General features: G+C 38.3%; 59 protein-coding genes (2 of these 59 cut by a window edge). 37 read left to right on the plus strand and 22 right to left on the minus strand.

Going from position 1 to position 57,671, the window contains the following annotated elements; genetic code table 11:
- The 16 genes from AXA65_RS10030 to AXA65_RS10100 all read left to right on the plus strand — a co-directional run.
- Positions 1-89, plus strand: the end of a protein-coding gene (locus tag AXA65_RS10030; protein ID WP_218281623.1) for a SusC/RagA family TonB-linked outer membrane protein. The gene continues 2,617 nt to the left of window position 1, outside the view; only the last 89 of its 2,706 coding nucleotides appear in the window; its start codon lies off the left edge, out of view; the stop codon is at positions 87-89.
- 51 nt (positions 90-140) lie between these two features.
- Positions 141-629, plus strand: a complete 489-nt coding sequence (locus AXA65_RS20205) for a hypothetical protein (RefSeq protein WP_218281624.1) — start codon at positions 141-143, stop codon at positions 627-629.
- Between the two features lie 12 nt (positions 630-641).
- Positions 642-2,468, plus strand: a complete 1,827-nt coding sequence (locus tag AXA65_RS10035; protein WP_063969962.1) for a RagB/SusD family nutrient uptake outer membrane protein — start codon at positions 642-644, stop codon at positions 2,466-2,468.
- A gap of 94 nt (positions 2,469-2,562) precedes the next feature.
- A complete protein-coding gene (locus tag AXA65_RS10040) occupies positions 2,563-3,576 on the plus strand; it encodes a pectinesterase family protein (RefSeq protein WP_063969963.1) in 1,014 nt (337 codons plus the stop codon).
- 46 nt (positions 3,577-3,622) lie between these two features.
- Positions 3,623-5,038, plus strand: coding sequence for a polysaccharide lyase family 1 protein (locus tag AXA65_RS10045; protein WP_063969964.1), 1,416 nt, complete (start codon positions 3,623-3,625; stop codon positions 5,036-5,038).
- A 9-nt stretch (positions 5,039-5,047) separates the two neighbouring features.
- Positions 5,048-6,058 (plus strand): DUF4861 family protein, encoded by a 1,011-nt coding sequence (locus AXA65_RS10050; RefSeq protein ID WP_063969965.1) that lies wholly within the window; start codon positions 5,048-5,050, stop codon positions 6,056-6,058.
- A 12-nt stretch (positions 6,059-6,070) separates the two neighbouring features.
- Positions 6,071-7,321, plus strand: coding sequence for a glycoside hydrolase family 105 protein (locus AXA65_RS10055; RefSeq protein ID WP_063969966.1), 1,251 nt, complete (start codon positions 6,071-6,073; stop codon positions 7,319-7,321).
- Between the two features lie 180 nt (positions 7,322-7,501).
- Positions 7,502-8,755, plus strand: a complete 1,254-nt coding sequence (locus tag AXA65_RS10060) for a glycoside hydrolase family 105 protein (RefSeq protein ID WP_063969967.1) — start codon at positions 7,502-7,504, stop codon at positions 8,753-8,755.
- A 104-nt stretch (positions 8,756-8,859) separates the two neighbouring features.
- The gene (locus AXA65_RS10065) at positions 8,860-10,524 is read left to right on the plus strand and encodes a glycoside hydrolase 43 family protein (protein ID WP_086048155.1); all 1,665 of its coding nucleotides are present in this window, start codon (positions 8,860-8,862) and stop codon (positions 10,522-10,524) included.
- Between the two features lie 61 nt (positions 10,525-10,585).
- On the plus strand, positions 10,586-12,256 hold the full coding sequence (locus tag AXA65_RS10070) for a glycoside hydrolase family 28 protein (RefSeq protein WP_063969968.1): 1,671 nt from the start codon (positions 10,586-10,588) through the stop codon (positions 12,254-12,256).
- 11 nt (positions 12,257-12,267) lie between these two features.
- On the plus strand, positions 12,268-13,176 hold the full coding sequence (locus AXA65_RS10075; RefSeq protein WP_086048156.1) for an alpha/beta hydrolase: 909 nt from the start codon (positions 12,268-12,270) through the stop codon (positions 13,174-13,176).
- Positions 13,177-13,180: 4 nt separating this feature from the next.
- On the plus strand, positions 13,181-14,152 hold the full coding sequence (locus AXA65_RS10080) for a pectinesterase family protein (RefSeq protein ID WP_063969970.1): 972 nt from the start codon (positions 13,181-13,183) through the stop codon (positions 14,150-14,152).
- Between the two features lie 45 nt (positions 14,153-14,197).
- Positions 14,198-14,935 (plus strand): rhamnogalacturonan acetylesterase, encoded by a 738-nt coding sequence (locus AXA65_RS10085; RefSeq protein ID WP_063969971.1) that lies wholly within the window; start codon positions 14,198-14,200, stop codon positions 14,933-14,935.
- A gap of 56 nt (positions 14,936-14,991) precedes the next feature.
- Entirely contained in the window at positions 14,992-15,891 is a 900-nt protein-coding gene (locus AXA65_RS10090) for an alpha/beta hydrolase (protein WP_063969972.1), read from the plus strand.
- An 18-nt stretch (positions 15,892-15,909) separates the two neighbouring features.
- Positions 15,910-16,821, plus strand: coding sequence for an alpha/beta hydrolase (locus tag AXA65_RS10095; protein WP_063969973.1), 912 nt, complete (start codon positions 15,910-15,912; stop codon positions 16,819-16,821).
- Between the two features lie 212 nt (positions 16,822-17,033).
- Positions 17,034-18,065 (plus strand): LacI family DNA-binding transcriptional regulator, encoded by a 1,032-nt coding sequence (locus tag AXA65_RS10100; protein ID WP_063969974.1) that lies wholly within the window; start codon positions 17,034-17,036, stop codon positions 18,063-18,065.
- A gap of 69 nt (positions 18,066-18,134) precedes the next feature.
- Here the strand turns inward: AXA65_RS10100 and AXA65_RS10105 are convergent, their stop codons facing one another.
- On the minus strand, positions 18,135-18,800 hold the full coding sequence (locus AXA65_RS10105; protein WP_063969975.1) for a head GIN domain-containing protein: 666 nt from the start codon (positions 18,798-18,800) through the stop codon (positions 18,135-18,137).
- A 126-nt stretch (positions 18,801-18,926) separates the two neighbouring features.
- Between AXA65_RS10105 and AXA65_RS10110 the strand changes: the two genes are divergently transcribed.
- The 3 genes from AXA65_RS10110 to dnaJ all read left to right on the plus strand — a co-directional run bounded on the left by AXA65_RS10110 (position 18,927) and on the right by dnaJ (position 22,490).
- Positions 18,927-20,471 (plus strand): S41 family peptidase, encoded by a 1,545-nt coding sequence (locus AXA65_RS10110; protein ID WP_063969976.1) that lies wholly within the window; start codon positions 18,927-18,929, stop codon positions 20,469-20,471.
- A 290-nt stretch (positions 20,472-20,761) separates the two neighbouring features.
- Positions 20,762-21,301 (plus strand): nucleotide exchange factor GrpE, encoded by a 540-nt coding sequence (locus AXA65_RS10115; protein WP_063969977.1) that lies wholly within the window; start codon positions 20,762-20,764, stop codon positions 21,299-21,301.
- Positions 21,302-21,368: 67 nt separating this feature from the next.
- Positions 21,369-22,490 (plus strand): molecular chaperone DnaJ, encoded by a 1,122-nt coding sequence (gene dnaJ / locus AXA65_RS10120; RefSeq protein WP_063969978.1) that lies wholly within the window; start codon positions 21,369-21,371, stop codon positions 22,488-22,490.
- A 154-nt stretch (positions 22,491-22,644) separates the two neighbouring features.
- Here the strand turns inward: dnaJ and AXA65_RS10125 are convergent, their stop codons facing one another.
- A complete protein-coding gene (locus AXA65_RS10125) occupies positions 22,645-23,292 on the minus strand; it encodes a metal-dependent transcriptional regulator (protein WP_063969979.1) in 648 nt (215 codons plus the stop codon).
- Between the two features lie 121 nt (positions 23,293-23,413).
- Between AXA65_RS10125 and AXA65_RS10130 the strand changes: the two genes are divergently transcribed.
- Positions 23,414-24,445, plus strand: a complete 1,032-nt coding sequence (locus AXA65_RS10130) for a threonine aldolase family protein (RefSeq protein ID WP_063970032.1) — start codon at positions 23,414-23,416, stop codon at positions 24,443-24,445.
- Between the two features lie 60 nt (positions 24,446-24,505).
- Here AXA65_RS10130 and lgt read toward each other — a convergent pair whose 3' ends face one another.
- Together lgt and yidD are read right to left on the minus strand one after the other, a co-directional pair.
- Entirely contained in the window at positions 24,506-25,345 is an 840-nt protein-coding gene (gene lgt / locus AXA65_RS19530; protein WP_371131532.1) for a prolipoprotein diacylglyceryl transferase, read from the minus strand.
- A 441-nt stretch (positions 25,346-25,786) separates the two neighbouring features.
- Positions 25,787-26,023, minus strand: coding sequence for a membrane protein insertion efficiency factor YidD (gene yidD / locus AXA65_RS10140; protein ID WP_063969980.1), 237 nt, complete (start codon positions 26,021-26,023; stop codon positions 25,787-25,789).
- Positions 26,024-26,355: 332 nt separating this feature from the next.
- Here yidD and AXA65_RS10145 point away from each other — a divergent pair, with 332 nt between their 5' ends.
- Positions 26,356-27,507, plus strand: coding sequence for an MFS transporter (locus AXA65_RS10145; protein WP_063969981.1), 1,152 nt, complete (start codon positions 26,356-26,358; stop codon positions 27,505-27,507).
- Here the strand turns inward: AXA65_RS10145 and AXA65_RS10150 are convergent.
- On the minus strand, positions 27,500-28,114 hold the full coding sequence (locus AXA65_RS10150; RefSeq protein WP_063969982.1) for an alpha-ketoglutarate-dependent dioxygenase AlkB family protein: 615 nt from the start codon (positions 28,112-28,114) through the stop codon (positions 27,500-27,502). The two genes, AXA65_RS10145 and AXA65_RS10150, sit on opposite strands and share 8 nt — an antisense overlap.
- Positions 28,114-28,569, minus strand: a complete 456-nt coding sequence (locus AXA65_RS10155) for a nuclear transport factor 2 family protein (RefSeq protein WP_063969983.1) — start codon at positions 28,567-28,569, stop codon at positions 28,114-28,116. Before AXA65_RS10155 ends, AXA65_RS10150 begins: the two co-directional genes overlap by 1 nt.
- 150 nt (positions 28,570-28,719) lie before the next feature.
- Between AXA65_RS10155 and hisS the strand changes: the two genes are divergently transcribed.
- Positions 28,720-30,069, plus strand: a complete 1,350-nt coding sequence (gene hisS, locus AXA65_RS10160; protein ID WP_063970034.1) for a histidine--tRNA ligase — start codon at positions 28,720-28,722, stop codon at positions 30,067-30,069.
- 3 nt (positions 30,070-30,072) lie between these two features.
- On the opposite strand, the gene AXA65_RS19535 is transcribed toward hisS, so the two are convergent.
- The 3 genes from AXA65_RS19535 to AXA65_RS19545 all read right to left on the minus strand — a co-directional run bounded on the left by AXA65_RS19535 (position 30,073) and on the right by AXA65_RS19545 (position 31,476).
- Positions 30,073-30,738 (minus strand): helix-turn-helix domain-containing protein, encoded by a 666-nt coding sequence (locus AXA65_RS19535; protein ID WP_165596591.1) that lies wholly within the window; start codon positions 30,736-30,738, stop codon positions 30,073-30,075.
- A 150-nt stretch (positions 30,739-30,888) separates the two neighbouring features.
- Positions 30,889-31,086 (minus strand): hypothetical protein, encoded by a 198-nt coding sequence (locus AXA65_RS19540; protein ID WP_086048159.1) that lies wholly within the window; start codon positions 31,084-31,086, stop codon positions 30,889-30,891.
- Between the two features lie 90 nt (positions 31,087-31,176).
- On the minus strand, positions 31,177-31,476 hold the full coding sequence (locus AXA65_RS19545) for a hypothetical protein (RefSeq protein WP_131797799.1): 300 nt from the start codon (positions 31,474-31,476) through the stop codon (positions 31,177-31,179).
- A 649-nt stretch (positions 31,477-32,125) separates the two neighbouring features.
- Here AXA65_RS19545 and AXA65_RS10170 point away from each other — a divergent pair.
- The 5 genes from AXA65_RS10170 to AXA65_RS10190 all read left to right on the plus strand — a co-directional run bounded on the left by AXA65_RS10170 (position 32,126) and on the right by AXA65_RS10190 (position 35,692).
- Positions 32,126-32,347 carry a hypothetical protein gene (locus tag AXA65_RS10170; protein ID WP_063969984.1) on the plus strand — a complete coding sequence of 74 codons (222 nt, stop codon included), beginning with the start codon at positions 32,126-32,128 and terminating at the stop codon, positions 32,345-32,347.
- Positions 32,348-32,641: 294 nt separating this feature from the next.
- On the plus strand, positions 32,642-33,466 hold the full coding sequence (locus AXA65_RS10175) for a S1 RNA-binding domain-containing protein (protein ID WP_063969985.1): 825 nt from the start codon (positions 32,642-32,644) through the stop codon (positions 33,464-33,466).
- A gap of 101 nt (positions 33,467-33,567) precedes the next feature.
- Positions 33,568-34,470 carry a TIGR01777 family oxidoreductase gene (locus tag AXA65_RS10180; protein ID WP_063969986.1) on the plus strand — a complete coding sequence of 301 codons (903 nt, stop codon included), beginning with the start codon at positions 33,568-33,570 and terminating at the stop codon, positions 34,468-34,470.
- A 54-nt stretch (positions 34,471-34,524) separates the two neighbouring features.
- Positions 34,525-35,139 carry a hypothetical protein gene (locus AXA65_RS10185; RefSeq protein WP_063969987.1) on the plus strand — a complete coding sequence of 205 codons (615 nt, stop codon included), beginning with the start codon at positions 34,525-34,527 and terminating at the stop codon, positions 35,137-35,139.
- Between the two features lie 10 nt (positions 35,140-35,149).
- Entirely contained in the window at positions 35,150-35,692 is a 543-nt protein-coding gene (locus AXA65_RS10190) for a coiled-coil domain-containing protein (RefSeq protein WP_063969988.1), read from the plus strand.
- 60 nt (positions 35,693-35,752) lie between these two features.
- Here AXA65_RS10190 and AXA65_RS10195 read toward each other — a convergent pair whose 3' ends face one another.
- The 3 genes from AXA65_RS10195 to AXA65_RS10205 form a co-directional block, all read right to left on the minus strand.
- Positions 35,753-36,865: an FAD-dependent monooxygenase gene (locus AXA65_RS10195; protein ID WP_063969989.1), complete on the minus strand. Its 1,113-nt coding sequence runs from the start codon at positions 36,863-36,865 to the stop codon at positions 35,753-35,755.
- A 5-nt stretch (positions 36,866-36,870) separates the two neighbouring features.
- Complete coding sequence (locus AXA65_RS10200; protein WP_063969990.1) at positions 36,871-37,446, minus strand: hypothetical protein; 576 nt, start codon at positions 37,444-37,446, stop codon at positions 36,871-36,873.
- Between the two features lie 97 nt (positions 37,447-37,543).
- Positions 37,544-38,410, minus strand: coding sequence for an RNA polymerase sigma factor RpoD/SigA (locus tag AXA65_RS10205; RefSeq protein ID WP_027383822.1), 867 nt, complete (start codon positions 38,408-38,410; stop codon positions 37,544-37,546).
- A gap of 605 nt (positions 38,411-39,015) precedes the next feature.
- On the opposite strand from AXA65_RS10205, the gene gldD reads away from it, so the two are divergent.
- From gldD to AXA65_RS10225, 4 genes are all read left to right on the plus strand, one after another.
- Entirely contained in the window at positions 39,016-39,576 is a 561-nt protein-coding gene (gldD, locus tag AXA65_RS10210; RefSeq protein ID WP_063969991.1) for a gliding motility lipoprotein GldD, read from the plus strand.
- Positions 39,577-39,664: 88 nt separating this feature from the next.
- Positions 39,665-40,585, plus strand: a complete 921-nt coding sequence (locus AXA65_RS10215; protein WP_063969992.1) for a PfkB family carbohydrate kinase — start codon at positions 39,665-39,667, stop codon at positions 40,583-40,585.
- Positions 40,586-40,639: 54 nt separating this feature from the next.
- A complete protein-coding gene (locus tag AXA65_RS10220) occupies positions 40,640-42,475 on the plus strand; it encodes a hypothetical protein (RefSeq protein ID WP_131797800.1) in 1,836 nt (611 codons plus the stop codon).
- Positions 42,476-42,540: 65 nt separating this feature from the next.
- Positions 42,541-43,917: a peptidylprolyl isomerase gene (locus AXA65_RS10225; RefSeq protein ID WP_063969994.1), complete on the plus strand. Its 1,377-nt coding sequence runs from the start codon at positions 42,541-42,543 to the stop codon at positions 43,915-43,917.
- 77 nt (positions 43,918-43,994) lie between these two features.
- Here AXA65_RS10225 and AXA65_RS10230 read toward each other — a convergent pair whose 3' ends face one another.
- The 6 genes from AXA65_RS10230 to AXA65_RS10255 are packed head-to-tail and all read right to left on the minus strand — an operon-like array spanning position 43,995 to position 50,268.
- Complete coding sequence (locus tag AXA65_RS10230; RefSeq protein WP_063969995.1) at positions 43,995-44,333, minus strand: hypothetical protein; 339 nt, start codon at positions 44,331-44,333, stop codon at positions 43,995-43,997.
- 14 nt (positions 44,334-44,347) lie between these two features.
- A complete protein-coding gene (locus AXA65_RS10235; RefSeq protein ID WP_063969996.1) occupies positions 44,348-47,728 on the minus strand; it encodes a T9SS type B sorting domain-containing protein in 3,381 nt (1,126 codons plus the stop codon).
- 48 nt (positions 47,729-47,776) lie between these two features.
- The gene (locus tag AXA65_RS10240; RefSeq protein ID WP_063969997.1) at positions 47,777-48,862 is read right to left on the minus strand and encodes an MBL fold metallo-hydrolase; all 1,086 of its coding nucleotides are present in this window, start codon (positions 48,860-48,862) and stop codon (positions 47,777-47,779) included.
- 3 nt (positions 48,863-48,865) lie between these two features.
- Positions 48,866-49,219, minus strand: coding sequence for a DUF2116 family Zn-ribbon domain-containing protein (locus AXA65_RS10245; protein ID WP_063969998.1), 354 nt, complete (start codon positions 49,217-49,219; stop codon positions 48,866-48,868).
- 46 nt (positions 49,220-49,265) lie between these two features.
- The gene (locus tag AXA65_RS10250) at positions 49,266-49,793 is read right to left on the minus strand and encodes a hypothetical protein (RefSeq protein WP_131797801.1); all 528 of its coding nucleotides are present in this window, start codon (positions 49,791-49,793) and stop codon (positions 49,266-49,268) included.
- Positions 49,794-49,803: 10 nt separating this feature from the next.
- Positions 49,804-50,268: a hypothetical protein gene (locus tag AXA65_RS10255; protein WP_063970000.1), complete on the minus strand. Its 465-nt coding sequence runs from the start codon at positions 50,266-50,268 to the stop codon at positions 49,804-49,806.
- 177 nt (positions 50,269-50,445) lie between these two features.
- On the opposite strand from AXA65_RS10255, the gene AXA65_RS10260 reads away from it, so the two are divergent.
- The 4 genes from AXA65_RS10260 to AXA65_RS10275 all read left to right on the plus strand — a co-directional run bounded on the left by AXA65_RS10260 (position 50,446) and on the right by AXA65_RS10275 (position 54,426).
- Entirely contained in the window at positions 50,446-50,778 is a 333-nt protein-coding gene (locus AXA65_RS10260; protein ID WP_063970001.1) for a single-stranded DNA-binding protein, read from the plus strand.
- A 66-nt stretch (positions 50,779-50,844) separates the two neighbouring features.
- Entirely contained in the window at positions 50,845-51,285 is a 441-nt protein-coding gene (locus AXA65_RS10265; RefSeq protein WP_063970002.1) for an HRDC domain-containing protein, read from the plus strand.
- Between the two features lie 112 nt (positions 51,286-51,397).
- Positions 51,398-53,944 carry a phosphoenolpyruvate carboxylase gene (locus tag AXA65_RS10270; protein WP_063970003.1) on the plus strand — a complete coding sequence of 849 codons (2,547 nt, stop codon included), beginning with the start codon at positions 51,398-51,400 and terminating at the stop codon, positions 53,942-53,944.
- 35 nt (positions 53,945-53,979) lie between these two features.
- Positions 53,980-54,426, plus strand: coding sequence for an SRPBCC domain-containing protein (locus AXA65_RS10275; RefSeq protein ID WP_063970004.1), 447 nt, complete (start codon positions 53,980-53,982; stop codon positions 54,424-54,426).
- A gap of 91 nt (positions 54,427-54,517) precedes the next feature.
- Here AXA65_RS10275 and AXA65_RS10280 read toward each other — a convergent pair whose 3' ends face one another.
- On the minus strand, positions 54,518-54,883 hold the full coding sequence (locus tag AXA65_RS10280; protein WP_063970005.1) for a helix-turn-helix domain-containing protein: 366 nt from the start codon (positions 54,881-54,883) through the stop codon (positions 54,518-54,520).
- A gap of 525 nt (positions 54,884-55,408) precedes the next feature.
- Positions 55,409-55,633, minus strand: coding sequence for a hypothetical protein (locus tag AXA65_RS10285; protein ID WP_063970006.1), 225 nt, complete (start codon positions 55,631-55,633; stop codon positions 55,409-55,411).
- Positions 55,634-55,967: 334 nt separating this feature from the next.
- On the opposite strand from AXA65_RS10285, the gene AXA65_RS10290 reads away from it, so the two are divergent.
- Together AXA65_RS10290 and AXA65_RS10295 are read left to right on the plus strand one after the other, a co-directional pair.
- Complete coding sequence (locus tag AXA65_RS10290) at positions 55,968-56,213, plus strand: hypothetical protein (protein WP_063970007.1); 246 nt, start codon at positions 55,968-55,970, stop codon at positions 56,211-56,213.
- Between the two features lie 93 nt (positions 56,214-56,306).
- A complete protein-coding gene (locus tag AXA65_RS10295) occupies positions 56,307-56,951 on the plus strand; it encodes a DnaJ domain-containing protein (RefSeq protein WP_063970008.1) in 645 nt (214 codons plus the stop codon).
- Here AXA65_RS10295 and AXA65_RS19905 read toward each other — a convergent pair.
- Positions 56,944-57,096 (minus strand): hypothetical protein, encoded by a 153-nt coding sequence (locus AXA65_RS19905; RefSeq protein WP_165596592.1) that lies wholly within the window; start codon positions 57,094-57,096, stop codon positions 56,944-56,946. The genes AXA65_RS10295 and AXA65_RS19905 overlap by 8 nt on opposite strands.
- A 148-nt stretch (positions 57,097-57,244) precedes the next feature.
- Positions 57,245-57,671 carry the 3' portion of a GDSL-type esterase/lipase family protein gene (locus AXA65_RS10300; protein ID WP_086048162.1) on the minus strand. It continues 236 nt past the right edge of the window, so the window shows 427 of its 663 coding nt (coding positions 237-663); its start codon lies beyond the right edge, outside the window; the stop codon is at positions 57,245-57,247.

Here is a 57,671-nt window from a genome sequence, read left to right on the forward strand (position 1 = left end):
CGCCGCAGCCTGGAGACCTTAAACTTAAAGACCTGAATGGAGACGGACAGATCACCGAGGCGGACAGACAAGAGCTTGGAAGTGCTTAGCCGAAGTTTTACGGTGGTTTCAACCAAACTTTCCGTTACAAAAACTTTGATATGAGTTTGTTCTTCAACTTCTCTGTAGGAAATAAAGTGTACAATGCCAATAAGATCGAAAATACAACGCAGTATCTTTATAAAGACAACAACATGGCAGCAGAAGTGGCTGACAGATGGAAATGGTTTGACAACAATGGTGTGAAGGTGAACGACCCAACTGCATTAGCAGCGTTGAATGCCAACACAACAATGTGGACACCTCCAGGCGGACAATATATTTTGCATTCTTACGGTATCGAAGATGGATCTTTCTTGAGGTTGAACAACGTAACGTTAGGTTATACATTGCCAACAGGCTCATTAGAAATGATAGGAGTGAAAAACTTTAGATTATATGCAACGGTGAACAACTTATTTGTCATCACAAAATATTCAGGATTTGATCCGGAAGCTAGTACAAGAAGAAATCCTTTGACGCCGGGAGTTGATTACTCAGCTTATCCTCGTAGTAGATTTTTTGTAACAGGTGTAGATATCACTTTCTAAAAATTATTAAAAATGAAAAAAACAAGATCAATATTTATAACAGGTTGCTTGATGGGAGCCTTATTCTTTAACTCTTCTTGCAACGATTTCTTGGAACCGGAAAACCTTTCAAGTGTTTCAGAGGCCAGGCAGTTCGATAGTGTATCAGATACTTTTACTGCTTTGGTAGGAGTTTATGCGCAGTTGGCTGGTGACGATGGGTACGGACAAAGGATCGCATTGATCCTTCCGCATTCAGGTGACGATTACAGAACTTCTGGCAGTTACAGTTGTAACGATAGAAGAGGTGTTGCAACATTTGGTGCATGTCCTACAAATACAGAGCTTAACGGTCCATTTTCAAAACTGTATACTGGGATCGAGCGTGCTAATTTTTGTATCAAAAATATCCCTTTATCTCCAGTTTACCAGACAGGAACTGAAGAAGACAAAAAATTAATGGATAGATATCTTGGCGAAGCTCTTACGCTGAGAGCACAGTTTTATTACGAGCTCATCAGAAATTGGGGCGACGTGCCATATTACCCTGTTCCGGCAGCGGATATGGCAGAACAATATTTGCCAAAAACAGATAGAGATGTGATCTACGAGCAGATGATCGAAGACCTTGGTCGTGCTGCAACTCTTGTACCTTGGAGATCCGAAGGTGGAACGCCAAACGCAAGGTTATCAAAAGCCGCTGTCAAAGGACTTAGAGCAAGAATTGCTTTGGCAAGGGCAGGATATTCATTGAGAAGAAGTCCTCAGATCATGGCTCAAGGGTCCAATCCGCAGAAATATTATCAGATCGCTTTGGACGAGTGCAGAGATATTATGAACCATCCGGGCGAACATAGCCTGAATCCCAGCTACGAAAATGTTTTCAGATCGCTGCACACCAACTCTCAGGATGCTACCAACGAAATTATTTTTGCAATAGGCGCTTTTGGAGGTAACTCGAGAACAGATAGTAAAATCGGTTATTATAATGGATTGAAGCATGATGACAACTCCAGCTGGAAAGGTGGTGGCGGTATCAATGCATTGCCAACATATTTTTATGAGTTTTCAAAATATGACCTTCGTAGAGATATGAATGTGGGTATTTACAAAGTAAATAATACAAATCAGGCAGAACTAGTTCCTGCAAATGGCTTTACAGATTCCAAATATCGTAAATCATGGACTGGTATTACCGGACCTTCTCAGAATCTTGCGGTTGACTGGCCAATGATCCGTCTTTCTGATGTTATGCTAATGTTCGCAGAAGCGGATAATGAAATCAATGGTGCACCATCTCAAGATGCCAAAAATGCACTTTTAGCGGTTAGAAGCAGAGCTTATGCGGGTAATCTTGGTCAAGTTGGAACTATTCCTTCGGATAAAGCAGGTTTTTTCAATGCGATTGTTAAAGAGAGATTATTGGAACTTGGATCAGAGGGCATCAGAAAATATGACCTTATCCGTTGGAACCTTATCGCATCCAAAATCGCTGAGACCAAACAAAAACTTACAGATTTTATCAACGGAACTGGTGCCTACGCCAATGTCCCTTTGGATATCTACTACAAGCCTTCTGTTTATGATCCGACAAAAACAGCTCAGCAGAATGTAACAGCTATCGATTTATATACCGTCGGAGCAGATAAGTCAGAAGTGTTTTATCAACCGACACAATCTGCAACTCTTCCTGTTGGCTACAAAAAAATAGCGTGGAGATCAGGCGTTGCAGCGACTTATGTTAATGATCCGGCAGGCGGATACGCTCAGTACTTCGAGCCTAATAAAAGAGAATTACTACCGATCTATTTTGAATACATTCAGAATAATTACAATCTTACACAAGATTATGGGTATTAGTAATAAAAAACATTCATATTTTTAATTTTTTTCTTACAGACTTTCTCCCTTCTGGGAGTGAGTCTGTATTTTACTAAACAAACGGACCGTTTCTATGAAGATCTCCAAATTTTTCAAAAATATAGCATTCCTATCTCTACTTTCAGCAGTGGTATTCAGTATTCTTTCTTTCAAAATTAATGATGATAAGACCATCGTAGTTTCGAAGGACGGAAAAGGGGATTTTACCACAATTCAACAGGCTGTCAATTCTGTAGAAGAAGGGAAAACGATGAGGACAAAGATCATTGTGAAACCAGGAACTTACAGAGAAAAGATTACCATTCCCGCAACAAAAAGTGCAATCAGTTTGATTGGCGAAAATGCGGAAAACACCATCTTGGTCTACGGCGATTTTGCCTCCAAACAAAATCAAGAGGGCAAAAATATCGGTACCACCGGATCATCATCTATCTTTATTTTTTCTGATGATTTTTCTGCTAAAAACATCACCTTTCAAAACGATGCAGGTCCGGTGGGACAAGCCGTAGCTGTTCTTACGACGGGAGACAGGTTGTCATTTGAGAACTGTAGATTTTTAGGATTCCAAGACACACTTTACACAAAGGGAACGCAGGACAATCCTGACAAAAGCAAACCTTCCCGCAATTATTTCAAAAACTGTTACATAGAAGGGACAACCGATTATATTTTCGGAGCTGGCACTGCTGTTTTTGAAAACTGTACTATTTATTCTAAAAAAAATGCCTCGTACGTCACGGCAGCTTCCACACCTGAAGGCAGTGAATTTGGTTATGTTTTTATTAATTGTAAAATTACTGGAGATGCAGACTCAAATTCTGTATATTTGGGAAGACCTTGGCGTCCTTTTGCGCGGACAGTTTACATGAACTGTGCAATCGATTCCACAATAAAACCGGAAGGTTGGCACAATTGGGGAAAAGCGGATGCTGAGCAAACCACGTTTTATGGCGAATACAATTCCAAAGGTCTAGGAGGCGATTCATCGAAAAGAGTGAGCTGGTCACATCAACTTACAAAAAAAGAAAGCAAAAAGTATACAGCAAAGAATATTTTAAAGGGTAATGACAATTGGAATTTGAAGTGAAAATTCCCTCAATGATCTCCTCGTAAATAACCACCAACAATTGTAAATGGATCTTAAAAATAAAAACATCTGTGCCAGTATCTTCACCTTCATCTCTATGTTGGTTTCTGCTCAGGGGAAGGTCATCAGTTTCCCCGGAGCCGAGGGTTTTGGAAGATATACTACCGGCGGACGTGGCGGACAGGTTTTGTTTGTGACAAAAACAACGGATGACGGTTCGGAAGGAACTTTAAGATTTGCGCTCAACCAAAAAGGACCTCGATATATTGTTTTTAAAACCGCTGGGACCATTTATCTGGAGTCACCACTGAAGATCACAGAAGGCAACGTGACTATCGCGGGACAAACTGCTCCAGGAGACGGAATTACCATCGCAAACTATGAAACTTTTGTCGCTGCGAACAACGTCATCATCCGATATCTGAGATTCATAATGGGTGATCAGAAAAAATTCGAAGGTGATGCTCTAGGCGCCAGATTTATCAAAGACCTGATTGTTGATCACTGCTCGATGAGTTGGTCAACAGACGAGACGGTTTCCATTTATGTCAACGAAAATACAACGCTGCAATGGTGTGTGATCGCAGAAAGTCTCCGAAATTCTGCCCATCAGAAAGGCGCTCACGGTTATGGTGGTATTGCAGGTGGCAAATTCGCAACTTTTCATCACAACATTTATGCACACCACGACAGCAGAAACCCGAGATTGGGAGAATATGCAGGAAGCAAATTTGCGCTGACGGATCTGACAGATTTCAGAAACAATGTCATCTACAACTGGGGTCACAACAATATTTACGGTGGCGAAGCGATGAATGTCAACATCGTCAACAATTATTACAAACCTGGACCTGCAACAATGACCACAAAAAGAATTGTCGCCATTGATAAAAATGAAAAACCAAATACCGAAGTATACAATATTTGGGGCAAATATTTTGTCAGCGGAAATGTAGTGGAAGGCAGTCCTGAAGTTACAGAAGACAACTGGGATTTAGGTGTTTTCAATCAAATGAAACCTTCCTACAATGTAACGGATGCTGATAAAAACTCAATCAAAATAGATCAGCCGCACGATATCCAAAATAATGTCGTAACCGATTCTCCAAAAATGGCCTATGAAAAGATCTTGAAGATGGGCGGAGCAAGTCTTGTAAGAGATGCAGTAGATTTACACATTTTGAAGGATGTGAAAAGTGGCAGTTTTACATACAACGGTTCTAAGGGAAGCTCCAACGGTATCATCGATTCTCAAAATGATGTGGGTGGATTTCCGGATTTGAAACCGGGAAAAGTCTTATTGGATTCAGATAACGATGGAATGCCGGACGAATGGGAAATCAAAAATAAACTGGATCCGAAAAAAGCGAATGCCACTGGACGCGATCTGGATAAAGAATATGATAATATAGAAGTTTATACCCACGCTATCGTAAAACACATCACCAAAGGACAACTTTAAATCGACAAAATGAAATTAATAAATAAAAATAATATTCTGAAAACGCTTTCTTTGGGAATGATGGTGGGTTTTATCAGCGTTTCTGCACAGTCAGATGTGATTCAGAAGATCAAGAAGGAAGGCAATAAACCTTTTTCCTACGCCGAGTTGTCTATAAAGCAAGGTGGAAAATGGGAAGGCAATAAATATATTGGAGGGAATTTCAAAAATGTGACCGAATTACAAATTCCTGCAGAACATACCGATCATTCTTCTTATATTCGATACGAAGGAATTGGACTGGAAAATAACCAGGTTGGTTACAGGTTATATCTGGATTGGAGAAATGCCACAGATATCTTCGGTAAGAAAGTTAATACTTTGGTTTTACCAGAAGTTGGGCAGGACGGCTTCGAATCTTACCACCACGACGCGCCTTGGGGACAGGATATTTTAAAATCTGGTCGCACGATCGGCGTTGGCTCTTATGGAAGATATGACGAGCAGAATGACTTTGTAGAAACATTCAAAACTGTAAAGAATACGTCTGTAAAAGTAATCAATGAGAAAGATAGATCTTATGCTGCAATCGATTACGCAGGATGGAAAACCTGGGGCGATGCCGTAGATTTGAAATCGAAACTGACGATATTCAACAAAGACCGTTTTGTGAAAGTGGATTTGTATTTGAACAACGCCATTTCTGGTTTGTGTACAGGGATTGTTGCGATCAAGGATATTCCGTTCAAGCAAGTGGTGAGTAAAAATAAAAAATGGGCTTACATCGCAACATATGGGCAGCAGACTTTAGCCAAAAAAGAAGATAATCTGGGGATGGCCGTTTTTTATCCGATGGAAAGTTTTGACAAATATGTGCAGACAAAATCTACACACGTTGTGGTTTTCAAGAAAAACAAAAATGTGTCCTATTACTTTCTGGGCGCTTGGTCGCAAGAACCAAACGGCATCAAAACAGAAACCGAGTTCTATCAGGATCTAGACAAAAAATTAGAAATATTAGACCAAAACAATCAATTATAAAATTTCAAACCAATGAGTTTTATTAATAGTAAAATAAAGATTTATACTTTCGCAATTCTAAGTTCAGGGATTTTCTTAGCTTCTGCGCAGACAAAAATGACAGCTCCGTCAACTGAAACTTCGAAGTCTGGCAAGATCCTTCCCACAAACCTGAAATGGTCCGAAAGAATGCTCCTTTCCGAGATGAACCGTTTCCCGGAATCTTGGATGCTCGACTTCAGCAAAAGCCCAAAATGGACCTATCCAGCAGCTATCGTTTTGGATGCTGCTGAGCAAGTTTATGCTAAAACCGGCAAAAAAGAATACTACAATTACATCAGCAGCTTCGGCGAGAAATTAGTGAAAGAAGACGGCACCATCGTTTCCTACGAACTGGAAAAGTACAACATTGACTTATTGAATAGCGGAAACGTATTGCTTTATCTGTACGAAAAAGAGAAAAAAGAAAAATACCTGAAAGCCTTACAAACGCTTCGGTTACAAATCGACGGACAACCAAGAACAAATGAAGGTTCTTTCTGGCACAAAAAAATATATCCCAATCAGGTGTGGCTGGACGGACTTTACATGGGAATGCCTTTCTACACGCATTTCACAAAAGATTTCACAAAAGGCACAGACGCTACAAAAGCGTATGATGATATTGTGATGCAGTTCGATTCGGTTCAGAAAAATCTTTTGGACAAAAAAACGGGATTGCTTTACCACGCTTGGGACGAGAGCAAGGAGCAGGCTTGGGCAGACAAACAGACCGGACTTTCTCCCAATTTCTGGGGCCGCGCAATGGGCTGGTACGGAATGGCGATGGTGGACGTTTTGGACTATTTACCAAAAGATCATCCCGGAAGAGCAAGGATCATTTCTTACATCAAATCCTTCTCGGACGCTGTGATCAAATATCAGGACAAAAAATCAGGTCTGTGGTATCAGGTTTTGGACAAGCCATTGGCAAACGGGAATTATGAAGAAGCAACTGCTTCCGCAATGTTTGTCTACACGATCATCAAGTCCGTCAACAAAGGCTATTTGCCAAAATCTTACAAAGCAGCAGCAAAGAAAGGCTATGACGGCATCATCAAAGATCTGATCACAGTGGACGAAAATGGCGTGGTCAATCTCAACAAATGTTGTGCAGTAGCAGGTTTGGGTGGAAAACCTTACCGTGATGGCAGCTACGAATATTACGTGAATGAGAAGATCCGTTCCAACGATGCAAAGGGCACCGGACCATTCATTTTGGCAAGTTTGGAATTCGAAAAGTAAGATGGTAAGAATTATTTGGGCAGCTTGATCCGTCTTCCGTTCCCGCTATTTTTTGCCAGTGCTTTTGCCAATTCAAAAAAATGAGCTCCACTCAAGCCGGGCTGCAGGTTTCCAGATAAAAACAAAGTTTCGTTTCCAGAATTTTTGTTCATTCAAAAAATAAAAAAAAATAAAAGCAATATGAAATTTCAAACACTCAAAGTATTATCCATCGCAGCTTTCGCTTCAGGATTGTTCCTTTCTTGTGCTCAAACAAAATCGGCAACAGCTTCAAATACCAAAACAGAAACATCACAATCCGGAAAAGTAGTTCCGACCAATCTAAAATGGTCCGAGAGAATGCTCCTTTCCGAGATGAACCGTTTTCCGCAAGCCTGGATGTTGGATTTCAACAAGGAACCAAGATGGGCTTATCCAGCAGCCATTGTTTTGGAAGGTGCAGAACAGTTGTACGCCAAAACCGGAAACAAGGAATATTACGAATACATCAGCAAATTTGGCGACACGATGGTAAAAGAGGACGGAAGCATCGTAAGCTACGAACTCGACAAACACAACATCGATTATCTGAATTGTGGAAACGTCCTTCTTTATCTATATGGAAAAGAGAAAAAACCAAAATACCTAAAAGCACTTCAAACCCTTCGTTACCAGATAGAAACGATGCCGAGAACCAAAGAAGGCGGTTTCTGGCACAAGAAGATCTATCCGCACCAGATGTGGCTGGATGGTCTGTATATGGGCGAACCTTTTTATGCAAATTATACAAAAGAATTCAGCAAAGGCGCTGAGGCAGATAAAGCTTACAACGATATCGTCAATCAATTTGATCTGATTCAAAAAAATCTCCTTGATAAGAAAACCGGATTGCTTTACCACGCTTGGGACGAGAGCAAAGAGCAAGCTTGGGCAAACAAGGAGACTGGACTTTCTCCCAATTTCTGGGGAAGAGCGATGGGTTGGTACGGAATGGCAATGGTAGACGTTCTGGATTTCTTGCCAAAAGACCATCCGGGAAGAGCTAAGATCATTGGCTATATCAAGTCTTATACAGATGCGATTATCAAAGTTCAGGACAAGGAAACCGGACTTTGGTATCAGGTTTTGGACAAAGGTGGCGAAAAAGGAAATTACACTGAAGCTTCAGCTTCATCGATGTTTGTTTACACGATGATCAAGGCGGTCAACAAAGGTTACTTGCCAAAATCTTACAAAGCGGTTGCCCAAAAAGGCTACGACGGAATCCTGAAAAATCTGATCTCTGTGGACGAAAACGGAATTGTGAATTTGAACAGATGTTGTGCGGTAGCAGGCTTGGGTGGAAAACCTTACAGAAGCGGAACTTACGAATATTACGTGAACGAAGAGATCCGCTCCAACGATCCAAAAGGAACCGGACCATTCATCCTCGCAAGTTTGGAATTCGAAAAATAATTAAAAATATAGTTCAAACAGTCCTAAAAGGACGAAATATTAGAAGCGTCGGGTGAAACCCGATGATAGAGACATTATTTACTATTTACGGCGGTGAGATGCCTATGAATTTAAAATTTAAAAATTTGAAAATCAATAAAAAACAAATCATTCTTTCATTGTTTGCATTGTCGATCAATCAATTGGATGCACAGAAAACAAAACCTTACGTTTCAGAAGTTTGGGTCTCTGACCTGGGAAATGGAAATTATAAAAATCCGGTTTTGTACTCGGATTATTCTGATCCGGACGCGATCCGTGTTGGTGACGATTATTATATGACCGCTTCCAGCTTCAATGAAGCACAAGGTTTACCAATTCTTCACTCCAAAGATATGGTCAACTGGAAACTGGTCAACTATGCTATTCACGACGTTTTGCCTAAAGAGCATTTTTCTGTTCCAAGAAGAGGTGATGCTGTTTGGGCGCCAAGTATCCGTTTTCATAAAGGTGAATTCTACATCTATTGGGGCGACCCGGATTTCGGAATTTATATGGTGAAAACCAAAGATCCATTGAGGAAATGGGACGAACCCATTTTGGTAATGGAAGGAAAAGGTCTTATCGATTCTTGCCCTTTCTGGGATGACAATGGCGATGCTTATCTTGTTCACGGTTGGGCGGGAAGTAGAGCAGGCGTCAAGAGTATTTTGACCTTAAACAAAATGAATCCTGAAGGAACCAAAGTTCTGGACAACGGTGTTCACGTTTTCGATGGTCACGATGCACATCCAACGGTCGAAGGTCCTAAAATGTACAAGAGAAACGGCTATTATTACATCTTTGCTCCGGCTGGTGGCGTGGCGACTGGCTGGCAATTGATATTACGGTCAAAAAACATCTATGGTCCTTACGAGGAAAAAATCGTTTTGGAACAAGGAAAAGCAAAAATCAATGGTCCACATCAAGGTGCGTGGGTCGATACGCCGAAAGGTGAAGATTGGTTTTATCATTTTCAGGATGTGGATGCGGGCGGAAGACTTGTCCATCTGCAACCCATGAAATGGGAAAAGGACTGGCCCGTGATGGGAGTCGATACAGATAAAAATGGAATCGGTGAACCAGTTTTGACTTATAAGAAACCAAATGTCGGTAAAGTTTTTCCAATAGAAACGCCTGCAGAATCTGATGAATTCAATGATGATAAGATCGGTTTGCAATGGCAATGGAGCGCCAATGAAAATGTAGTTTGGTCGGCAAAAATTCCCGGGAAAAATCATTTGAGATTGTTCTCCATGAAAGTTCCGGAAGGTGAGAAAAACCTTTGGAACGTCCCCAATCTATTGACCCAAAAATTTCCTGCACCTGATTTTGTGGCGACAACGAAAGTAAAATTATTCCCAGAAGAAGCCAAAGAAGGAAAAGTTGCCGGACTTTTGGTCATGGGAACAGACCACGCGTCTCTTGTCATCACCAATAAACCAGATGGTTATTATCTTCAATTGAGAAAGGCGCCTAAAGCTGAAAAAGGCGGCGAAGAGAAGATCATTAATGAAATAAAATTAAAATCAAACGAAGCGTATCTGAAGGTCAATGTGAGTGAACCAAACGGGATCTGTACCTTCAGCTACAGCGAAAATGGAAAGACCTTTACCAATGTTGGTGAAAAATTCCAGGCAAAACCAGGGAAATGGATCGGTGCAAAAGTCGGGATATACTCTATCAGCGATGCAAAAGCAGCAAGAGGTGGTTACGCAGACTTCGACTTTTTCCGCATCACCAAAAATTAAAATTAATTAAAATAAAATCCTGAATTCCGGTTCATGATCTTGAAAACTTAAAATAAGTATAATGAAGAAATCGATCAAATTATTAGCGTTAAGTTTAGCGACGTTATTTTCGGCAAACAGCTTTGCGCAAACGCAAATGGCGGATATCTACAAAAATGTGGAATTTAAAATGCCAACGGTTGTGGAAACGTCTTTTCCTACAACTTCAGTCAGCATCAAGGATTTTGGCGCCGTTGCAGGAACCAATGTGAAAAATACTGAAGCTTTTAAGAAAGCAATTACAAGCATTAATCAAAAAGGTGGTGGGAAAGTGATCGTCCCAAGAGGAATCTGGATGACTGGACCAATTGTTCTGCAAAGCAATGTCAACTTACATTTAGAAGAAGGTGCGATGATCATTTTCAGTAGAGATTTTGTCGATTATCCTTTGGTGGACGTCAGCTTCGAAGGTCTCAATACAACGCGTTGTCAATCGCCGATCTCTGCAAAAGGTGCAACCAACATCGCCATTACAGGAAATGGTGTGATCGACGGAAGTGGCGATGCGTGGCGATATGTGAAAAAAGGAAAAATGACCGACGGACAATGGAAAGAACTCCTTTCGAAAGGTGGTGTGTTGTCCGATGATAAAAAAACTTGGTTCCCAACGGAAAGTTCGAAACTAGGATTCACAAGCACGGCAAACTTCAACATTCCAGAAAAAATGACCGCTAAGGCAGAATTGGAAAAAGTTAAAGATTTCCTTCGTCCAGTCATGGTAAGTTTGGTGAGTTGTGACAAAGTGCTTTTGGATGGACCAACGTTCCAAAACTCTCCAGCTTGGAATCTTCACCCATTGATGTCAAGCAACTTGATCTTGAGAAATCTGAATGTGAGAAATCCTTGGTATTCTCAGAACGGCGACGGACTGGATCTGGAATCTTGTAAAAATGTTTTGATCTATAATAATACGTTCGATGTTGGTGACGACGCGATCTGTATCAAGTCCGGAAAAGACAAAGACGGAAGAGAAAGAGGTGTTCCGACAGAAAATGTGATCATCAAAAATAATACGGTTTACCACGCTCACGGCGGCATCGTGATCGGGAGTGAAATGTCTGGCGGTGTGAAAAATCTTCACGCTTCAGATTGTACTTTTATTGGAACAGACATCGGACTTCGTTTCAAAACTACGAGAGGTAGAGGTGGCGTTGTGGAAAATATCTGGATCAGCAATGTGGATATGATCAACATTCCAGCTCAGGTGATCGGGTTCAATATGTTCTACGAAGGTAATTCTCCAATTATTGAGGAAGATCAAAGTGCAGACGACGAGAAGAGAGTAGAAAAACAAATTCCAGTGACGGATGAAACGCCGGTTTTCAGAAATGTGTTCTTCAAAAATATCACTGCTACCAATTCTTACGAAGCGATCGCGTTGAGCGGATTATCCGAAATGAACCTTAAAAACATCGTAATCGAAGATTCTAATTTCGATACCAAAAAAGCTTTGACCATCGTAGATGCAGACGGGATTACACTTAAAAATGTAAAACTGAAATACAGCGAAGGTGTTGGTACAACAATTTATAACAGCAAGAATGTCGATATTTCAGGGTTAACTCTTGAATCTTCAAACAAGCCAACTATCAAGATTTTAGGAAACAAAACGACAGCCGTGAAACTTCCTAAAAGTATTGCAAAAGAACATATCACGATAGCCAAAGAAGTGGCTAAGAACGCTGTCAAATAATCAATTTTAATATGGGTTTTCACAAACTATATTTTCTTATTTTTTTCTTATTTGGAGTTAAATCTGCATTCGGACAAACCACACGTCCGAATGCGACTCCTTATACAAACGAAGCAACGTACGAGAAATTTAAGAAAAAATATCCTTTCATCACGCCGATTGACAGGCCAACGCCGACCAATATAGGAATCGATAAAGATGTGGAGTATGCAAATATCAATGGTGTTTCTTTGAGGACAGATATCTTTTATCCGCTCGATCGATCAAAAAAATATCCAGGAATTGCAATGGTTCATGGTGGCGGATGGATTTCCGGCAGCAAGGAGAATGAAAAGTATATGGCTCAGGAATTGGCCTCCAAAGGCTATGTTGCGATGGCTGTAGGTTACAGATTGGCCGATGTTGCAAAATATCCCGCAGCAATCATTGATGTAGAAAATGCAATTAAATTTTTGAAGAAAAACAAAAAGAAATATGCTTTAGATTCTAAAAAAGTGGCCGTTTTAGGCGAATCTGCCAGCGCGCAAATCGCAACTTTGGTTGGCGTAAGAAAGGAAAATAAGATCAAAGCCATCGTGAATGTGGACGGGATTGTTTCCTTTATCCATCCCGAAGCTGAAGAAAGTACGTACGCCGCTTATTGGTTAGGTGGCGATAGAAATGTTAATCTCAAAAACTGGACAGAAGCTTCACCTTTGGAATTCGTTGATAAAAATACACCGCCGACGATTTTCATTAATAGTTCTCAGCCACGTTTCCATGCAGGAAGAGATGATATGATGAAGAAACTGAAATCATACAATATCGCAACTGAATTTCACGAAATCAAGGATACGCCGCATTATTTCTGGTCTGCCGAACCTTGGTTTACAGAGACTTTGGATTTGACGGTTCAGTTTTTAGATAAAACTTTAAAATAAATTTATGAAACGGATTTTATCCATATTAATGATGGCTTTTGTTCAAATCGTGCTTGCTCAAAATACACCTTACATTACAGTCAATGTTGCATCGGACGGAAGCGGACAATTCACGTCTATTCATAAAGCGATCAATTCAGTGAGGGATTTTGGTCCGGGCGAAGCTTTAATCAAAATAAAAGCGGGAACTTATAAAGAAAAAATCGTCATTCCGTCTTCAAAACATAAAGTCACTTTGCAGGGCGAAAACGCTGAGAATACGATGATTGTTAATGATGATTATTCAGGCAAGATCGATGCTCTGAACGAGAAAATGACAACCTTCAATTCCTACACACTTTTGGTGATGGCAGATGAAGTTAAAATTTCAAATTTGACCATTCAAAATATTTCTTGTAGTAAAGGTCAGGCAGTTTCCCTTCACGTTGAGGGCGACAAATTTGTGATCAAAGATTCGAAGATATTGGGCTGCCAGGATACAGTTTATGCGACAGGAACTCACAGCAGACAATATTATGAGAACTGTTTCATCGAGGGTACAACGGATTTTATCTTCGGTTCGGCAACGGTTGTATTCAAAAACTGTACGATCAAAAGTTTAGCTAATTCGTATGTTACTGCGGCTTCAACAGATCAAAATAAAAAATACGGTTTTGTCTTTTTCGATTGTAAATTGATTGCAAAGGACGGCATTACAAAAGTATTTCTTGGAAGACCTTGGCGCTCATATGCGAGGACAGTTTTCATCAATACCGAAATGGGAAATCACATTCTGCCAGAAGGTTGGAATCCGTGGAAAGGCGACGCAATGTTTCCTGACAAAGAAAAAACCACTTACTACGCAGAGTTTGGAAGTAGAGGAGAAGGCGCAAATACTGCGAAAAGAGTTTCCTGGTCTCATCAATTAACCAAAAAGAAAGTGAAAAGTTACACCATCGAAAAGATTTTCGGTGACTGGAATCCTATACAATATTAATTGTCATGATGAGGCTCTCGAAGCATCTATAAATAAAATTTTACAATGAAAAAACTGCTTTTAAGTTTATCAATTCTATTTTCAGTTTTGATATTTGCTCAGAAAAAACCAACCTTATTTCTGATTGGAGATTCTACGATGTCCAACAAGGATAATCCGGACAAAAATCCTGAGCACGGCTGGGGACAAGTTCTTCCGCAATTTCTGACCACGGAGATCGAAGTTCAAAACCATGCAATGAACGGGAGAAGTTCCAAAAGTTTCCGCACAGAAGGCCGTTGGGACAAAGTGGAAAAACAATTGAAGAAGGGAGATTTTGTGGTGATCCAATTTGGTCACAATGACCAGAAAGTGAAGGATTCTACGAAGTTTACCAATCCTTACACGCAATACAGAGCCAATCTGGAAAGATATGTCAACGAAACCAGAGCGAAAGGTGCAACACCAATTCTGATGACCTCCATCGTAAGAAGAGATTTTACAGAAAATTGCGTTTTGGTGGACACGCACGGCAATTATCCTTTGGTGGTGAGATTGGTGGCGGATGATATGAAAGTCCCTTTCGTAGATATGCAATTGTTGACGGAACAAATGGAAATCGCTGCCGGTCCGGAAAAATCAAAATTGCTTCACCTGCATTTCAAAGAAGGCGAAATCGAATATTATCCTAAAGGAAAACAAGACAATACACACCTTTCAAAACTGGGAGCAGAAACTGTTGCGAAACTGGCCCTGAAGTCGTTGAAGTCAATGAAAACAGGATTGGAAAAGTACATTAGATAACCTACAGAATATAAGTTATCATTGATTTTAGTGATCGCTTTTTAAAGACGAGATTTATGAAAAGGAGCATTTTCATCTTATTGATATTTTTATTCAACCTTACATCAGCACAGGAAAACATCCTGTTCTGGCCGAAAGGTGAAATGCCGAATTCCAAAGGTTTAAAGATAGAAAAACAAGCTTCGAATCCAGAAATATCAACCCAGGAAGCTGAGCTTTTTGTGTTCTTGCCTCCGAAAGCAGAGCGGTCGAAGAGATCAGTCATTATCATTCCTGGCGGAGGCTATTCAAAACTGACTTATAATGAAGGTGCTTTTCAGATTGCAAAATGGATGAACACTTTGGGTATTTCTGCCTTTGTTTTGTATTACAGATTACCAACTTCCCCGGATCTGGTTCAAAGAGAAATTGCGCCGTTGCAAGATGCTCAGGCGGCTATAAAATATGTTCGAATAAATGCATCACAGTGGAATCTTTCACCGGATCAAGTTGGTGTTGTGGGAACTTCCGCTGGCGGACATTTGGCGACATCGGTCAGTAATATTGCTATAGATTACACAGGTTTGAAAGGCGATTGGAGTAATATTTCTACGATTCCTGATTTTGCAGTTCTCTTTTGTCCTGTGATAGACTTCGGAACATTTGCTCACGCAGGAAGTCGCAAAAGTTTGCTTGGAGAAACCGCTTCTCAGGAAAAAATTACCGAATATTCTATGCAAAACCGAGTGACGGAGAAAACACCGCCGACAATTCTCTTCCATAACCAAGACGATACAGCAGTTCCGGCGATGAACAGTATTTTGTACTTCAAAGCGATGACAAAGAATAAGGTGAAAGGTGCGCTGTTTGTTTTCCCGGAAGGCGGTCACAGATTCTCGATTACCAATAAGAATGAACTGAGCGAAAATTGGAAAAAGTTGTGCGCCGATTGGCTAAAAACTTTGGATTCTAAATAATCATTATTTCTTAACCCAATGAAAAAGGTAGTTTTAATTATATTGATGTTCTTCATCCATCAAATCTCAGCGCAACAGAGAATGACGCTTTGGGAGAAAGGAAAAATGACCAATTCCAAAGGTTTTAAATTAAAAACAATAGAAGAAAAAGAAGGACGCATCACACAGATCCAAGAACCTGAATTGTTTGCTTTTCTGCCAGCAAAAGAGGAACGAAAGCAGATGGCCGTCATCATCATTCCTGGTGGTGGTTATCACCATTTGACCTATGATCTGGGCGGTTACTCTTACGCAAAATGGTTGAATACTTTGGGGATTTCTGCTTTTGTTTTGAATTACCGATTACCGACTTCTCCTGATTTGAAACAAAGGGAAATGGCACCTTTACAGGATATTCAGTCAGCTATCAAATTGATCAGAAAAAACGCAGGTCAATATGGAATTTCGCCAACTCAAATTGGTGTTTTGGGAACATCTGCCGGCGGACATTTGGCAGCGATGGTCAGTAACATTTCTATAGATTACACAGAATTGAAAGGCGATTGGCAGACTATTTCAACCATTCCGGATTTTGCTATTCTGGTTTCCCCAGTTATCGATTTGGGAGAATTTGCCCATAAAGGAAGTCGTGAAAATCTATTAGGAAAAGATGCATCTGAAGACAAAATCAAAGAATATTCTATGCAGAATCGTGTGACGGAAAAAACACCACGAACAATTCTTTTTCACGCGCAGAATGACCCTGCAGTTCCTGTCATCAATAGCATTCTGTATTATGAAGCCATGGTCAAAAATAAAGTGAAAGGTGCGATGTTCATCTTCCCCGAAGGCGAGCACAACATCGGGATCTCCAATAAAAGTGAATTGACAGACAACTGGAAAATCATCTGCGCAGACTGGCTGAGAAAGCTTGATGCCAAATTAAAATAGAAAAAAATAGACTGATTGATCTCTTTGCTTAACGATTTTAAATCTGAATAAGACCAAATTAAAAAGAGTTGTAAGATCTAGAATACGCACTTCTATGGATAGGCAAAGATCACTTCTTAGTATTTTTTCAACTTTGATTCAGAAAAACACGACAGACTTTGATATTTTTATATATTTACAACAACACAATTGACTTTTTGAGACTATAATACATGGCAAAAAAAAATACAACGATCTATGACATTTCGAAGAAACTAAATGTAAGCGTAGCGACAGTTTCTAGAGCTCTGAACAACCATCCCAGGATCAGCCAGGCCACCAAGGAATTGGTAGTGAATATGGCCATGGAGATGGATTACAAGCAGAACAATCTGGCGAAAGCACTCAAAAGTGGAGAGACCAAAACTGTGGGCGTCATAGTTCCATATATCAATACCAACTTTTTCTCGTCGGTCATTCGTGGGATAGAGGAGGAGCTGTCTCCGCACGGTTACCGTGTGATCATCTGCCAAAGCCATGACGATGCCGATATCGAGAAGAAACAACTGAACACTTTGCTACACACACAGGTGGATTGTATCTTCATCTCGATTTCCAAGAATACTTCGGATCTGGAGTACATCAAAAAGGTCATCAGCACGACCAATACGCCGATCATCTTCTTTGACAGGAAAAAAGACATTCCTGGCATCAGTACGATCACGATCGATGACCACAAAGGCGCTTATCAGGCAACGGAGCATCTCATCAAAGAAGGATACAAGAACATCTGCCATTTTTCCGGAGACCAGAATCTGGAGATCTACCAGAATAGGTTGAGTGGCTACATCAGCGCTTTGAAAGATCATAACCTGCCAGTGATAGAGGACAACATCATCAATACGGGAAGCTCCATCGAGGAAGGCATCAACGCGATGAAGAGTCTTTGGAAACGGAAGGTCAAGCCAGATGCCATCTTTTCAGCGTCTGATTTTACAGCTTTGGGCGTTTGTAAAGAGATCAAAAATCTGAAACTGAGAATTCCCGAGGATATTGGTGTGATCGGATTCAGTAATGAGCCGTTTACCCAGTTTATGGAACTTTCCATCAGTTCTGTGGACCAGACGCCGGTGATGATGGGGAAAGTGTCTGGCAATGTTTTCCTGGAAAGCATCAAAGATAACTTTTCAGGCATCACGATAGAGAAAAAGCTGGTGCTCACGCCCATGTTACAGATCAGGCAATCATCATCCAGAAAGAAATAAACAAAACCCACCAAATTGCTTTGGTGGGTTTTCTATTTGTGGATGATCTGATCTGTCAGAGCTGATCGATCAATGATAAATGATCTTTCCGCCAGCAATTTTCTTATCATTCTTAGATTTAGGTTTTCCATAGATGTCTATGATCCCGCCAGCTCTGGTAGTAGCATCTACAGACTCTACAGCGTTTACAGATGCTTTACCGCCTGCATTGGTTGTCACACTTGTGATCTGTGTTTGTAAACTCTGTCCATCATATTTTGCACCCGTATTCACAACGATCGATTGCAAATCTGTATTTCCGGATAATTTCAAAACTGCGCCTGTATTCACTTTCCCTTCGATCACTTTTGCGTTGACGCTGAGGTCGATCAATGAACCTTCGTTGGAGGTCAATCCCAATTTTGTAGATTTCACAATATCGCTAGAGGTGATCTTTGCACCTTGGCTTGCCTGGATATCATTGATATCTTGATAGTACAATAGGATCTTCACGTCATCACCTTGCAGGAGTTTGGTGGGTTTCATTCGTATTCTCAATTCATTTCCAGAATTTACGAACTCTACATCAGACGCCATTGTTCCACTCAGTTCAGCTTTGTAGGTATCGGAGGAGACCAATTCTACAGGGATCTTATCAAAAACTTTAAGTGATGTGAAGGCAGCTATATCTTTGCTTTGCCCAAAAGTGAAGTGCGAGATCAGGAATGCTGAGGTTGCAAGAATTATATTTTTCATACCGTTTGATTGTTGATTATAACAAGCGTTTCGTAACAAATCCAGAACCACTTTTTGTTATAATTTGTTAAAGTTCAAAATCACCTTGACTATTTTTGCTTTAAATGTCCTAATTTTAAGCCTTTGATGAAAAAAAACTTTACTTTTCTAATCTTGATGATCTTAGTTTCTTGTCAGACTGTCAGGAAGAACAATCTCTTTTTGGAGAAGAAGATACCCACTGCCGAACTAAAGAAAGACATAGATTATACGTATGAGAAGCTCCAGAGATTCCATCCCAATCTCTATTGGTATATCTCAAAAGACGAGTTGGACCATAAATTTGACAGCCTCAAAACCACCATTTCGGAACCCTTGTCACCCAATCAGTTCTTCTTCAAATTGGCGCCTGTCGTAGCCAGTGTCAATGAGGGGCATTTGAGATTGAGGTCGGTCGGGAGGAAGTACAGCAAGGCAGAGCAGAAAGATTTCAAGACCAAAACACCGCTTTTTGCATTGATGGATTACAGGATCCTGGAAGATCGCATATTTGTAAAGGAAAACCGGGAGAATGTGGGCGAGATCAAAGCTGGAACAGAAATTCTGAAGATCGATGGTGAAAATGTATCGGACCTTGTGAGAAAATATAAGAAGCTATACAGTTCTGATGGCGAGAACAAGACCTTTCAGAAGTATTTTATCAATCTCAGCTTCTTCAATTATTACACGCTGGAAAATGGCTATCTGGACAGTGTGAAGCTGACCACGCTTTGTGATAATGTGGTGCAGGATGTGGGGATCAAACGGCAAAGAAAGGCTGCCAAGCAGGTGACCGAAGAAAAGGCACTTCCAAAGATCACACCCGATCAGAAGCTTCAGCATTATGATACTGCTACCAAAAGTTACAACCGAACATTCAAGTTTCTGAGATCAGACAGCAGCATCGCATACATCAAGGTAAAGTCCTTCTCTGCTACCTATTCCAAAAAGTTCTACGAAAAGACATTCAAAAGAATCAGAAAGGCAAAGTCAGATCATCTGATACTGGACATCAGAGACAATCTCGGAGGCTCGCTTTCGGAGATCAACACCCTTTATTCTTATCTTACTGACAAGAAATTTACCCTCATAAAAGCGCCGGAGATGACCTCCAAAACCTCCGGCATGCATCAGAATTATTTCCGCGGACAGTCGCTTCTCTCATCTATCGTAAGTGCGCCTGCTTATCCGTTTTTTCTGGCTGGCAATTACTTATTATCCTCCCGGAAGGACCGCCGCTACTATTTTCGGGAGTTTGCATCGCGACCTACGAGACCGAAGGAAGACGCCTTCAAAGGGAAAATATATGTCCTTGTGAATGGTGCCAGTTTTTCTGCATCGTCCATCATCTCTGCCAAGCTGAAGTATGAGAACCGCGCCGTGATCGTGGGTGAAGAAACGGGTGGTGCAAACGATGGTACGGTTGCAGGGGTCAATAACACCATCATTCTGCCCAACTCACATCTCTCGCTTCCCATCGGACTGTTCCTCATCCGCCCGAACATCGAGTTTGAGAATAAGAATAGAGGTGTGGTTCCCAATTTTTCTGTAGACCCCAACTTCGAAGATATTTTTGCCACAGAGGACAAGATCCTCGACTGGACCTTGGAAGACATCGACTTCCGGAATTCCATTACTACCAAATCAAAATAACTCTCTCATAATTTTCTTTGATCCAAAGAGAATACCAGCATCCAAGTAGGTGAGGTGGTCATCTCCCAGCGGAGAAGGAGCTTCTCTCCAGAAGGTCAATGGTATGTTGTCCCGGCGGTCAACACACCATTGACCGACCATTCAATACCGTTTTGTTCGGGCGGTCAACATCGTTTTGGTGGCTCGACCAAAGAGGCATTGGTCAAATCAGCCTATCCAAACTCTGCCTAATTGTCAAAAAACCACGATTGGCAAAAGAATTGAGAAATGTACTTTGAAAAATTACCATTATGGAAGAAAACAAAGATATACACGAGGAAAACCTCAATCAAGAAACCAATTCAGCAGAGAACAAAGACACTCAAGATCAAGAAAATTTGTCACAAAAACCAACTGCAGAAGAACTTTTGGCAGAAGAGAAAGACAGATACATCCGTCTTTACGCAGAATTCGAAAACTATAAAAAGAGAACCTTAAAAGAGAAGAATGATTTCTATCTGTATGCTTCTCAAGATCTGATGACATCTATGCTGGGTGTTGTAGATGACTTCGAAAGAGCCATCAAAGAGATCTCAAAAAGCGGCAACGAATCAGAACTTAAAGGCATCGAATTGATCTACCAAAAGCTGAAAAGCAAATTGATCGAGAAAGGTTTGAAACCGATCCATGTAGAACAGGGCGATGCCTTCAATGTAGACCTGCATGAGGCTATCACATCCATTCCTTCGCCATCAGAAGATTTGAAAGGAAAGATCATAGATGTTGTAGAAACAGGATATCAGCTTCACGAGAAAGTGATCCGTTTCGCAAAAGTAGTAACAGGAAACTAAAATTTATTAATGATAAAGTTAACTGATCAGAAATCAATTATCATTTATCACTTGTCAATTATTTATTATGGCGAAGCGCGATTATTACGAAATATTAGAGATAAGCAAATCAGCAAGTGCTGAAGGAATAAAGAAAGCCTACCGAAAGATGGCGATCAAGTATCACCCGGACAAAAATCCAGGTGACAAAGGAGCTGAAGAAAAATTCAAGGAAGCTGCAGAGGCTTACGAAGTGCTAAGTGACGACAACAAGAAAGCGAGATATGACCAGTATGGCCACGCAGGTCTTGGTGGCGCAGGAGGCGGCGGTGGTTTCGGTGGCGGCTTTGGCGGCGGAATGAATATGGAGGACATCTTCAGTCAGTTCGGTGATATTTTCGGCGGTGGTGGATTTGGTGGTGGTCAGCAAAGACAACAGCAATCTCGTGGTTCTAATCTTCGTGTTCGCATCAAATTGAACTTGGAAGAGATAATCTCTGGAACTCAGAAAACCATCAAGGTCAAAAAAATGAAGCTGGCAAACGGCGTGACTTCCAAGACTTGTCCTACATGTGGCGGAAGCGGCGTGCAGGTGAGAATGATGAACACGATGTTCGGACAGATGCAGACGCAAACCACTTGTGGCACTTGCCAAGGTGTGGGTAAAGTGGCAGATAAGATCCCTGCTGGAGCTAATGCACAAGGTCTTGTGAAAGAAGATGAAGAGATCACGATCAACATCCCGGCTGGTGCAAGGGACGGCATCCAACTGAATGTAAGAGGAAAAGGTAACGATGCACCACTTGGTGGAACGCCTGGTGACCTTTTGGTCGTGGTAGAAGAGGAAGTGGATAAAGTCATCAAACGTGAAGGCGACAATCTTCATCAGGAACTTTATGTTTCTTTCGCAGAAGCAGCTTTGGGAACGACTAAGGAGATCAACGTGGTTGGTGGAAAAGTGAAGATCAAAGTAGATGAAGGAACACAGTCTGGCAAAATCCTAAGATTAGCAGGCAAAGGTCTTCCAAACATCGAAGGTTACGGTGGTAAAGGCGATATGTTTGTTCATATCAATGTCTGGACACCACAAAAACTGACGAAGGACCAAAAAGAGTTCTTCCAGAAACAAGTTGAAAACGGCGATATGAACGCTGAACCAACAGGAAAAGAAAAGACATTCTTTGAAAAAGTAAAAGATATATTCAACTAAATATTAAAGAGACTCGATTGAGTCTCTTTTTTTATTATTATAATTTCCATAAAAACTCTGAAAGAGTTTAATGTCAGTAGCCGTGGGTGCAACCCATGTAGAATAACGTTTCCAATTTAGGAAACCCTGAAAGGGTTTAATTTGAAATTGTAATTTACTTCACCAACAACCTTTCACAAACTGTTTTACTGAAATTTTCCTCTCTACCATTATAAGCCACCAACATCGATTGGTCGAAACCTTCGATCTGCAGGATCTTCAATTTTGTACCAAGGCTCAGGTCTCTCTTATTAAGGAAATTAAGAAAATCTTCTGATGAGGTGGTCACCGATGCCAATTCCACGGTTTCGTTTTCCTTGCATTTGCTCAACTTCTTATGATCAGGCTGCAGCACATTGCCGTCTTTGTCAGGGATTGGTTCGCCGTGAGGATCCATCTTTGGATAGTTCAGGATCTCATCCATTTTATCAAAAAATGCATCGGAATGGATGTGTTCCAGTTGTTCCGCGATCTCATGGACATTTTCCCACCCGAAACCCATTTTCTCAACTAAGAACATTTCGGTCAATCGGTGTTTTCTCACAATGAGCGATGCTTCTTTTTTTCCGGATTCTGTGAGTTTGATGGGTTTGTAGGATTCATATTTCACCCAGTTTTTCTCAGCAAATTTCTTTACCATGCTGTTCACAGATGGCATTTTAATATTAAGCTGTCTGCTGAGATCGTTCACGGAAACTTCATCATTCTCATTCACAAGATGATAAAGGGCCTTCAAATAATTTTCTTCGGTCAAGGAATTCATAATTCAAAATTAAGAAATAGTTAGAAGCCAATCAATTTTTAACTAACAATTTAATGCTGTTTTAATTTTAGCTCATAAATCAAAATCAATACCTTTGAATCTTCAAAAAGAAGAAAGAAAAATGAAGAAATATGCCTTTAAAAATGATTACTCAGAAGGTTGTCATCCGAATATATTAGAAGCATTAATAAAAACAAACCTCGATCAGCAAAACGGCTACGGCTACGATGATCATTCCGAAGAAGCCAGAGAATTGATCAAGAAAAAACTGAATGATCAAAATGCAGATATCTATTTTGTAAGTGGCGGAACTCAAGCCAATCTTTTGGTGATCTCCTCTATTCTTCGGCCTCATGAAAGTGTGATCTCTGCAGAGACTGGACACATCTTTACCAACGAAGCTGGCGCCATAGAAGCTACTGGTCACAAGGTTCACGGAGTCATAACTGACGACGGAAAACTAAAACCAGAGCACATCCAATCCTTTTTGGATGCGCATACCAACAAACCACATCAGCTGAAACAAAAGTTGGTTTACATCTCGAATTCCACAGAGATTGGAACGATCTATCAAAAGCAAGAACTGAAAGAATTATATGAGTTTTGCCAATCTAATGATCTTTATCTTTTTATGGACGGCGCAAGAATAGGGCAAGCTCTGACATCAGAAGTCAATGATCTGACCTTGGAAGATGTGGCCAATTTCACGGACGTTTTCTACCTCGGCGGAACTAAGAATGGCGCACTTCTCGGCGAAGCAATTGTCATCACGAATGATAAATTAAAAGAAGATTTCGGTTTCCATATCAAGCAGAAAGGCGCGATGCTGGCAAAAGGCAGATTGCTGGGAATCCAGTTTTTGGAATTGATGAAACATGATCTCTATTTTGATCTGGCGAAGATTTCCAATGTTCAGGCAATGAAGATCAAATCAGCTTTTCAAATGAAGGGATTTCAGTTTTTATCAGAAACTTTTACCAATCAAATATTCCCAATTCTCAGTAATTCTCAAATCGAAAAACTATCAGAAAATTTTGATTTCTATGTTTGGAAAAAGATGGATGAAGAGAATTCTGCAATTCGACTGATCACTTCTTGGGCAACTTCGGATGAGGTTGTAGAAGATTTTATTAAAGAGATTAAGGCTTTGTGAATTTTGAATTTCCTTGAAATTTAAACATAAAAAAACTCCCATATTTTGGGAGTTTTTGTTTTATACTGTTTCCGCTTTCGGAAGTTTATATTTCTTTGAGATGATCATAATCACTGCTCCGGCAATCATAAACGGAATACTCAAGATCTGTCCGGTATTAAGTCCGGCAAATGAAATAAACTCGTCGCCTTGAGGTTCTTTCAGGAATTCTACAAAGAAACGGATCGCCCAAAGAATGATAAAGAATAAGCCGAATAGCCAACCTTGCTGATACTTCTTATCGGTTTTTCTATACAAGAACCAAAGCAGAATGAACAAGCAAACATAACCAAATGCCTCAAACAACTGCGTTGGATATCTCGGGATGGTCACACCATATTCTGAACTTTGTTGAGGGAAAAGGAGTGCAAAAGGAGAAGTAGGGTCAACTTGCTTACCGATGATCTCTGAGTTGAAGAAATTTCCCATTCTCACAAAAGCACCGCCGGAAGCCACTACGATCCCGATTCTATCATAGACCCAAAGTGGATTTTTCTTGATGATTCTAAAACTGTAATATAAGGTTGTCGCAATTACAGCAATCGCCGCACCGTGACTTGCCAACCCGGAAAACCCTGTAAAATGGAGACCTCCTTTTGTACTGATCGGTAAAAAGACACTCAAAAAATCTTCCTTGAAAAGTTCAGGCTGATAAAAAATAACGTGTCCCAATCTAGCTCCCAAAATAGTTCCAATCAACGTGTAAGTGAAAAACGGCTCCAGATATTTCTCGTCCACACCATCGATCTTGAAGATCTTTGCCATGATAAAATAGCCCAATCCAAAAGCCAAGATGAACATCAAACTGTAAAAATGCAACATCACCGGACCCAATTTAATTCCTTTCACAAGGTCCCAAATTTTAAAACTTGTTTCCAGTTCCGCATTATCAGTCGGTTTCAGAACTCGTTTTGATTTCAAAAGATATTTGAAGTTTTCTATGTTCTTTTGTTCCAAGGTCGCATCAACAGGTTTCAGATCCTTATCTAAAAACTGAAATCCATTATTCTTAAATGTTCCCAAGATATTCTGGATGCTAGACAGATGTTCCGCAGATTCTGCCGTGATATTGTCCTCATTCAATATCACCAATTCATTGGGAAGATTTCGTGTAGCCTCGTTATAAAAAAGCGTCGTATTTTGCGTTGCGAAGATCTTCACTGCAACAGTTTCTTTGTTGTTGATCTTCAAAGTCCCGTCAGAAAGGTCGTTTGTGGTACTTTGGGAAGAGACCATTTGGAAAATTCCTGCAAAAAGAATCAAATAAATTCTTAAAAAAAAGTTGTTCATTGATAGTTGATTTTAATGTTTTTTTGGTGGCACCGGATCATAACCTTCGCCTCCCCAAGGATGGCAGCTCGCAATTCTTTTCATTGCCAGCCAGCTCCCTTTCAGCAGTCCGTGGACCTTCAGCGCTTCCAAAGTGTAATGCGAACAGGTCGGGTCATATCTGCAATTCTTACCAAGAAATGGCGAGATAGCGAGCTGATAGAACTTTATCAAGACCACGATCGGAAATGTGAGTACTTTGTTAAGCATAATTTTTAAGCTATGCAAAAATAGCAGAAAAATCAGAACAGAACGGAAATTACGCAATTAATAATCATTTTTATGCCAGCTTTAACCGCCTTCCACTCCCAATCTTTTTTGCGGCAAGTTTCCGGTTCAATAGAGTGGGAGACCATGCAAAAAAGGATTTCCGTTCAAGTCGGGCTGCAGATTTCAGGGTTAGTTCACATTTTGTCAATAATGTTACAATTACGGTTTTTATTATGAACCCAATTTAAACAATAGTTTAATTTAATCTTACCATTTGACATTTTAAATCCCCAAAACTTGAATTTCTATTTTAAAAACAAGACTTTTGCAAAATGGATAAGAGAATACTTCCGCTCACACTTGGCGGATTGGCAATTGGGACTACAGAATTCGTGATCATGGCACTTTTGCCAGACGTAGCAAAATCTTTGAACATCTCGATTCCCCAAGCTGGACATTTTATTTCCTCTTATGCAGCAGGCGTGGTTGTAGGTGCGCCTATTTTGGTTGCGTACGCCGCCAAGTTTCCTCCCAAAAGAATTTTGATTTTCTTGATGATTGCCTTCACCATCTTCAATGGATTGTCGGCTCTGTCAAATGATTATTACACGATGATGATCCTCAGATTCTTATCAGGTCTTCCTCATGGTGCTTTTTTTGGTGTTGGGATCGTGGTTTCGTCAAGATTGGCAAAACCTGGTAAACAGGCACAGAGCATTGCCATGATGTTTGCAGGACTTACATTGGCCAATCTTGCGATGGTTCCATTCGTCACTTGGCTCGGTCATCAGCTGTCATGGCGGTATGCTTTCGGTGTCGTTTCTTTGATCGGATTGGTTACCATTGTTGCGCTTAAGTTTCTGCTTCCTTATATGAACAGTCTGAGAACCGTCACTTTGAAAGATGAATTGGAGTTTTTCAAAACAATCAAAGCGTGGCATATAATTTCGATCTCAGCGATTGGATTTGGAGGTTTGTTCGCTTGGTTCAGTTACATCACGCCTTTGATGACAAACGTTTCAAAATTTCCGACAGATTCCATCGCTTACATTATGGTTTTGGCAGGTTCCGGAATGGTCATAGGAAATTTTCTGGGTGGTGTAATGTCCGACAAAATGCGACCTGCATTAGCGGCATCTATACTTTTTGCAGCAATGATCTTGGCTTTGGTCTGTGTGTTTTTCTTCTCAGAGAACAAAATTATTTCCCTTGTTCTGACTTTCATTTGTGGTGTCTTGTCAATGTCGGTGGGAACGCCTATCAACATTATTATGCTGCGAACTGCCAAAAATTCGGAAATGATGGCTGCAGCTATTATGCAGGCGGCTTTTAATATCGCAAATTCCTTTGGTGCATTTTTCGGTGGATTGCCTTTGGAGTACGGATTATCTTATAACTATCCGTCCCTGGTTGGTGCAGGATTATCAATTATCGGATTAGTTCTTTGTCTTGGATTTATGAGAAAATATAAGCCTGTTATTTAAATTTGTCAATTGTCCTAAAAGTTAGGCTGATTCTCGGTTTTAAGATTCTCGTGGTCGTTGGTAATCTGTGAAGCCAGAACTTCTGCGTCGTATCTTTCATCATCAATAGACTTCCGTTTTCCAAAATCAATGAAACCAATTCTTTCGAAGTTTTATGTTTGAAATTGAATTTGCGTTCAGCTCCAAAACTTACAGAACTGATGGCGCCATTTTCCTTCAAATCCTTTTCGCCATCGCTGTGATAGGCCATTCCTTCTGAGCCGTCGTGATAAAGATTTAAGAGACAAGAATTAAAACTTTCACCACTCACAGATTCTATTTTGTCTTTGATTTCCAGTAATGTTTTATTCCACATTAAAGCCGTTTTTGTTCGTCCGGAATACGTGTAGCTGAAAGGTTCGTTTCCGTACCAAGCAACTTTTCGTTTGGTCTCGATGAGTTTTCCGAAGATGACGGCTTGATCACTTTTCCATTCGATCTCGGTCATTAGTTTGTTGAAATAATCGTTCGCTTCTTCCTCAGAAAACACTTTTCCGTAATAAGATGTTACGCCGTCATAAGGCAGGATGTTTTCTAATAATTCAAATTGGTCTTCAAAAAGGCTCATTATTTTGCTTCTTCAAAATTGTCGTAATATGTGAAATCTTTCGTTATTTTTCCATTCTCGATGGTGAAAATAGTGGAAATTGGAAGTTTAAATTTTGATTGGTCTGGTGCAGTTCCTGTGGAAATAAATTCAACAATAATGTTTTTCTCTCCAGAAGGATAGACCTGAATCACCTTATCTTTTAAATATGGGAAAACCTGATTGAGCTCCGTATATTTTTTAACAAATTCATTTTTAGACTGTTTTACAATTCCGTTTCCGAAAGATGGATCTTTGAATTCTGCATTTTCAACATAAAGCTCAGAAAGTTCTTTCCACTTGTGCTCATTGAAAAGTTTAAAATAATTTTCAATCAATTTTTCATTCTCAGCTTGAATTTTGTCATTAGAATTACTGCAAGAAATCAACATTGAACAGAAAATCATTCCCGAAATCAGAATTTTGATGGCTTTCATTTGATCTGGTTTAAGGTTCTAAAATACGATTAAGTTTTCACTTAATTATGAATGACAAAGTTTAGCATTCCAAATTTCCAATCCTTATTCTATAAATCCTTATTTTTGCAATCGATTATCAATTATCAATCATCATTTATCCATTATAAAATGAAGCCGAGCTTAGCAAAAGGAACGAGAGATTTTACAGCGAAAGAAGTTTCCAGAAGAAAATACATCATCAATGTTTTACAGAATAATTTCGAACTATTCGGATTCCAACCTTTGGAAACCCCAAGTTTTGAAAATCTTTCTACTCTGACAGGAAAATACGGCGAAGAAGGTGATCGATTGATCTTCAAAATTTTGAATTCCGGAGATTACGCTTCAAAGACAAATGATGAAGATTGGGGAAACAAAAATTCTCAAAAATTAATTTCTCAAATCTCAGAAAAAGCGCTTCGTTACGACCTTACAGTTCCATTCGCAAGATTTGTTGCAATGAATCAAGGGCAGTTAGCTTTTCCTTACAAACGTTATCAGATCCAGCCGGTTTGGCGTGCAGATCGTCCTCAGAAAGGAAGATTCAGAGAGTTTTACCAATGTGATGCAGATGTTGTAGGAAGCACGAGTCTTTGGCAAGAAGTGGAGTTGTTGCAATTGTATTTTAAATCGTTTGATGATTTGAATTTAGCGGTTTCAGTTCACATCAATAACAGAAAGATCCTTTCCGGAATTGCAGAATATGCAGGAATTGCAGATCAGTTGATCGATTTCACCGTTGCGCTTGATAAATTAGATAAAATCGGAAAAGATGGTGTCACGAAAGAAATGCTGGAAAAAGGAATCTCGGAAGAAGCAATCTCAAAATTGGATTTCCTTTTCAATCAAACCAATGATGCGCTGGAAAATCTATCAAACCTAAAAGTAAAATTCACAGGAAACGAAACTGGACTGAAAGGTGTTGAAGAATTGGAATTTGTTATCAAAAATGCGTTGGAATTGGGAATTAATTCTGAAGATCTGGTTTTTGACATCACACTTGCAAGAGGTTTGGATTATTACACAGGAGCTATTTTTGAAGTGAAAGCGAAGGATGTAGCGATGGGTTCCATTGGCGGCGGCGGACGTTATGATAACCTGACGGAAGTTTTCGGTGTTAAAGATGTTCCCGGAATTGGGATTTCTTTTGGATTGGACAGAATCTATCTCGTCATGGAAGAATTGGGAATTTTCCCAGAAGATTCTGATGTGAAAGTAAAATATCTTTTTGCCAACTACGGAGAAACAGAATCTATAGAAGCTTTAAAATTAATATCAAAATTAAGAGCCAAAAATATCTCAGCAGAACTTTATCCCGAAGCTTCAAAACTGAAAAAGCAGTTCACGTACGCTGAGAAAAAAGGCATTGAAAATCTGGTTTTCCTAGGCGAACAGGAGATTAAAGATGGAAATGTAACTGTGAAAAATCTGCAGGCTGGCGAACAACAAACTTTAAAGATTGAAGAATTTTTAGATTAAAATCTAATTCTCAGAAAATAAGCCACTGATATTTCCTAGCGAAGAAGAGTCACCACCATCTATTTCTTTTTTCCTTTTTCTGATGAAATCGGTTGGCCTGATGCCATTGATCTCATGGAAAAGGTCAGAAAAGTTTTGACGGGACGCGATACCACATTCTTTGGCCAAACTATCGATGGTGTAGTTGAGGTACATGTTCTTTTCGAACAGTAGAGTGGTGATATGCCTGATACGCAGATCGCCAAGATACCTATTGAAGTTCATTCCCTTTTGTTCGTTGATGACATCGGAAAGATAATTGGAATTGGTATCCAGTTGTACCGCCAACTTCTGTATTGTAAGACCTTTTTGGGTAAACTGCTTTTTGTCCTCGAATTTTTTTAGTTTCTGAAGCAAATCTTGCTTTATGGCTTCTGTGATGTGGGTCTTTTTGTCCTCATTCGTCTCTGTTTGAGCGATTGGTGGCGCAACTGTGTTACTATCTGTTGCTGACACATAATTATGCGTTCTCAACTTTTGTTGTAGAACCCGATAGTTGTCAAGACTGCTTTTCTCTTTTTTATGTCTTTTTAGTAAAATATACGAAAGGATTCCCGCTGTAATCACCAAAAAAGCGATCAGGAAACCACCCCATGTATTGGCAGTTTGAAGTTTTCCTTTTTCTTCCATCAAGGTATTTGTATCGTACTCTCTGTGGATCTTCGACGACAAATAAGCGAAATCTCTTGAGATGATGCTATCTGCTTTTAGAAGCTGTGTCGTGTAATAGAGCTGTTTTTCTTTATCTTTTTGAGTCTTATAATGGTTGATCAGAAACTCTTAATTTTCCCGAAGTTCTGGGAGGATGAACTCATGTTTATTGAAAATAGAATCGATCTTTTTGAAATTGGAAATGGCAAGGTCTTGTTTGTTGAGAGCCAAATAACTTTTCCCGATGAAAAAATAATCCACCGATAACCATGCAAAATCATCTTTCATCAGCCTTGCAGATTTGTCCAGATCATTGATTGCCGACAAGTATCTGTTGTTATTGAATTCGGATAGACCTTTCGATTTGAGGAAGTAGCTTCTCTCCTGACGAAAATCTTTATTATTAAATGTCTTTAATTATCCAATATCAATGAGAGAATCTATGCTTTTCATATCTCCCATATTTCTATAACAGACGATCATCTGATGAAGACTGTTGAGATATCCTTTTTGGTTGTTGAATATTTTGAATTGGTGCTGGGTTTTGTCGTTTGTTTCAGCTTCAAAATGATTAAGACAGTTTTTGAATAGTTCTAGTGCTTCTTCATGGTAGCCTAAATAGTTCTTTACAACACCAAGATGATAGTAGATCTTGTATTTGAGATACATGTCAATAGTATTCTTGGCATATTTGTACGCCATGATATACTCATCCAAAGCGGGTTTGTATTTTTTATAATTAGCGTAGTAGATACTTCCTTTCTGGATGTAAGCAAATGATATCCGATAATCATTCGCAGATTTGTATGCAGCATCTAGACAACTATCTGCATATTGGATCTTTTTGTCACGAGATTTGGCGTAAAAAACGGCATCTCTGTAACCTTGGAAAAGTTCTGGATATTTTTTCGTTTTTTGCTTTTTGTATGAATAGATTTAAATTCTCAAAAGCCCTGCCATCATTTTCTCCGTAATTCTCATATTTTTTCCTGTAATCATCATAGCTTTTTGGTGTCTTATCCTTAGAATATATAAGACTGAAAGAAAATGCCAATATGATAAAGATAAACTGTTTCATAGTAATATTTATCTTCGTCATTTGTTCTACAAAAGTACACATTTATAAAATATGATCGACAATTAATTACTAAAAATAGATTATGTTTATTAATGTAATAGTAGTGGTGTTAAGTTTTTGTTAATCAGTATTTTAATTGTGTCTTTATTTGTGAATTAGGACGTAGCGATTTCGTAATCGAGACCATAAAAGTTTTTATTAGTCATATTTTGCTTATACTTTCGTCAAACAATTACAACATAATTTTTTTAAAATAATAACAAAAATAAATAATAATAATTTCCAATTATGAAAAGACTAATCACTATCGTCGCGATTGCAGTTGTATCATTAAATTTTGTTTCTTGCAGACAAGATGATGAATCTGCTGTATTTACAAATAATGAGACTCAAGACATGTTAAGCAATAAAGCTGTTTTGGCAGACTCTGCTAAAATAGGTACAGATGTTGTGAAAAAAGAGGCGGCAGTAGATCCAGATCCACCTTACAAAGATGGAACAAGATGGTAAAATAATAGAACATTCATTCTTATACTATAGACCTCAATCCATCTTTTTCGTGGATTGAGGTTGTTTTTAGAGGTAAAGACGAGATGGGTTGTTTTAGGTTTTGCAAAAGGTGTTTCTGCTGATATTAAAGATTACAAAATAAGATAAAAATTATGTCTAGATTATATAATTTGATAGTGATAAAATTAGCTGGGATCATTATGTCTGTTTTAACAATGTGTTTCGGCGAGGGAATATTTCGCAAAAGGACAGATTAAAGAAAAGTTTAGCTATTTTTGCAGGAAATTCAATTCTATGAAACCTGGTCAAATCCAAACTTTAACAATCGCTGAAAAAATATCTTCTGGTTTTATCCTAAAAGACGAACTCGGAGAAAAAGCATTTATCCAAAAAGTTTTTGCAGACGAGTCTTGGGAAGTTGGAAGCGAGGTAGAGGTTTTTGTCTATCAAGATGACGGTAACTTTAAGGCGACGACAGAAAAGGCAAACGCTCAAGTTGGAGAATTTGCTGTTATGACCTGCGTGCAGAGTTTGCCAACAGGAGCATTCATGGATTGGGGAATTATCAAGGATCTCTTCATCCCGTACAAACAACAGAAATCCAAAATCCTAGAAGGGAAACGATACATTGTCTATGTCTATACGGACGATGCAACCGGATTGACTACCGGAACGACAAAATTCAAACGTAATCCACAATACGAAGATCTGCCCCTGAGACAAGGTGACAAAGTGGATCTGATCATGATGAACGAATCCGAATTGGGATGGAATGTCGTCATCAATAAGGAATATATCGGATTGATCTACGCTTCTGATGTTTTCAAAAAATTATATCCACTTTCCGAAGAGACAGGCTATATCAAAACCATCCGTGAAGATGGCAAAATAGATGTCACACTTCAACCTCAAGGTTTTGAAAATGTGGACGAATTCAAACAGGCTATTCTAGATAAGTTGAATGACAACTACGGATTGCTATATCTATCTGACAAATCTTCGCCTGAAGAGATCAAAGATGAACTCCAAATGAGCAAGAAGAATTTCAAGAAAGCTATTGGTAGTCTTTATAAAGATAAGATCATCGAGATCGCTGATGACAGAATAAAACTGCTTTAGAACTTTTCCAGCTTCCAAATGTTTGTTGTCAAGTATCAAAAAATTAACAGACAATTGACTTTACTTGGACTCGTTTTTGATTCCCAATAGGAAATTCCTTAATGAAAAAGATTCTTATCAGTGGTGCAACAGGACTTATTGGAAAAAAAATTGCCCGTAAATTATACGAAAGAGGTTATCAGGTAGAGATACTTGTCCGCTCCAAACCGGAAAATTCAGATTTCCGATCTTATATTTGGGATTATAAAAATGGTTTCTTGGAAGTAGGCGCGTTAGACAATACTTATATTTTCATTCACCTGGCCGGCGCATCCATCAGTAAACGATGGACAGAGTCTTATAAAAAAGAAGTGTACAGCAGCCGAATCGATTCTGCACAGTTCATTTACGAAGAGATGCAGAAGCGGAAGATCTATCCAGAAGCGGTGATCTCATCCTCAGCTGTCGGGATCTACGGGCAAACCACTTCTCAACAAATTTTTACTGAAGATGACCAGCCTGCCAATGACTTTCTTGGAGAAGTCTGCAAGGATTGGGAAGAAAAAGCCTTTCAGTTTCACAAACTTGGAAGTAGGGTGGTTTGTATCAGAACATCAACCGTGCTTTCCGAAAAAGATGGTGCGTTGGAAGTTTTGAAAAAACCTATTGAACTAAATGTCGGTGCGGTTCTAGGAAATGGCGAACAATATTTCCCTTGGGTCCATATCGATGATCTGGTGAATATCTATTTCAAAGCAGTGGAAGATGTCTCTATGACTGGTGCGTACAATGCATCAGCTCCTGACTTCATCACAAACGAAACTCTCACAAAAAAGATAGCTTCCCATCTTGGCAAAAAAATATGGTTGCCCAATATTCCCAAATTTATCATCAAAACCTTTTTGGGTGAAATGTCCGTTTTAGCTTTGGAAGGTAGCCGGATTTCTTCAAAAAAGATTGAAAATGCCGGTTTCAAATTTCAGTATAATAATCTCGATAAGGCTTTGAGCGATGTGATCAATTAATTGTATTGTAGGTCGATGTTAAAATTTGTAGATTTGGTGTTAAACTAATTAGCAATGAAGGGCAAATTAACATTGAGAAGCTTGATATCTTTAAGTTTTCTGCTTTTTTTTCTTCCTTTTTTAAGAACGTGTTCAGACAGGTCGATTGAAAATTTACATTCAGAAGAAGTATCTAAAGTTTTAGTTGTAGATTCTGCAAATAAAGTTACCAAAGATGGTGATACAATTAGAATCTTTGAAGCTCTATCAAAGCAAGAAGAAACTAAATTGTTGCAACAAGAAAAAGAAAATAGAATAGTAAGAATTCAGAAAGCTAAAAAAGATTTTACATTTAATTTTTATACACTTTTGCTTGAAACTTTATTTAAGGATAAATTTGATGGGAATTCTTTTTATGAAGTGTCATTTTATTCATCGTTAGGATATTTTTTGGTATTGATATCAACGATAATAATGTTGATCTTATCATTCTTAAATAAAATAAAAACAGTGCAATTTTTATCTTTAATTAATTTGATTTTGTTAAGTAGTTCTACAATTTTACTTTATTTTTGCGAAGCTTTAGAAGACTTAAATCAAATCAAAATTGGTTATTACTTGGTCTTTCTTAATTTTATTTTAATCATTTTATTTTCCAGAAAAGTTCTGAAAGAAAATCAAACAGTTTAAAAATCTATCAATGAAACTTACAGAAGAAACTCAGGAAAGACTGACTATTTTAGAAAAGATCGCCAACGGAATTATCTGGTGGGTAGGTTCTATTCAGTCGCTTGTTTTTCATACGATTTTCTTTATCGTTTGTTTTGCTTTACCAATTTTTAACATTGTTGAATTTGAACATATGTTATTGGTTCTCACAACTGTAGTTTCTTTGGAAGCGATTTATTTGGCGATTTTCATTCAAATGTCTGTTAATAAAAGTACAGAACATATCGAGGATTTGAAGGAAGATGTGAACGAGATCCAGGAAGATATAGATGAGATCCAGGAGGACATCGAGGAGATCCAGGAAGATGTAGAGGAAATCCAAGAAGATATTGATGAGATCCAGGAAGATGTAGAGGAGATCAACGAAGATGACGACGACGATGACCATAGCGACCGCGCCAGAACCGTAATGTTGAAAAGTAAAGTGACCAACAATAAAAACGATATCAAAAACCTGAAAGATAAGATCAAAGAACTTGAAGGTTTAATAGAAAATCTAAAGAAGGAAGATTAGTTAGTTGTCAGTCTGAGGTGAAGTTTATCCTGAGCCTGTCGAAGGAAAGACCAATAAAAGCTACAATTCCAATTTCAGGATTTTCTCCATCTGTTCCTGATTTACACTTTCCGGCATATTTCTAAAAACAAAATTCCGAAGTCCAGTGAAATTTTCCCACTGCGCCACTTTCCCAAGCGTCCAACTTGTCTTCACAATATGATTCACTTTTAATCTTCTGATATTTTCGAATTGGTGAAAGACTTTGTTCCAATCTTTTTCGGTTTCCAGAAGTTTTCCGATGATGTATGCATCTTCCACCGCTTGGCAACCGCCTTGTCCCATATTTGGCGTTGTGGCGTGCGCAGAATCTCCAATCAAACAAAGATTTTCTGTAGACCATTTTTCCATCGGTTTTAGGTCGATGATGTCATTCAGAATGATATTTTCCTTTGAGGTTTTTGAGATCATTTCCAAAACATCAGGATGAAATTCTTTAAATGTTTCTAATAAATCAATGTCCTTAGAATAGAATTTCTCATTCACCAAAGCATACCAATACAAAGTATTTTCCTTGATCTTCACAAAGCCAAAACGTTTTCCTTTCCCCCACATTTCGTAGGCATTGTGGCTATATTTTTCAGGAATTTCGGTTTTTATAATTCCGCGCCAGCATTTTTGTTTAGCTTCTCGGATCTCGCCGGATTTAAGAATTTGATTTCGAACCAAAGATTTCACGCCATCAGCTCCGAAGATGATTTCACTTTCGATTTCTGTTTTGTCTTCAAAAGTCAAATGATAATTTTCCTTCTTCTCAATGGTCGAAAGACGTTTGTTAAGAATGATATTTTCTGAGATATTTTCGCTCAATACTTTTTGAAGTTCCGCTCTGTGAATGGCGATGTTGCAAACATTGTATTTGCTTTCAAGCTTTAGAACATCGGTTTTTGAAATAGTTTTCAGCTTTTCATCAGTAATAATTAAAGCGTGCATTTTTGTTCCCGCTTTTTCAATCTTTTCTTTCAAACCGAGTTTATCGAAGATCTGCATTGCATTTCCTGCCATTGCGATTCCTGCTCCAACTGGTTTTATTTCTGGCGCACTTTCATAGATCTTAAAATCGATGTGGTGTTGCTTCAGGACATTTCCCAAAGTCAAACCGCCAATTCCGCCACCGATGATTGAGATTTTCATATTGTCTAAAGTCGATCAGCGTTGTCTCTCATGGAATCAATAAAATCAGTTTTCTTAATTTCTTTCAAAAATTTCTTTTCAAATTTTTTATTCAAAATCATAATTTTTATTTCACCTGAATAGTGTAAATAGAGAATAATATTTTGCTTTTCATCAATCATATTATAATCAAAAAATCCACCATCACATCTTGTTATTGTATAAAAGTGAGGAAAAAAAGTTACCAAATCATCAATGTGTAACTCTAATCCGCCATTAAAAATTGTTGTTATCTTTTGAGATTTAAAATATTCTAATGACTTAATTAGAGGTTTGTAATCTTTCCTTTTTGAAGTGAATTTTGAAATCCAAGGTTTATTCATCTCACCTAAGATGATTAAATTTTCAATTTCTAAATTCTTTATAAGTTTTATAAACTGATTTCTTAAATTTTTTGGCGAATCTTTTTCAAGCTTTAACCAATAAGCTGATTTTATGTTAGGATGATTATAAACATCTGAATCAGTTTCTTTTTCATACTCAGTTAGTGGAAGTGATCTGTATTTAATGATGCAAATATCTCTTTTAATTTTCTTAATCATACTTTAAATTGATTATCTTTTTGAACAAAGTTAATTATTAATACAAAAAAGCAAGACCAAAAAGTCTTGCTTCAATTTCATTCCAAAAAAGGAATTTTTATTTTCCAAGGTAAGATTTCAGGATCTTACTTCTTGTGTTGTGTTTCAATCTTTTGATTGCTTTTTCTTTGATCTGACGAACTCTTTCTCTCGTCAGGTCAAATGTTTCACCGATTTCTTCAAGCGTCATTGGATGTTTTCCGTTCAATCCGAAATACAATCTTACCAAGTCAGCCTCTCTCGGCGTCAAAGTTTGAAGTGCTCTTTCAATCTCGATCTGTAGTGATTCAAGCATCAAATCCTTATCCGGACTTGGAGATTCTCCCGAACGTAAAACGTCATAAAGGTTAGAATCTTCACCTTCCACAAGCGGCGCATCCATCGATAGGTGACGACCACTGTTTTTCATAGATTCCTTGATGTCTTCCTCGCTCATATCCAGAACTTCTGCCAACTCTTCCGGAGAAGGTGGTCTTTCGTTCTCTTGCTCCAGGTGAGCATAAGCTTTGTTGATCTTGTTGATAGAACCGATTTTATTCAACGGTAATCTTACAATTCTCGACTGCTCGGCCAAAGCCTGCAAGATCGATTGACGAATCCACCAAACAGCGTAGGAGATAAATTTGAAACCTCTCGTCTCATCATATCTTTTCGCCGCTTTCATTAGACCAAGATTTCCTTCGTTGATCAGATCGGGAAGAGAAAGTCCCTGATTCTGATACTGCTTGGAAACGGAAACCACGAAACGTAAGTTAGCTTTGATCAATTTCTCCAACGCCGCTCTGTCGCCAGCGCGGATCCTTTGTGCCAAATCTACCTCTTCATCGGCCGTGATCAATTCCACTTTCCCGATTTCTTGAAGATACTTGTCTAGTGATGCGGTTTCCCTGTTGGTAACCTGTTTTGTAATTTTTAATTGTCTCATATAAAAACCTCATTCTTTAGGTTGCATTATATTATACGATGAGAAACCCAAAAAGGTTACAAATATTTTATTTTCATCAGATTAATCTTCAATTTTAACGCTTTTTAAAACAAATTAATAATATTTGGGCAGCTTTTCCGCCTTCCACTCCCGCTATTTTTTGCCATCGCTTTTACAGCCACAGAAAATGAGCTCCGTTCAAGTCGGGCTGCAGATCCAGTATAAAACAACAGTGTAGATAAATATAATGTTTTGTTATCCTAATGAAGAACACTTCGACTCCGCTCAGTGTGACAACTCAAATAATGAATTTCCAAATTGTAAAATTGTCAGTCTGAGGTTCTCAAATATTTCCAACTGTCAGTCTGAGCGGAGTCGAAGACCTATGACATATAAAGAATAAGCTAGATTGAACTTTTTTTATCAATAGGTGACTCTCAATTGACTTAAGTGTTCCAAAAACAAATCCGCAAAATTTGCCAAATCTGCGAGAGTTCTAATTATTAATTAAATAAAAATCCACATTTCACTGTAAATCAATTATTCTTAACAAAAATTAAGTATTCAAAATTCTCTGTATCGATTCTAATTGTTATTTTTGCCGAATGTTTAAAAATCTGATCAGAGTTTTCATCGGCTTATCACTTTTCTCCTGCGCCAAAGAACCGGTCCCAAAACCGAAAGGCGATCTGCGTTTGGAATATCCGCCCCCGAAATACCTGAGCTTTTCTGCACCGTGCGATTACTCATTTGATTACTCGGATTTTGCAAAGATCAAAGATGCAAAACAAGCCTGTTGGTACAATCTCTCTTATCCAGGCATGAAGGCCAATGTTTTCATTACTTATTTCCCGATCAAGAATGATTTCCAGCTTCACGTGAAAGAAGCAGAAAAAATGGTTTATGAACACACCATCAAAGCCAGTGCAATTGACACCAAATCATTCTCGTATCCTGAGAAAAATGTTTACGGAAATTTCTATGAACTGAAAGGTCAAACGGCTTCTAACATTCAGTTTTATATTACAGATAGTACGAGACATTTTGTAACAGGGAACTTATATTTCAATTCACGTCCGCGTCCGGATTCTTTGGCGCCGGCCGTAGATTATATCAAAAAAGACCTTTTGCATCTGATAGATTCTTTTGAATGGAAAAACAAGTAAGTATCAAGGCAAAAGATAATAAGATTAAAGATTAATATTATAAAAGGTAATTAGCAAAAGCTCATTGCCATTAGCAAAAACTTAGATTATGAAATTATTAGCAGTAGGAACTGTAGCATTTGATGCCATCGAAACACCTTTTGGAAAAACAGATAAAATTCTTGGTGGTGCAGCCACTTATATCGGACTTGCAGCTTCAGCTTTGGATACAGACGTAAGTTTGGTTTCCGTGATCGGCGGCGATTTCCCACAGGAATATCTGGATATGATGACTTCAAAAAACATCAATGTAGATGGAGTAGAGATGGTGAAAGACGGGAAAACCTTTTTCTGGAGTGGAAAATATCACAACGACCTTAATACAAGAGATACTTTGGTTACAGAACTTAACGTTCTCGCAGATTTTGACCCGAAAGTTCCAGAGCATTCTTCGGAAGCAGAAGTACTTTTGTTAGGAAATCTCGATCCTGTAGTTCAGCTTTCTGTTTTAGAAAAAATGAAAACGCAGCCAAAATTGGTGATTCTTGATACCATGAATTTTTGGATGGACATCGCTTGGGACAATTTGATGAAAGTGATCGCTAAGACCGATGTTATCACGATCAACGACGAGGAAGCAAGACAACTTTCCGGAGAATATTCTTTGGTGAAAGCGGCTAAGAAGATCCACGAATTGGGACCAAAATATGTGATCATCAAAAAAGGAGAACACGGCGCTTTGCTTTTCCACGACGGTAAAATCTTCGCTATTCCTGCTTTGCCTTTGGAAGAAGTTTTTGATCCAACAGGAGCAGGAGATACTTTCGCAGGCGGATTTGCATCTTATCTTACCAAGAAAGGTGATTTCAGTTTTGAAAGCATGAAAACAGCCATCATCGTCGGTAGCGCAATGGCTTCATTCACGGTTGAGAAATTCGGGACAGAAAGAATTGGAAACGTTACTAAAGAGGAGTTGAGCGGAAGGATCAATCAATTCAAGGAATTGACGACGTTCGAATCTGCTATCTAAAATTTAACTTAACACAAAATTATCACTCAAATGGGTGGTTACAAAATATATCAAATGAAGAAGATCTTTTTTCCGGCTGTTTTGGCGTTCGTGTCTCAGATGGCTTTTTCTCAATATCTGATCGTAGGCAAAGACAGCATCTCTGTCAAAGACTACATGAAAGAAAACAAATATGGACTCGAGACTGCTGGTCCGGATAAATCTGTGAATTCTACTGTGGAATTTTTGCTCCTGCAGCAATTGGCACAGGAAAAGAAAGCGGATACGATGAACTATTTTGCAAATGCTGTGAATCAGAGAATGTCTGAATTGAAGGAGCAAAAGTTCTATCCAAAGACCATTGTTGAGCCAATTTTACAGGATTTTGTGAATTCTAATAAAACAGAAACTCAAGTCTTACTTTTCCTAAAAGAGAAAAAAGCTGATGATAAGACAGATTATAAAGCACTTTACAATCAGGTAAAAGCTGGGAAGATGACAATGGAGGATTTTTTATCAAAAAATTCGAAACCGGAAGCTTCAAAGCCATTTTTTGTAAAACCAGGAATGCTAGATTATGAGTTGTACCAACAGATGAAAAACGTGCCTGTCAATTCATACACCACTTTCATTGAGAAACCAAATGTGGTTGGATTTGCAAAAGTAGTGGCTACAAGACCCAGCTTAGGTTACATGGTCTTCGGAGTTCTAACTGTGCCGAATGATGCCAACTATGAAACCACCAAAGCCAAGATCTACAAAGAATTGGAATCTGGTAAGAAGTTCCAAACGGTGGTGAAAGAATTTGGTTCCACTGAAGACGAAAAGAATTCTGGTGGCGCAGTGATGGGTTCACCTATTTTGCCGGACGAGGTTTACAGTGCTTTGAAAGGTCAACCGAAAGATTTCTACACAAAAACACCAATCCTATTCGGGGATAAGTATTTTATTTTCAATATTTATAATATTGAACCTTACATGCTTACAGATAAAAATAGGAGCTTCTTCCAAAAGGAGATGTTATCAACTAGTTATGGCGAAGAATTGACTTCCAAACTTGTAGATTGGTTGAAGACTCAGGATAAATTTGTAGAAACACCAGATTTTGTGGAACTTAAAAAATCTTATCAGGCTTATCTTAATCCAAAAAATCCAAAAGCAGTACTTTTCTCTTATGGAGCAAAGAAAGTAACCCATGAAGATCTGAAAAAAGCTATAGATGCACAATATAAAAATCTGGAGCAGATGCCTACCAGTCAATGGTCAGACTTGTTGGATTACCAGGCGAAGCAATTCATGATTGGTGTGTATTCTAGTAATTTTGAGAATCTTCCGGAGATCAAGCCAGAAGTGGATGAACTTAAGAAAAATCTATATTCCGAGTATATTTTCTCAGAATATTTGAAAAATGAGGTAAAGAACAATCCGAAACTTTACACGGATTATTACAACGAAAACAAAGCCAAATTCATCTGGGAAAAAAGAGCAGAATCAAGAGCTGCTGTAATTTCTGATCCAAAATTGGTGAAGGAAATTGAAAAGGAGATCAAAGATCCTAAGAAATGGGAAGCCCTGAAGACCAAATTCAAAAATCAGGTCAACGATAAAAACCAGGTTCTGGTCCATTTTGAAGAAGGCAAAATCCCGGAATCTTCTGATATATTCAAAAAAAATAATGTGCCTTTCAAAAAAGGAACCTTTACAACCCAAATTTCCAACAGGGATGTAGTGATTGCAATAGATGGACTTTTGCCGGAACAGCAGATGACACAAGTAGAAGCACAGGAAGACATGACAGATGCTGTAACAGAAAAATTGCTACAAAAAACAATTGCCGACCAGCGTGCTAAAACCAAAGTTGACATTCAGCCCGCTTTCATGGCAGAACTGAAGAAAAATTTTAAGAAATAATTATAACAAAAAATGAAGCAGAATTGGTTGATAATCTTAATTTTGCACCTTAATAAATAAAAATAATGTTAAAATACACGAAATGTCTTTTTTTACTGTCAGTGATCTTGTGTCTATTTAATACAAATCTTTCTGCTCAGGTAAAAAAAGGTCAGCTCATAGATGGAATTGCAGCCGTAATTGGTGATGAGATCGTTCTGGAGTCTGACATAGAGGATCAAGCGAACTATGCGAAACAGCAAGGCGCCAATGTGGGAGACAAATGTGATTTTATGGAAAGTATCCTGAACAACAAGCTTTTGATATTCGAAGCTAAAAAGGATACACTGATAGAGAACCGATCGGCTGCAATCAAGGAAATGGCTGGAACCAAATACACCCAGATCCTATCCCAATTCCCAGATGAAAAAGCCATGTTGACGGCTTACAAATTCCGTACGTCTTACGAAATGAAAACGGCGATCGAGAAAATCGATGCTGATAACTATTACGGACAGGCGAAATACGGCAGAATCACTGAGAAGGCAGATGTGACACCAAATGAGGTGACGGATTTTTATAATCAATTCAAATTCCAGTTGCCGAATGTGAAAGACGAAGTTTCACTTTCCAAGATCAGCATCTACCCCAAGATTTCTGCAGCACATAAAAAAGAGATCATTGATAAATTGAACAAGATAAAACAAGATATCAAAGGTGGCGAAAGCTTCGAAAACCAAGCAAGGATCTACTCCGAGGACGAAGGTTCTGCAGCGCTTGGCGGACTTTATAAAGGGATCAATATGGGACAAATGGTAAAACCGTTTGAAGCAGCAGCTCTTAATCTTCAGGAAGGCGAGATGTCTGATCCTATAGAATCTGAATATGGTTATCACCTGATCCAATTAGTTAAAAGAAATGGGAAGAAGTATGATGCGAGACATATCCTGATCAAAAATACACCTAATGCTGATGAAATAGCTGCTGGCAGAAAAGAGTTGGACAGCATCAGAACTTTGATAGTCAACAACAAGATGAGTTTCAAAGATGCCGCTTACAAATTCTCTGATGACAAGAGCAACAAGTTCTCTGCTGGGATCATGACCAACAATCAGGATGGTTCTGACAAATTGGAGAAATTGGGTCTAGATCCTACCGTTTCTTACCAGATCGCTGGTCTTAAAAAGAACGATGTGACCGAACCTTTCCAACAGGAAGACCAACAAAAGAGAAAGATGATGAGCCTCATCCAAGTGAATGATATCATAGATGCGCACCAATTGGATCTGTCAACCGATTATGAGAGGATCAAGGAAATGGCACTCAACAAGAAGAAGAATGAGATCGTTGAAAAGTGGGTGAATACCAAGATCCCATCTATCTTCATCTCTCTCGATACCAAATACAAGGATTGCAAATTCCACAGCAACTGGCTGAAAAATAGCATTGTAACAACTAAATAATTTGGTTTGATCAAAAAATAAAAAGGATGAGTGTTTGCTCATCCTTTTTTGTTATTCTAAATTTTAGATTTAGGTTTTTACTCTTTTTCCAAAATTGTATAGTCGGTCAATTTTCCGTCCCACTTTTCATTGTAAGTGGAGAATTCTATTGAGGTAATTTGTCCTACTGTGATATCGATGACATAGCTCAAACCTTCCTTCAAACCCTTGATCGCTATATTTTCGCCATTGCTGAACAAAGCATTGGTCTCATCAAATTCACCATTGAAATCTTCGTAAGTCAGTTCAACATTCATTCCTGTGCCTGTCAACTTTCTTTTTGCAACAGTCAGATGCGAAATGTGAGATACAAACTGCGGGTATTTTGTGGTAAGACCTTGTAATAAGGTCAATTCTAGCTCGTTCAGTTCTTTCATATCAGTATTGTGATTTAGTTTCTATTTTTGATGACAACATAACCTTCCAGTATTCTGCCGTCGGTTATTTTTATTTGATACCAGTAGCTGTCGGTCGATAGTTTTCGGCCGCCAGATTCTCCATTCCATTCGTAGGTTTCCCCTTTAGTAATGGTATTGACAACCATATTCCCATTCTTATCAATGATCCTGATCTCGGAGTTTGGATAATTTTCTATTCCCGGGATCTTCCAAGTATCATTGATGCCATCGCCATTTGGAGAGAAAATATTGCTTAACGAAAAGATAGTAAATGATTTTGAACCAAGGTCACAGCCTAGATTTGTTTTTACATAAACGGTATAATTTCCATTCGTGAGATTTTCCAATTTATTAGAACTTTGCCAATTGATCTGATCCAATGAGTACAGATAATCTCCAGCAAACGACATGATGACGGTTGCGTTGTTATTCGTGATCAAAATGTTTTGGATGGTCGCTAATTTTGCTTTTTTGACGATGACACTTGCGGAATTGGTACATCCATTATGAGTAGTGACTGTTACAGAATACGTTTGCTCTTTGTCTGCTTTTATTTTATGTGATGTTTCGCCAGTACTCCAACTGTAGGTATACTTTGCGTTTAATCCTGCATCCAATTCAGTACCTAGGTTGTCACAAAATTCTTTTTCTGTCGGAAGGTCTATCTTTGGTTTTTCATTAAGGGTCAGACTCAGTTTCACATCTTGATAACAGCCAAGAGCCGATTTGATCTTGACATCGAAAATATTGGAACCTATATTTAGATTTGTATTTCCACTTACAACCAGATTAGAACTATTTCTAAATTCGAAAGTATAATCTTGCGGATTGGTGATCAATTCTTTTTTATAATCATCAAGATCAATAGTTTTAAAGTTTGCTGTTGTATCATTACAGAAAGTGTCTGTGAAGTCTGTAGCAGAAAGATAATTGGTAACTACATTTACCTTAATAGCTAATTTTTGTGTGCTTTCACAGTTATTTATAGTTTGAGAAGCATAATAAGTTGTTCCATCTACCAATGGTGTTGTCTCTGGAATTTGTGTTCCAATTGGATCAAACCATTTGATGGCTGTTCCGGTGATAGACATATTTTTTAATGACGGATTCGAAGCGGAACAAAAATCCTGAATGGCATCTCCTTTTGGTGGATTTGGGTCAGATAATGTCACTAAGATTTCTTTCTTTCCACTTTCGCAACCGCTGGCATTTTGAGTCACATAATATTTCGTGTTGTCAGCCAAAGGTTCAGAAAGATTGGTGATGACCATTCCATTTTCATAATACCATTTGGGATTGGTTGCAGTGACAACAATGTCAGATATTTTTTTGTTAGCTATTTTGCAGAAAGTTTGGGCAGATACAGCTGCAGGAGGAGTGGAGATATCATACACATAGAACTCTGCCAGATCACTTCTACAACTTGTGTAGGGATAGTGTGACGCTACTTGCCTAACATAATATTTTTTGCTGGCTTCTAATAACGTTCCTAAACTTATAGAATTCATTTTGTCATCAAAAAACTCAACATCTTTATTATTGTTAATTTTTAAGTCTAATATTCTCTGACCAGATAAATTGCAAAAAGTAAAATTTGGTACGATTAATTTTGGAGGATTTTGAAATACGAGCACATCCACTTCTAACCTTGTTGGATTGAAAGAACAAGATATGTCCTGAGTAGATGCGTAATAGTTTTTTGTTTCCAAAACTGTTTCTGGAGAGAGTGGAGTTATAGATGTTGGAGAATCGTACCAGCTGGAGTAGCTTGTTTTAGGATATAGGTCTTTTATTTTTTTTGTCTCAGAAACACAAGTGTAAAGGAACGAATCTCCATCTGGTGTTCCAGAATAGCATTTGTCTAGTTTTTGAATAGAACTTTGGTGTGTATACAAGCTATTATATGATAAAAAATCGCGAATGCTTTGGTCAGGATTTCTATCTAACATTGCGCCTCTTCCAGCAGAAAAATAAATTTTATTGTTAATTTTATCAAAACGACTAATATCATGTTTTGAAATCTGATGTTTATTATATATCAATTTTCCAGAATTATCTAACTTTAAAATAGTTGAATAATCACTTATGGAAGCATTAGGAGATAATTTAATTGTTTCTGTTAATTGATTTTTGTGATAAAAACTATATATTCCTAGCATGTCCAAACTCCAAGTGATGGTATGGTCCGAAGCAATACTAACATTCGTACCTTGGGAATAATAAGAATCTGATTCTGAGTTTAAATGAGCATGCCAAAGGTAATTTTTGTTTTGGTCTATTTTAAAGATAACACTACCATATTGATAATTTGGATAATCCACAACATGATTTTGAAATGTTAGTGGTTTATTGATTTTTGCGGTAGTTAATACAATCGAATCATCTGTGTCTATATCGAATGCTTGAGTATCCCATACAAGGTAGCTATTGTTTCCTCCAAAATTTTGTGCCCAAACAAAATTTCCATCTGGGTCTATTTTGCATAGATAATTCTCTTCGGTAGTTGATCCAATATTTCGATATTCCTTTTCTCCATTAAAATTGAAGAAGGATTCATTATTACTTAAGGTGAGGATATTATTTTTGCTATCTGTCATCAAAGAGTTCATGTTGACAGAGTTCCACCCAGAAATGTATTTTACCCAGATGAATTTTCCATCTTCATCATTCTTTAAAATAAAGCCGTAATTTTCATACCAACCACTACCTGCAGTTAAATAGTACACCTGATTTGAAAGGTCAAAATCTGTATTATAGCCATTGTAATTGATATAATTGCCAACTATTATGATGTTATTATTGTTGTCAATTGTCAGTTTAGGATTACCATGTCCTCCTTTATAAAAACTTCCATAGATAAAATTCCCATCTTTATCATATTTGTTGACAAAGATGGCACTTTGTAAATTTGAATCAGTATCATAAATTGGAGAACTGCTATCATTTGGGTTTAAATCTATATTATTTCCTCGTGCAGATCCTGCAACAATAACATTTCCTTTTTTATCAATGACTACGGAATGTATATTTGCAGTACTATTATATCCAATTGTAATCGTCTTATGCCAAAGATATTTTTTATTTTTATCAATTTTTGCTACGTAACATTCTTGTGATGGATATCCAAGTGGAGATAGTAGTTGAAAATTTGAAGTAGCATTTTCATCAAAACCAACGTTGTTTGTGTAATTTCCTGCAAAGTAAACAGATTCATCACTATTTATTGCAATACTACTAATATTGTTGATTCCATCTTGTTGAGTTGCGCCACCAGGGCTTTCTCGTTTTCCAAGAGTGGTATAAAACCAATCTAGATTTTGACTACTGAGAAAAGAAAAAATTAAGATTAAAACTAAAGAATAGAATTTCGTCATTGTGCGGTTATAAGTTTCCGCAAAGATAATATTTATTTTAACAAAATTTTAAGACTTCCACCATTCCGTAAAACTTTGATTCTCATCTTTCAAATCCAGTTTTGAACCAAGGATCGGCGTAGAGATTTTGAAGCTTTTCCCTCGGCTGTTTTCGAAGACTTTTTCCAAAGGTTCATTCCACGCATGTTGCGCCAATGCAAATTTTCCAGAATGTACAGGCAATACATTTTTTACATTAAGGTCTTCCGCAACTTGGCTGAATTCCTCTGGCAAAGTGTGAATGTAGCGCCACTTTTCATTGTACTGACCATTTTCTAAGATTGCCCAGTCAAAAGGTCCAAATCTCTCTCCAATTTCTTTGAAATGAAAATCATAACCGCTGTCGCCACCAAGGAATATTTTCTGAGTCGGTGTTTGCAAAACATAAGAAGACCAAAGCGTATTATTCCTTTTAAATCGTCGGCCCGAGAAATGTCTGGCTGGCGTAGAAGTGATCTGGAATCCTTTCGAGATTTCCTCATCTTCATACCAATCTAGTTCTATGATTTGATCTTCATCAAAACCCCATTTTTCAAAGTGCGAGCCAACGCCCAATCCACAAATGACCTGATCGATCTTAGGTCTAAGGCTTTTGACCGTTTTAAAATCCAAATGATCGTAATGGTCATGAGAGATAATCAGAAAATCAATCTCAGGAAAATCTTCCGCCGAATAAATATCCGTTCCCACAAAAGCTTTCGTAGTTCCAGGAATAGGCGACGCATTGCCACTGAAAACGGGATCTACCAAAAACCGCTTTCCATCCATTTGAAAATAATACGAAGAATGTCCCATCCAAACCAGAAAATTGTCAGTGATCGGTTGGTTTTTTAGATCAATTTTTTCGGTCGGTAGAACTGATTTTGGTTTTTTATTTTCCGTTTTGTCGGTCAAGAATTCCCATAGTACTTTTCGCATCGTAAAACCTTCTGCCAGCGACGGTGTAAAGCTGAGATTTTGAAAAGTTCCGTTTTTGTAATTTGGAGATTGCTTCATCCGGACCAATCGTTTGCCAGAAAATTCTCCTCCGAAAATTGGAAGATTATAAAGATAGATTGCTAAAACAAATAGAAGGATCAGAAAAATAAAAATCATAGTTTAATCGGTCTTTTTTACAATAAGTACCCAATCGCCGTCAAGGATCTTGTAACCCTGATCATAAACGAAAAAGTATTGAGAACCGTTTTTGTAGGTCACGATCTGCGTAATGAGATCGAAATCAAAACCGGCGTTCTGTAGTTTAAGACGATTGACTTTTGATTTTCCTTCAAAATTATTTTCAGAAAGGATGCGGTAGTTTTTGCGAAGTCTGTTGTTCACATTCCGCATGTAGTTGGTCGAGTTTTTATTTTGTTTGTTGTTGAAGGCGTTGCGGCAAGCATCAGAACAGAATTTCTTGTCGGATCTGCCGATGATCTTGTCGCCGCATTCTGGGCACGTTTGGGTTTCCATTTGTGTGTTTTTAAAGACCTAATTTAAGAAAATAGCTCGTTTTTCTTCATTTCTCCTTCACTTTTTTCTTAATCAATTTCCCATTTTCATCGCTCATATCTTTTTCAAGATAATAGATTTGCTTGTTCTCTCGGAAAACCATTTTTTGCAAATCAGCATTAATAATGACTTCGCAGCCGGTTGGAATCAAAAAAGTATCAACGGTTTTTTTCCAATTTCCATTGGTGAAAGAGGAGGTCGTCATCGCATAAGTGCAGCCATTCATCGGCGCTTGATAAACAGAAATTTCGTCTTTTCCATCGTTGTTCAAATCGCCTTCATTGATGAGAATGATCTCGCAACAACCTGCTTTTATCGGTTTGATTTTGTTGTCAGAAAACCGAATTTCGTATTCAGCAGGCGTTCCATCTTCAATTGGATTTCCTTTTTCTTCTTTTGTTTTGATTGCAGTGGCAGTGATTTTCTTACCATCTCCTAAAAAATCGCCATCGATTTCCACTCCGATCTTTTTCTCTGTTGAAGTCTGTGCGAAAGTGAAAACACCAAATGTCATTAAGGTCAATATTAATTTCATAAAGCCAGTTTTAATTTTTATTAAGGACAAGACTGTCTCCAAATTTCTCCACATTCAACGTGATGATCTTAGGTTTTGCAAAATGTTCTACAGGTGCTTCGCAAGTTCCGGTCCTTGTAATATTCTCGATCTGAAATTCAATTTTCGAAGCTTCCACAAATTGATACTTTCCGTCAATCGCTGTGAAGCAGTCGTTGCCACATTCCCAACTGTTATAACTTTTGAATTTATTTTTATCTGTGAATTCTACCGCCGAGAAATTCCAGATCATCGCAGTATCGTTTTTCTTCGTCAAAATAAATTGCTTTTCGTCAGTTTCCAATCCGATCAATTTCTCATTCTTTATGAGCCAAATGGAATTGTTGAGATAATTGTCATAGTTGTGAGCGACAGTTTTCTCTTTTCCTTTTTCGCAGTTGTTCAGGAAAATGAATGTGAGAAAAGGGATGAGGATTGTTTTGATATTTTTTTTCATCGATTTGGTCTTATCTCAAAATTATAAAAATCATTCCATTTACAAACGATTACAAACGGATATAAATACTTTTCTACCGATTCGGGTTTTCTTTTTGTTGAAAATTTGCAACAAGGAAATCAGGAAAACAGACAACACGACCTGATTTTAAAAGTTTAATTTAAAAAATTTAATGCTATGTCTTTAAGAAACAAAGTGACATTGATCGGTCACACAGGAAAGGAAGTTGAAGTTTTTAATTTCGAAAATGGAAACAAAAAAGCAACGGTCACACTTGCAACCAATGATTTCTACATCAATGCAGCAGGTGAAAGGGTAGAGGATACGCAATGGCACAATGTCGTGGCCTTCGGGAAAACCGCAGATGTTCTGGAAAAATATGTTCCAAAAGGAAAAGAGATTGCCATAGAAGGAAAACTGACTTATCGCTCTTACGATGACAAAGACGGAACGAAACGTTTTTTGACAGAGATCAGGATAGAAGAACTTCTTCTTTTAGGAACCAAATAATTGATATTTTACATCCTTGGCAAGTCTAACAGCTTGCCGAGGATTTTTACTTTAAAATATAATATAATGAAAGTCAAAGTTTTGAAGATCAGAATTTCTGACCAGTTCCAAAATATGGACGAAGCTATTTTGAATGATTATCTGGAGCGTTATGACATCGTCGATTTGAATACGCAATTGGTACAAGGCGATATTAATTTTTGGTCTGTATTTATTAATTATGAGGAAAAACAAATAAAACCAACATCCAGTAAAACGAATGTCAATCCTGATGAACAGCTTTCTGAAGAGGAAACGATCATCTATGACAAACTAAAAAATTGGAGAGCAGAAAAAGCAAAGGAATCCCAACTGCCGCCATACATTATTTTTCATAATGCGCATCTTGTGGCTATCGCAAAACACAAACCGAGTAATTTTGAAGATCTCGAAAATGTAAAAGGATTGGGAAAAGCTAAAATCGAAAAATACGGCGTAGAGATCATCGAAGTTTTAGAAAATGCCTAATTAAGATTTTTCTAGCTGCAATGTTTGTATTAATCGTAATATGTTGTAGATATTAAGATAAAAATAACATTTCGGACGACTGATTTTACAATTTATCTTTTATTTTTGTTAAATGCTAAACGATCAGAAAATTGAAAAATTCAGGCAGATTGTAGAAAATAAGTTTCAGATCTACAATTCACTCTTCATGAGTCTGCCCTATGATAAAATGACAAACATCGGGATGTTGCTCCCTTTTCTAGCGGAAGAAAGCAGAGAAGGTTATCAGCAAGGTAAATCTCCTGAAGAAATTGTTGAAGAGTTTTTCCAGAAACACACAGAACTGGAAACCGAAGATCAGAAACTGGAACTACTCTTCAAGATCATCCAATATATAGAAAGACAAGTTGTACTTTTTGACAGTATAGAAGATGCGGCTTTCCAGCAATTGCACTCCGAAAGTGATTCCGGAACGGTCATGAATATGTACGACCGCGCCAACCAGGATCAGCATCTCGCGGCAATCAGAAAGAAGATGGATGATTTTGCGATCAAAATTGTTTTCACCGCTCACCCAACGCAGTTCTATCCGAATGCGGTGCAAAGAATTATCCATGATCTACGTGATGCGATCATCAATGACTCGGTGACGCAGATCGATACTTTGCTTCAACAATTGGGAAAAACACCTTTTGTGAACAAGGAAAGACCAACGCCTTTGGACGAAGCTTTGAGCATCATTTATTATTTGAGATATGTCTATTACCAAAGTATTGGTGAACTTTATAGAAAGATCAAACAGGTTTTTGGAACCTCCAGTTACACACCTAGTCCGGATATCATTCAGTTGGGATTCTGGCCAGGTGGTGACCGCGACGGAAATCCTTTCGTAACGGCTGATATCACAATGAAAGTGGCTGAGGAATTGAGAATATCAATCCTGAAGGATTATTATGGACATTTGAAAATTGTCAGAAGAAGATTGAGTTTCCGTGGCGTTTCTGATGTTTTAAAAAATGTTAGCAAAAGAATCTACGATTCGATTTTCCAGGAAGATGCAAGGATTTCTGCAGCCGAGATCATCGTCGAACTCGATAACGCTGAAAAGATTTTGAAAGAAGAACACAACGGACTTTTCTTTGATGTTCTGGATGATTTCAGAGATCGTGTAAAGATCTTCGGGACCCATTTTGCAACGCTCGATATCCGTCAGGACAGCAGGGTCCATCAAAATGTCATTGATGATATTTTCAAAAAGGTCATCAATGAAGATGTTGATTCTAAAACGAATGATGAGAAGATCGACCTATTGTTGGAATCTGGCGCCATTCTGAATCCTCAAGATTTCGAAGACGAAATGACCTGCGAAACTTTAAAAAGTGTTTATAATATCAAAACTATTCAGGGAAACAATGGCGAGCGAGGCATGCATCGCTATATCATTTCCAATTCTGATGAGGTGAAAGATGTAATGAATGTCTATGTCATGATGAAACTTTGCGGTTATGCCGACGAAGATATCCATATTGATATTGTGCCATTGTTTGAAACGATGGAAGGTCTGGATAAATCTGAAAGCGTGATGAAAACCTTGTATGATCATCCAGTTTACAAGAAGCATCTTGCAAGAAGAAACAACAAGCAGATCATCATGCTTGGCTTCTCCGATGGAACAAAAGATGGTGGTTACCTGAAAGCGAACTGGCAGATCTATACATCAAAAGAAAAATTGACCAAGATCTCTGAGGATAACGGCGTGAAAGTCGTGTTCTTCGACGGTAGAGGTGGACCGCCGGCAAGAGGTGGCGGAAAAACCCACGATTTCTACGCGTCGCAAGGAAAAACCATTGCCAACAATCAGATTGAGTTGACCATCCAGGGACAAACCATCACAAGTGTTTTTGGAAATAAGGATCAGGCGAAATTCAACTTCGAACAGTTGTTGACAGCTGGGATCGAGAATGATGTGTTTAAAAGCACCAAGAAAGACCTTAATGATAAAGAACGGGACTTGATCTCGGAATTGGCAGACATCAGTTACCAAAAATATTCTGACCTGAAGGCGCATCCAATGTTTGTGCCTTATCTTCAGGAAATGAGTACATTGGAATATTACGGAAGAACCAATATCGGAAGTCGTCCAAGCAAAAGAGGCGCGGGTTCTGAACTGAAGTTCGAGGATTTGAGAGCGATTCCATTCGTTGGATCTTGGGCACAATTGAAACAAAACGTGCCTGGATTCTTTGGGTTTGGATTTGCTTTGAAAACTTTGATGGATGAAGGAAGATTTGATGAGATCAAAGAACTTTACAAAGGTTCGGATTTCTTCAAGACCTTGGTGCTGAACTCAATGATGAGTATGAACAAAACCTATTTCCCGCTGACCTACTATATGAGAAACAATCCTAAGTTTGGCGAATTTTGGAATATCCTTTTCTCTGAGTTTTCTCTTTCCAAGGAAATGATGTTGGAACTGACAGGTTATAAGATATTGATGCAGGAAGAACCATTGAACAGAAAATCAGTGAAGATCCGTGAGAAGATAGTGCTTCCGCTTCTGAGTATTCAGCAATATGCGTTGATCAAGATCCAGAAAGGCGAAGGTAACCGCGAAAGTTATGAGAAGCTTGTGATGCGATCATTGTTTGGAAATATCAATGCGAGCAGAAACTCAGCTTAGAATAAAATAGTTGTAGTCATTTTAATTTGAAGTCTATGGAAACCAAACTTACGGCAAAAGCTTCTATAGGAATTCAGAAACCGGTTTCAGAAATTTTTGAAGCGATTGTGAATCCTGAGATCATGCAAAATTATTTCATTTCCAAAGGTTCCGGAAGAATGGAAGTTGGAAAAGAAATCTTTTGGGAATTTCCCGAATTCGAAGATTCTTATCCTCTGACGACCAAAGAGACCGTCCCGAATGAAAAGATTGTTTTTGTCTGGGATCCAAAATCTGTGGTCACGATAGAACTACAGAAACTTTCTGAAAATGATTCTGTTGTTAAGGTTTCCGAAGAGGGTCACCAAAATGATGAGAAAGGCATCAAATGGGTAATCGGACAAACCGAAGGCTGGGCTAATTTCCTTACTTGTATGAAAGCCTGGCTGGAGCACGGAATCCATCTACGGAAAGGTGCTTTCGACTTTATGAAAACCAATTAGAATAAAAGCTTTGCGATTGCAAAGCTTTTTTGTTTGATGATCAAGGGTATGATGATTTCCTTCACCAGCAAGCAAAGACGATCATTATCGTTTATAATTCTCCCATCGCCTTGAGTTCTTCCAAACTTTTTTCTTTGTAAAAATCTTTCGGATCTACCAATGGCGCGTGCAGATCTTGCAGTTTATTGAGTTGATGTCCCTCGGCAGGTTGCAGATCACGCCTTGCAAAAAGGTCGTTGGGTGTGCAGTTGAGGACAACGCAAAGGGCCGTCAGTTGTCGGAAGTTGATCTGTACCGCTTCGCCATTCAACATTTTCTGCGCAGAATTTCCACTGATACCTGCTTTGGTAATAAAAGCGTAAGGAAATGTAATCTGGCGAAGTGTCAGGATAGGAGTCAGATGTAATACAAGGCTGCTTTGGGAAGGTCTTAGATTCCCGCGTTTCTTTCTTAGCATATCTATTTGTGTTTTTATTAAAGTAAATATAATAAGATTTTTAAAAAGTATTGTTACAGGTAATCGGAGTAGTATTACAGGTTAGCCGATTATTGTTACAGGTTACAGGAGTAGTATTACAGGTTACCCGAGTATTATTACAGGTTAGTCGACTATTGTTACAGGTTAGCCGACTATTATTATAGGTTGCTGGAGTATTGTTATAGGGTAGCGGAGTATTATTATAGGTTGCTTTTATATATAAAAAGTTGGTTGGAAAGAGTGAGAAAATATGAAGAGTATATGATGTTTATTGTAGATTAGTTTTAAATTTGGCTAAATGCGGTTTTGGATGTTTTGGATTTGCTGGTTACACGTTAATTAAAACATCGATAAAAGATTCGAAAGATCGGGCATTCATTAGGAAAGAGGTGCTTTCGACTTTATGAAAACGAATTCTATAAAAAAAGCTTTGCGATTGCAAAGCTTTTTGTTTGTGAGTTAAACGTTGTTTCATAGGCTTTAATAAGTGTATTTTATTAAATATTACAACTTCAAAAGTTTGAGAATTGCAAAATATAATTCATCTTGTTCTACGTGATATTCATCAATTTCCCCATGTTTTTCAAAATGAGAAATATTAAATCCATCTTCGATATCATTGTAATATAATACTAAATCTTTGTATTCAGCAATTACCCAAAAACCACTTCCTTCATTGCCCATTTCACGTTCTGCCCATTTGCATGGAGTAGTTTTTACTTTGTCCACAAATTAAAAAGTTCTAAATTCATTTCGCTTTCTGCTTTAGAAATTTCAAGAGACAATTCTTCGAGAGTGATTGGTTTCCATTCCATTGATATAGTTTTAATGCAATCCAAATTTAGGTTAATTTGTGAAAGTAGGTAACTACCTCAATCAATCACAAAACTTCCAACTCTGCGAAGCGCGCCCCGACCTGAGTGGAGCTCTTTTTTTGCGGCTGGAAAAGTGATGGCAAAAAAAGCGGGAACGGAGGGCGGATAAAGACGCCCAAAAAAAAATTTTAAGGTAAACAAAGTCACATGGCGTCTTCCTAAATGTAAAACGTAAAATTTTAAATAAAATGAAGAAAGGAATTTTAGCGATCGCAGGTTTGGCCGCCATCGCCATCATCGCAAAAAAAGCGCAAAAAAGAAAAGCATTCGTAAGAGGAATTTTTGACGAATATGATGTGAAGGAAAGAACGCCGTTCGGATTTGCAGACCGTATCAGAACGATGAATGACGATGAGTACAACTCGCTGAAAGAGAAAGTGAGAAGGCAATTCGGAAGAGGTTGCTGCCAGCGCAGAACTGCGGAAGCGGAGTAATTTTAGGAAATTAAATTAAATTGTTAGAAAAAAACGGGAAGTTATGCTTTCCGTTTTTTGTTTTTGAACGGGTTAAATCGTTAAATTTGTTTTGTGAAGGACTATTACTACTTTCTCGGGATCCCTCAAAATGCTTCTGCGGAAGACATCAAAAAAGCCTATCGGAAATTGTCTTTGAAATACCATCCGGACAAAAATGAGAACGATGACTACTTCTCCGACCGTTTCAAGGAAGTGAAGGAAGCTTACGAAACGCTCACCGATCCTGAGAGAAAAAGGATCTACGACCAAAATCTTGGCAGCCAGCAACGCAATGTCAAAAGTATTTTGCCTCCGAAGATCAAGAACTTCTCTGCCAGTAAGATCCGTGCTCAGAAAGATGAGGAGATCACGATCTATTGGAACACTTATGATGCTGACTTGGTAAAAATCGTTCCTTTCGGATTGGAAAAACCGAATGGTGAACGAACCATAAGAATTAAGGAATTTGATTCTCAAGGTAAGTTTCAGATTTTGCTACACGCGACGAATACGATTCTTCACAAAACAATCGTTCAAGGCATCACCATTACAGAATTGGCAGAAAATGAATCCAATTCTGAACAAAAAGAAACATTGAGCAATCCATCCGAATCTTTCCCGAAAGCTCAAAAAAAAGAAACCAAATCTAAAAGACTGGTTTCCTTAATTATATTTTTAGCATTGGCTGCTATGATCATCTGGCTGATGTTTAACTGATCTTTTCGCGACCAGGACACTTTTTGCAGCGTTTTCCTTTTTTGAATTTCTTACAACAGGTCTTTTTTCCACAATACATATCTTCTGTATTTCCAAATGCTGGTGCGAGAGGTGCAATTCTAAATGCGATAACTGGCTGATTCATATCTGCAAATATAAAGTAATTTAGAATAAATACAAATAGAAAATAAAAAAATTCTTTTTATTGTCTTCGAGAACCTCAGATTGACAAACTTCAATTGTCATGCTGAGGCTCTCGAAGCATTTAAAGATTTATAGGAGGCTTTCGAAAGCTATTTCAAGTAAGGTGCCATTACTTTTGTCCAAAGTTGGTAGCCTTCCGGTTTCATATGAAGCATATCTTCCAGGAAAATATCTGTTCTCACTTTTCCGTCTGTATCGTTCATCACTTTTGTAATGTCGATGTAGTCTGTTCTTTTTTGAGTTTTAAGATAAGATTCTATCATTTGATTCACTTCTGTTACGATTGGCCAAAATTGTTCACGACTTGGTGAATATTTGATGGAAACATACGCCACTGGAACTTTAGGATATTTTGCTCTGATTGTTTCAAAGAATGTTTTGAACCTTCCGAAAACTTCTGCAGCAGTTGGGTTTTCCATCGCAACATCATTTTCGCCACAATAGATGATGATCTGTTTCGGTTTGTAAGGATCCAGTAATTCATTAGAATAATTATTGAGGTCCAATAATCTTGAT

This window comes from Chryseobacterium sp. FP211-J200 (assembly GCF_001643375.1).
GTDB classification, from domain to species: domain Bacteria; phylum Bacteroidota; class Bacteroidia; order Flavobacteriales; family Weeksellaceae; genus Epilithonimonas; species Epilithonimonas ginsengisoli.

Excerpts from the sequence above, each read along its gene's own strand:
- hisS (WP_063970034.1), top strand. The coding sequence starts at position 28,720 with ATGAAGCCGAGCTTAGCAAAAGGAACGAGAGATTTTACAGCGAAAGAA.
- AXA65_RS10085 (WP_063969971.1), top strand. The coding sequence starts at position 14,198 with ATGAAAAAACTGCTTTTAAGTTTATCAATTCTATTTTCAGTTTTGATA.
- AXA65_RS10195 (WP_063969989.1), bottom strand. The coding sequence starts at position 36,865 with ATGAAAATCTCAATCATCGGTGGCGGAATTGGCGGTTTGACTTTGGGA.
- yidD (WP_063969980.1), bottom strand. The coding sequence starts at position 26,023 with ATGCTTAACAAAGTACTCACATTTCCGATCGTGGTCTTGATAAAGTTC.
- AXA65_RS10250 (WP_131797801.1), bottom strand. The coding sequence starts at position 49,793 with ATGAAATTAATATTGACCTTAATGACATTTGGTGTTTTCACTTTCGCA.
- gldD (WP_063969991.1), top strand. The coding sequence starts at position 39,016 with ATGTTTAAAAATCTGATCAGAGTTTTCATCGGCTTATCACTTTTCTCC.
- AXA65_RS10045 (WP_063969964.1), top strand. The coding sequence starts at position 3,623 with ATGGATCTTAAAAATAAAAACATCTGTGCCAGTATCTTCACCTTCATC.
- AXA65_RS10175 (WP_063969985.1), top strand. The coding sequence starts at position 32,642 with ATGAAACCTGGTCAAATCCAAACTTTAACAATCGCTGAAAAAATATCT.
- AXA65_RS10180 (WP_063969986.1), top strand. The coding sequence starts at position 33,568 with ATGAAAAAGATTCTTATCAGTGGTGCAACAGGACTTATTGGAAAAAAA.
- AXA65_RS10220 (WP_131797800.1), top strand. The coding sequence starts at position 40,640 with ATGAAGAAGATCTTTTTTCCGGCTGTTTTGGCGTTCGTGTCTCAGATG.
- AXA65_RS10190 (WP_063969988.1), top strand. The coding sequence starts at position 35,150 with ATGAAACTTACAGAAGAAACTCAGGAAAGACTGACTATTTTAGAAAAG.
- AXA65_RS10155 (WP_063969983.1), bottom strand. The coding sequence starts at position 28,569 with ATGAAAGCCATCAAAATTCTGATTTCGGGAATGATTTTCTGTTCAATG.
- AXA65_RS10225 (WP_063969994.1), top strand. The coding sequence starts at position 42,541 with ATGTTAAAATACACGAAATGTCTTTTTTTACTGTCAGTGATCTTGTGT.
- AXA65_RS10095 (WP_063969973.1), top strand. The coding sequence starts at position 15,910 with ATGAAAAAGGTAGTTTTAATTATATTGATGTTCTTCATCCATCAAATC.
- AXA65_RS10200 (WP_063969990.1), bottom strand. The coding sequence starts at position 37,446 with ATGATTAAGAAAATTAAAAGAGATATTTGCATCATTAAATACAGATCA.
- AXA65_RS10125 (WP_063969979.1), bottom strand. The coding sequence starts at position 23,292 with ATGAATTCCTTGACCGAAGAAAATTATTTGAAGGCCCTTTATCATCTT.
- AXA65_RS10185 (WP_063969987.1), top strand. The coding sequence starts at position 34,525 with ATGAAGGGCAAATTAACATTGAGAAGCTTGATATCTTTAAGTTTTCTG.
- AXA65_RS10205 (WP_027383822.1), bottom strand. The coding sequence starts at position 38,410 with ATGAGACAATTAAAAATTACAAAACAGGTTACCAACAGGGAAACCGCA.
- AXA65_RS20205 (WP_218281624.1), top strand. The coding sequence starts at position 141 with ATGAGTTTGTTCTTCAACTTCTCTGTAGGAAATAAAGTGTACAATGCC.
- AXA65_RS10050 (WP_063969965.1), top strand. The coding sequence starts at position 5,048 with ATGAAATTAATAAATAAAAATAATATTCTGAAAACGCTTTCTTTGGGA.
- AXA65_RS10280 (WP_063970005.1), bottom strand. The coding sequence starts at position 54,883 with ATGCTAAGAAAGAAACGCGGGAATCTAAGACCTTCCCAAAGCAGCCTT.
- AXA65_RS10100 (WP_063969974.1), top strand. The coding sequence starts at position 17,034 with ATGGCAAAAAAAAATACAACGATCTATGACATTTCGAAGAAACTAAAT.
- AXA65_RS10075 (WP_086048156.1), top strand. The coding sequence starts at position 12,268 with ATGGGTTTTCACAAACTATATTTTCTTATTTTTTTCTTATTTGGAGTT.
- dnaJ (WP_063969978.1), top strand. The coding sequence starts at position 21,369 with ATGGCGAAGCGCGATTATTACGAAATATTAGAGATAAGCAAATCAGCA.
- AXA65_RS10065 (WP_086048155.1), top strand. The coding sequence starts at position 8,860 with ATGAATTTAAAATTTAAAAATTTGAAAATCAATAAAAAACAAATCATT.
- AXA65_RS10230 (WP_063969995.1), bottom strand. The coding sequence starts at position 44,333 with ATGAAAGAACTGAACGAGCTAGAATTGACCTTATTACAAGGTCTTACC.
- AXA65_RS10040 (WP_063969963.1), top strand. The coding sequence starts at position 2,563 with ATGAAGATCTCCAAATTTTTCAAAAATATAGCATTCCTATCTCTACTT.
- AXA65_RS10110 (WP_063969976.1), top strand. The coding sequence starts at position 18,927 with ATGAAAAAAAACTTTACTTTTCTAATCTTGATGATCTTAGTTTCTTGT.
- AXA65_RS10090 (WP_063969972.1), top strand. The coding sequence starts at position 14,992 with ATGAAAAGGAGCATTTTCATCTTATTGATATTTTTATTCAACCTTACA.
- AXA65_RS10150 (WP_063969982.1), bottom strand. The coding sequence starts at position 28,114 with ATGAGCCTTTTTGAAGACCAATTTGAATTATTAGAAAACATCCTGCCT.
- AXA65_RS10235 (WP_063969996.1), bottom strand. The coding sequence starts at position 47,728 with ATGACGAAATTCTATTCTTTAGTTTTAATCTTAATTTTTTCTTTTCTC.
- AXA65_RS10215 (WP_063969992.1), top strand. The coding sequence starts at position 39,665 with ATGAAATTATTAGCAGTAGGAACTGTAGCATTTGATGCCATCGAAACA.
- AXA65_RS10105 (WP_063969975.1), bottom strand. The coding sequence starts at position 18,800 with ATGAAAAATATAATTCTTGCAACCTCAGCATTCCTGATCTCGCACTTC.
- AXA65_RS10290 (WP_063970007.1), top strand. The coding sequence starts at position 55,968 with ATGAAGAAAGGAATTTTAGCGATCGCAGGTTTGGCCGCCATCGCCATC.
- AXA65_RS10055 (WP_063969966.1), top strand. The coding sequence starts at position 6,071 with ATGAGTTTTATTAATAGTAAAATAAAGATTTATACTTTCGCAATTCTA.
- AXA65_RS10275 (WP_063970004.1), top strand. The coding sequence starts at position 53,980 with ATGGAAACCAAACTTACGGCAAAAGCTTCTATAGGAATTCAGAAACCG.
- AXA65_RS10035 (WP_063969962.1), top strand. The coding sequence starts at position 642 with ATGAAAAAAACAAGATCAATATTTATAACAGGTTGCTTGATGGGAGCC.
- AXA65_RS10270 (WP_063970003.1), top strand. The coding sequence starts at position 51,398 with ATGCTAAACGATCAGAAAATTGAAAAATTCAGGCAGATTGTAGAAAAT.
- AXA65_RS19535 (WP_165596591.1), bottom strand. The coding sequence starts at position 30,738 with ATGGAAGAAAAAGGAAAACTTCAAACTGCCAATACATGGGGTGGTTTC.
- AXA65_RS10240 (WP_063969997.1), bottom strand. The coding sequence starts at position 48,862 with ATGATTTTTATTTTTCTGATCCTTCTATTTGTTTTAGCAATCTATCTT.
- AXA65_RS19905 (WP_165596592.1), bottom strand. The coding sequence starts at position 57,096 with ATGAATCAGCCAGTTATCGCATTTAGAATTGCACCTCTCGCACCAGCA.
- AXA65_RS10115 (WP_063969977.1), top strand. The coding sequence starts at position 20,762 with ATGGAAGAAAACAAAGATATACACGAGGAAAACCTCAATCAAGAAACC.
- AXA65_RS10255 (WP_063970000.1), bottom strand. The coding sequence starts at position 50,268 with ATGAAAAAAAATATCAAAACAATCCTCATCCCTTTTCTCACATTCATT.
- AXA65_RS10070 (WP_063969968.1), top strand. The coding sequence starts at position 10,586 with ATGAAGAAATCGATCAAATTATTAGCGTTAAGTTTAGCGACGTTATTT.
- AXA65_RS10145 (WP_063969981.1), top strand. The coding sequence starts at position 26,356 with ATGGATAAGAGAATACTTCCGCTCACACTTGGCGGATTGGCAATTGGG.
- AXA65_RS10060 (WP_063969967.1), top strand. The coding sequence starts at position 7,502 with ATGAAATTTCAAACACTCAAAGTATTATCCATCGCAGCTTTCGCTTCA.
- AXA65_RS10170 (WP_063969984.1), top strand. The coding sequence starts at position 32,126 with ATGAAAAGACTAATCACTATCGTCGCGATTGCAGTTGTATCATTAAAT.
- AXA65_RS10080 (WP_063969970.1), top strand. The coding sequence starts at position 13,181 with ATGAAACGGATTTTATCCATATTAATGATGGCTTTTGTTCAAATCGTG.
- AXA65_RS10130 (WP_063970032.1), top strand. The coding sequence starts at position 23,414 with ATGAAGAAATATGCCTTTAAAAATGATTACTCAGAAGGTTGTCATCCG.
- AXA65_RS10245 (WP_063969998.1), bottom strand. The coding sequence starts at position 49,219 with ATGGAAACCCAAACGTGCCCAGAATGCGGCGACAAGATCATCGGCAGA.
- AXA65_RS10260 (WP_063970001.1), top strand. The coding sequence starts at position 50,446 with ATGTCTTTAAGAAACAAAGTGACATTGATCGGTCACACAGGAAAGGAA.
- AXA65_RS10265 (WP_063970002.1), top strand. The coding sequence starts at position 50,845 with ATGAAAGTCAAAGTTTTGAAGATCAGAATTTCTGACCAGTTCCAAAAT.